The 57,671-nt window shown below is 66.2% G+C and carries 48 protein-coding genes; 17 read left to right on the top strand and 31 right to left on the bottom strand.

Going from position 1 to position 57,671, the window contains the following annotated elements:
* Positions 1–273: 273 nt before the first annotated feature.
* The 4 genes from H162_RS0100500 (at position 274) to H162_RS0100485 (ending at position 4,960) form a co-directional block, all read left to right on the top strand.
* Positions 274–1,284 carry a BMP family lipoprotein gene (locus H162_RS0100500; RefSeq protein WP_020651479.1) on the top strand — a complete coding sequence of 337 codons (1,011 nt, stop codon included), beginning with the start codon at positions 274–276 and terminating at the stop codon, positions 1,282–1,284.
* A 90-nt stretch (positions 1,285–1,374) separates the two neighbouring features.
* Positions 1,375–2,904 (top strand): ABC transporter ATP-binding protein, encoded by a 1,530-nt coding sequence (locus H162_RS0100495; RefSeq protein WP_020651478.1) that lies wholly within the window; start codon positions 1,375–1,377, stop codon positions 2,902–2,904.
* A 4-nt stretch (positions 2,905–2,908) separates the two neighbouring features.
* Positions 2,909–3,991 carry an ABC transporter permease gene (locus H162_RS0100490; RefSeq protein WP_020651477.1) on the top strand — a complete coding sequence of 361 codons (1,083 nt, stop codon included), beginning with the start codon at positions 2,909–2,911 and terminating at the stop codon, positions 3,989–3,991.
* A gap of 3 nt (positions 3,992–3,994) precedes the next feature.
* On the top strand, positions 3,995–4,960 hold the full coding sequence (locus tag H162_RS0100485; protein WP_020651476.1) for an ABC transporter permease: 966 nt from the start codon (positions 3,995–3,997) through the stop codon (positions 4,958–4,960).
* Positions 4,961–5,020: 60 nt separating this feature from the next.
* Here the strand turns inward: H162_RS0100485 and H162_RS0100480 are convergent, their stop codons facing one another.
* The 10 genes from H162_RS0100480 to puuE form a co-directional block, all read right to left on the bottom strand.
* A complete protein-coding gene (locus H162_RS0100480; RefSeq protein ID WP_020651475.1) occupies positions 5,021–5,881 on the bottom strand; it encodes a MipA/OmpV family protein in 861 nt (286 codons plus the stop codon).
* Between the two features lie 104 nt (positions 5,882–5,985).
* Positions 5,986–7,038 carry a S1/P1 nuclease gene (locus H162_RS0100475; RefSeq protein ID WP_020651474.1) on the bottom strand — a complete coding sequence of 351 codons (1,053 nt, stop codon included), beginning with the start codon at positions 7,036–7,038 and terminating at the stop codon, positions 5,986–5,988.
* Positions 7,039–7,070: 32 nt separating this feature from the next.
* Positions 7,071–8,762: a bifunctional metallophosphatase/5'-nucleotidase gene (locus H162_RS0100470; protein WP_020651473.1), complete on the bottom strand. Its 1,692-nt coding sequence runs from the start codon at positions 8,760–8,762 to the stop codon at positions 7,071–7,073.
* 202 nt (positions 8,763–8,964) lie between these two features.
* The gene (locus tag H162_RS0100465; RefSeq protein ID WP_020651472.1) at positions 8,965–12,342 is read right to left on the bottom strand and encodes a TonB-dependent receptor; all 3,378 of its coding nucleotides are present in this window, start codon (positions 12,340–12,342) and stop codon (positions 8,965–8,967) included.
* 561 nt (positions 12,343–12,903) lie between these two features.
* Positions 12,904–14,403, bottom strand: a complete 1,500-nt coding sequence (locus tag H162_RS0100460; RefSeq protein ID WP_020651471.1) for an amidohydrolase family protein — start codon at positions 14,401–14,403, stop codon at positions 12,904–12,906.
* A gap of 206 nt (positions 14,404–14,609) precedes the next feature.
* Positions 14,610–15,920, bottom strand: a complete 1,311-nt coding sequence (guaD, locus tag H162_RS0100455; RefSeq protein ID WP_020651470.1) for a guanine deaminase — start codon at positions 15,918–15,920, stop codon at positions 14,610–14,612.
* Positions 15,920–16,912 carry a xanthine dehydrogenase accessory protein XdhC gene (gene xdhC, locus H162_RS0100450; protein WP_020651469.1) on the bottom strand — a complete coding sequence of 331 codons (993 nt, stop codon included), beginning with the start codon at positions 16,910–16,912 and terminating at the stop codon, positions 15,920–15,922. The genes guaD and xdhC overlap by 1 nt, the downstream gene beginning before the upstream one ends.
* Positions 16,912–19,251 carry a xanthine dehydrogenase molybdopterin binding subunit gene (gene xdhB / locus H162_RS0100445; protein ID WP_020651468.1) on the bottom strand — a complete coding sequence of 780 codons (2,340 nt, stop codon included), beginning with the start codon at positions 19,249–19,251 and terminating at the stop codon, positions 16,912–16,914. The genes xdhC and xdhB overlap by 1 nt, the downstream gene beginning before the upstream one ends.
* Positions 19,252–19,261: 10 nt before the next feature.
* A complete protein-coding gene (gene xdhA / locus H162_RS0100440) occupies positions 19,262–20,722 on the bottom strand; it encodes a xanthine dehydrogenase small subunit (protein WP_020651467.1) in 1,461 nt (486 codons plus the stop codon).
* 116 nt (positions 20,723–20,838) lie between these two features.
* Positions 20,839–21,792: an allantoinase PuuE gene (puuE, locus tag H162_RS0100435; RefSeq protein WP_020651466.1), complete on the bottom strand. Its 954-nt coding sequence runs from the start codon at positions 21,790–21,792 to the stop codon at positions 20,839–20,841.
* A gap of 106 nt (positions 21,793–21,898) precedes the next feature.
* Here puuE and uraH point away from each other — a divergent pair, with 106 nt between their 5' ends.
* The 6 genes from uraH to H162_RS0100405 all read left to right on the top strand — a co-directional run bounded on the left by uraH (position 21,899) and on the right by H162_RS0100405 (position 29,279).
* The gene (uraH, locus tag H162_RS0100430) at positions 21,899–22,255 is read left to right on the top strand and encodes a hydroxyisourate hydrolase (RefSeq protein WP_020651465.1); all 357 of its coding nucleotides are present in this window, start codon (positions 21,899–21,901) and stop codon (positions 22,253–22,255) included.
* Between the two features lie 62 nt (positions 22,256–22,317).
* Entirely contained in the window at positions 22,318–24,138 is a 1,821-nt protein-coding gene (locus tag H162_RS0100425) for a DUF4153 domain-containing protein (protein WP_020651464.1), read from the top strand.
* A 37-nt stretch (positions 24,139–24,175) separates the two neighbouring features.
* Entirely contained in the window at positions 24,176–24,733 is a 558-nt protein-coding gene (locus tag H162_RS0100420) for a ClpP family protease (protein ID WP_026354068.1), read from the top strand.
* 119 nt (positions 24,734–24,852) lie between these two features.
* Positions 24,853–26,151 carry an HlyC/CorC family transporter gene (locus tag H162_RS0100415; protein WP_020651462.1) on the top strand — a complete coding sequence of 433 codons (1,299 nt, stop codon included), beginning with the start codon at positions 24,853–24,855 and terminating at the stop codon, positions 26,149–26,151.
* 157 nt (positions 26,152–26,308) lie between these two features.
* Entirely contained in the window at positions 26,309–28,036 is a 1,728-nt protein-coding gene (gene pilB / locus H162_RS0100410; RefSeq protein ID WP_020651461.1) for a type IV-A pilus assembly ATPase PilB, read from the top strand.
* Positions 28,037–28,043: 7 nt separating this feature from the next.
* Positions 28,044–29,279, top strand: a complete 1,236-nt coding sequence (locus H162_RS0100405) for a type II secretion system F family protein (RefSeq protein ID WP_020651460.1) — start codon at positions 28,044–28,046, stop codon at positions 29,277–29,279.
* 224 nt (positions 29,280–29,503) lie between these two features.
* Here the strand turns inward: H162_RS0100405 and H162_RS35610 are convergent, their stop codons facing one another.
* Entirely contained in the window at positions 29,504–31,159 is a 1,656-nt protein-coding gene (locus H162_RS35610) for a methyl-accepting chemotaxis protein (RefSeq protein ID WP_040786009.1), read from the bottom strand.
* Between the two features lie 106 nt (positions 31,160–31,265).
* Between H162_RS35610 and H162_RS29805 the strand changes: the two genes are divergently transcribed.
* Entirely contained in the window at positions 31,266–32,210 is a 945-nt protein-coding gene (locus H162_RS29805; protein WP_084676878.1) for a MerR family transcriptional regulator, read from the top strand.
* A gap of 306 nt (positions 32,211–32,516) precedes the next feature.
* Here H162_RS29805 and H162_RS0100390 read toward each other — a convergent pair whose 3' ends face one another.
* From H162_RS0100390 to H162_RS0100325, 13 genes are all read right to left on the bottom strand, one after another.
* Entirely contained in the window at positions 32,517–32,759 is a 243-nt protein-coding gene (locus H162_RS0100390) for a DUF6429 family protein (RefSeq protein WP_020651457.1), read from the bottom strand.
* Positions 32,760–33,165: 406 nt separating this feature from the next.
* Positions 33,166–33,387, bottom strand: a complete 222-nt coding sequence (locus tag H162_RS0100385) for a tautomerase family protein (protein WP_020651456.1) — start codon at positions 33,385–33,387, stop codon at positions 33,166–33,168.
* Between the two features lie 552 nt (positions 33,388–33,939).
* On the bottom strand, positions 33,940–34,575 hold the full coding sequence (locus H162_RS0100375) for a hypothetical protein (RefSeq protein WP_020651454.1): 636 nt from the start codon (positions 34,573–34,575) through the stop codon (positions 33,940–33,942).
* 12 nt (positions 34,576–34,587) lie between these two features.
* Positions 34,588–35,241, bottom strand: coding sequence for a HupE/UreJ family protein (locus H162_RS29800; RefSeq protein ID WP_020651453.1), 654 nt, complete (start codon positions 35,239–35,241; stop codon positions 34,588–34,590).
* A gap of 147 nt (positions 35,242–35,388) precedes the next feature.
* Positions 35,389–35,769 (bottom strand): hypothetical protein, encoded by a 381-nt coding sequence (locus H162_RS0100365; protein WP_020651452.1) that lies wholly within the window; start codon positions 35,767–35,769, stop codon positions 35,389–35,391.
* Between the two features lie 32 nt (positions 35,770–35,801).
* The gene (locus H162_RS0100360; RefSeq protein ID WP_020651451.1) at positions 35,802–36,956 is read right to left on the bottom strand and encodes an NAD(P)/FAD-dependent oxidoreductase; all 1,155 of its coding nucleotides are present in this window, start codon (positions 36,954–36,956) and stop codon (positions 35,802–35,804) included.
* Entirely contained in the window at positions 36,953–38,329 is a 1,377-nt protein-coding gene (locus tag H162_RS0100355; protein WP_026354066.1) for an FAD/NAD(P)-dependent oxidoreductase, read from the bottom strand. The genes H162_RS0100360 and H162_RS0100355 overlap by 4 nt, the downstream gene beginning before the upstream one ends.
* Positions 38,308–38,619, bottom strand: coding sequence for a (2Fe-2S)-binding protein (locus H162_RS0100350; protein WP_020651449.1), 312 nt, complete (start codon positions 38,617–38,619; stop codon positions 38,308–38,310). Before H162_RS0100350 ends, H162_RS0100355 begins: the two co-directional genes overlap by 22 nt.
* The gene (locus tag H162_RS29795; protein WP_020651448.1) at positions 38,616–40,451 is read right to left on the bottom strand and encodes an ABC transporter ATP-binding protein; all 1,836 of its coding nucleotides are present in this window, start codon (positions 40,449–40,451) and stop codon (positions 38,616–38,618) included. The genes H162_RS0100350 and H162_RS29795 overlap by 4 nt, the downstream gene beginning before the upstream one ends.
* Position 40,452: 1 nt before the next feature.
* Positions 40,453–41,325, bottom strand: coding sequence for an ABC transporter permease (locus H162_RS0100340; RefSeq protein WP_026354065.1), 873 nt, complete (start codon positions 41,323–41,325; stop codon positions 40,453–40,455).
* Positions 41,322–42,278 carry an ABC transporter permease gene (locus H162_RS0100335; protein ID WP_026354064.1) on the bottom strand — a complete coding sequence of 319 codons (957 nt, stop codon included), beginning with the start codon at positions 42,276–42,278 and terminating at the stop codon, positions 41,322–41,324. Before H162_RS0100335 ends, H162_RS0100340 begins: the two co-directional genes overlap by 4 nt.
* A gap of 15 nt (positions 42,279–42,293) precedes the next feature.
* Positions 42,294–43,568, bottom strand: a complete 1,275-nt coding sequence (locus H162_RS0100330; protein ID WP_020651445.1) for an NAD(P)/FAD-dependent oxidoreductase — start codon at positions 43,566–43,568, stop codon at positions 42,294–42,296.
* Between the two features lie 26 nt (positions 43,569–43,594).
* Complete coding sequence (locus H162_RS0100325) at positions 43,595–44,263, bottom strand: haloacid dehalogenase type II (RefSeq protein WP_020651444.1); 669 nt, start codon at positions 44,261–44,263, stop codon at positions 43,595–43,597.
* A gap of 434 nt (positions 44,264–44,697) precedes the next feature.
* Here H162_RS0100325 and H162_RS0100320 point away from each other — a divergent pair, with 434 nt between their 5' ends.
* The 4 genes from H162_RS0100320 to H162_RS29790 all read left to right on the top strand — a co-directional run bounded on the left by H162_RS0100320 (position 44,698) and on the right by H162_RS29790 (position 49,771).
* A complete protein-coding gene (locus tag H162_RS0100320; RefSeq protein ID WP_020651443.1) occupies positions 44,698–46,173 on the top strand; it encodes an aldehyde dehydrogenase family protein in 1,476 nt (491 codons plus the stop codon).
* Between the two features lie 205 nt (positions 46,174–46,378).
* Positions 46,379–48,595 (top strand): TonB-dependent siderophore receptor, encoded by a 2,217-nt coding sequence (locus H162_RS0100315; RefSeq protein WP_026354063.1) that lies wholly within the window; start codon positions 46,379–46,381, stop codon positions 48,593–48,595.
* 36 nt (positions 48,596–48,631) lie between these two features.
* Complete coding sequence (locus H162_RS0100310; RefSeq protein ID WP_020651441.1) at positions 48,632–49,375, top strand: DUF4198 domain-containing protein; 744 nt, start codon at positions 48,632–48,634, stop codon at positions 49,373–49,375.
* A gap of 27 nt (positions 49,376–49,402) precedes the next feature.
* Positions 49,403–49,771 (top strand): hypothetical protein, encoded by a 369-nt coding sequence (locus H162_RS29790; protein ID WP_020651440.1) that lies wholly within the window; start codon positions 49,403–49,405, stop codon positions 49,769–49,771.
* A gap of 99 nt (positions 49,772–49,870) precedes the next feature.
* Here the strand turns inward: H162_RS29790 and H162_RS0100300 are convergent, their stop codons facing one another.
* From H162_RS0100300 to H162_RS0100270, 7 genes are all read right to left on the bottom strand, one after another.
* Positions 49,871–50,479: a histidine kinase gene (locus tag H162_RS0100300; protein WP_020651439.1), complete on the bottom strand. Its 609-nt coding sequence runs from the start codon at positions 50,477–50,479 to the stop codon at positions 49,871–49,873.
* Positions 50,480–50,683: 204 nt separating this feature from the next.
* Positions 50,684–51,586: a CopD family protein gene (locus tag H162_RS0100295; protein WP_020651438.1), complete on the bottom strand. Its 903-nt coding sequence runs from the start codon at positions 51,584–51,586 to the stop codon at positions 50,684–50,686.
* Positions 51,587–51,943, bottom strand: coding sequence for a copper homeostasis periplasmic binding protein CopC (copC, locus tag H162_RS0100290; protein WP_020651437.1), 357 nt, complete (start codon positions 51,941–51,943; stop codon positions 51,587–51,589).
* A 25-nt stretch (positions 51,944–51,968) separates the two neighbouring features.
* Positions 51,969–52,268, bottom strand: a complete 300-nt coding sequence (locus H162_RS0100285; protein ID WP_020651436.1) for a copper-binding protein — start codon at positions 52,266–52,268, stop codon at positions 51,969–51,971.
* Positions 52,269–52,289: 21 nt separating this feature from the next.
* On the bottom strand, positions 52,290–53,687 hold the full coding sequence (locus H162_RS0100280) for a multicopper oxidase family protein (RefSeq protein ID WP_020651435.1): 1,398 nt from the start codon (positions 53,685–53,687) through the stop codon (positions 52,290–52,292).
* A 13-nt stretch (positions 53,688–53,700) separates the two neighbouring features.
* Positions 53,701–55,050, bottom strand: a complete 1,350-nt coding sequence (locus H162_RS0100275; RefSeq protein ID WP_026354062.1) for a TolC family protein — start codon at positions 55,048–55,050, stop codon at positions 53,701–53,703.
* Positions 55,051–55,118: 68 nt separating this feature from the next.
* Positions 55,119–55,535 (bottom strand): hypothetical protein, encoded by a 417-nt coding sequence (locus H162_RS0100270; RefSeq protein WP_020651433.1) that lies wholly within the window; start codon positions 55,533–55,535, stop codon positions 55,119–55,121.
* A gap of 270 nt (positions 55,536–55,805) precedes the next feature.
* Between H162_RS0100270 and H162_RS0100265 the strand changes: the two genes are divergently transcribed.
* Positions 55,806–56,624, top strand: a complete 819-nt coding sequence (locus H162_RS0100265) for a GNAT family N-acetyltransferase (RefSeq protein ID WP_020651432.1) — start codon at positions 55,806–55,808, stop codon at positions 56,622–56,624.
* Entirely contained in the window at positions 56,621–57,553 is a 933-nt protein-coding gene (locus H162_RS0100260) for a 2-hydroxyacid dehydrogenase (RefSeq protein ID WP_020651431.1), read from the top strand. Before H162_RS0100265 ends, H162_RS0100260 begins: the two co-directional genes overlap by 4 nt.
* The last annotated feature ends 118 nt before the right edge of the window (positions 57,554–57,671 follow it).

Raw genomic sequence — 57,671 nt, 5'->3', positions numbered from 1 at the left:
AAGCTGCGTAGGTCCAGGTATGGCGAATCACGCGCGGCATCGCGGCCGATCCACCCGAAGAACCGCCTGTTGTGGGCATGCTACAAGGCAAGGCTTCTAGCGGGAAAAATCATGGCCCCGATACAAATTGAAACCCCACGAGTGCCCTTGGACTGACACAATCGCGCAGCGCGATGTCCGGTCCGCATGCACCCGTGGATGATTGCAGCTTGCGCTGCCCGTCCAGCGGTAAGGTTGCGCCGGGTACAATATCGCTATTCCAGGAGCTAATTCATGAAATTCAAGCAACTCAGCATGACGATTGCGGCACTATCCGTCGCCGGAACCGCCATGGCAGCCGCCCCTACGCCGGGCGCACCCAAGCTCGGCATGGTCTACGACGCCGGCGGCAAGTTCGACAAATCGTTCAACCAGTCGGCATTCGAAGGCCTGCAGCGCTTCTCGAAAGAAACCGGCATCAAGGTCTTCGAAGCCCAGGCCAGCAGCGATACCCAGGCCGAGCAGGTGATGCGCGGCCTCGCGCGCAAGAAGCTCGACCTGATCGCCGCCATCGGCTTCTCGCAGACCCAGGCGGTCCAGAAGGTTGCGAAGGAATTCCCGAACGTGCGCTTCGTGCTGATCGACAGCATCGCGCCGGGTAACAACATCAACTCGGTGATGTTCAAGGAGCAGGAAGGCTCCTACCTGGTCGGCGTCGCCGCCGCCATGGCATCGAAGTCGAAGAAGCTGGGCTTCGTCGGCGGCATGGACATCCCCCTGATCCGCGCGTTCGCCTGCGGCTACGCGCAGGGCGCCAAGGCCCAGTATCCGAAGATCGAGATCGTCCAGAACATGGTCGGCACCACCGCCGCCGCCTGGAACGACCCGGCCAAGGGCGGCGAGCTGGCGCGCGCCCAGTTCGACCGCGGCGCCGACGTGGTGTTCGCGGTGGCCGGCGGCAGCGGCATGGGTTCGCTGCAGATGGCCAAGGAAAAAGGCAAGCTGGCGATCGGCGTCGACTCGAACCAGAACTACCTGCACCCGGGCACGATGCTGACCTCGATGGTCAAGCGCGTGGACGTGGCCGTGTACGACTCGTTCATGGCGCAGAAGAACGGCACCTGGAAGGCCGGCGTCACCTACAAGGGCCTGAAGGAAGGCGGCGTGGACTGGGTCCTGGACAAGGACAACCGCAAGCTCGTCTCGCCCGAGATGGAAAAGCGCGTCAACGCTGTCCGCACCGACATCATCAACGGCAAGATCAAGGTCATCGACTACCGCGCCGGCAGCAGCTGCCCGGTCTGATTTTCCATTCCCCATTCAAAAGCGCGCCGCGCCGGAGCTCCCGGCCCGGCGCGTTTTTAAATAAATGCACACTACTTAAAACTGATCGCAATGCAGCCAGCCGTAGAATTTCGCAACATAAGCAAGGTCTTCGGGCCGGTGCAGGCGAACGCTGACGTCAGCTTCTCGATCGCCAAGGGCTCGATCCACGGCGTGATCGGCGAGAATGGCGCGGGCAAGTCCACCCTGATGAGCATCCTGTACGGCTACTACAATGCCGACAGCGGCCAGCTCCTGATCGATGGCGTGGAGCAGAACATCCGCACCAGCCACGAAGCGATCGCGCTCGGCATCGGCATGGTGCACCAGCACTTCATGCTGGTCGAGAACATGACGGTGCTGGACAATGTCATGCTCGGCGCCGAAGGCGGATTCAAGCTGGCGGCCAGGCGCGCCGAGACCGAGGCCGCACTGCGCGAGATCTGCGCCAGGTACCGCCTCGACGTCGATCCGCTGGCCACCATCCACGACCTGTCGGTGGGCGCGCAGCAGCGCGTCGAGATCCTCAAGCAGATCTACCGCAGCGCCAACATCCTGATCCTGGACGAGCCGACCGCCGTCCTGACCGCCCAGGAAACCGCGTCGCTGTTCGAGATCCTGCGGCTGTTCAAGGAACAGGGCAAGACCATCATCCTGATCACCCACAAGCTGCAGGAGATCATGGACATTACCGACCAGGTGACGGTGATGCGCGCCGGCCGCGTGGCGGGCGCCGTGACCACCTTGCAGACCTCGAAGGAACAGCTGGCCAACATGATGGTCGGCCGCCCGATCGAGGGCAACCTGCCGCGCGCGCCCTACAACCCGGGCCAGCCGGTGCTGCAGGTCTCGAACCTGCAACTGGAAGACGCGAACAAGGTCAAGCTGCTGGCCGACATCGACCTCACCGTGCGCGCCGGCGAAATCGTCGCCATCGCGGGCGTGTCGGGCAACGGCCAGAGCGAACTGATGGAAATCCTGTCGGGCATGCGCCTGCCGACTTCCGGCAAGGTGGAACTCGAAGGCAGGGAGCTGCCCTTCGGACGCCGCGCCAACGCCGACGGCCTGCCGGCCGCCTTCCGCGACCTCGGCATCGGCCACGTGCCGGAAGACCGCCTGCGCGACGGCGTGATCAAGGATTTCTCGGTCATGCAGAACACCGTGTTCGGCTACCAGAACCGCGTCAGGAACCGCTGGGGCCTGTTCGACTTCGACGCCATCGCCAAGCGCTGCGCCCACCTGCTGGAAGCCTTCGACGTGCGCCCGAAGGACCCGAACGTGCGTATCGGCCTGCTTTCCGGCGGCAACCAGCAGAAGGTCGTGATCGCGCGCGAAGTGTCGGCCAGCCCCAAGCTGCTGCTGGTCGGCCAGCCGACCCGCGGCGTCGACATCGGCACCATCGAGAGCATCCACACCCAGCTGCTGCGCCTGCGCGACGAAGGCGTGGCGATCCTGCTGGTGTCGGTGGAACTCGAGGAAGTGCGCGCGCTGGCCGACCGCATCGTGGTGATGTCCGGCGGCCGCGTCACGGGCGAACTGAAGATTGACGAATTCGATACCACCCGCATCGGCCTCCTGATGGGCGGGATGCATAGGTCGTGAAGACATGAAAACCACTGAACTCCCACGCTGGGCCTCGGGCTTCGTCCTGCCGGTCCTGAACCTCGTGTCCGCCCTGCTGGTGGCGGCACTGGTGATCCACCTGCTGGGCGAGAGCCCGGTCGAGTCGCTGCAGATCCTGGTCAACAGCGCCGTCATCAATCCGGAAGGCCTGAGCTACACCCTGTTCTACGCCTCCACCTTCGTGTTCACCGGCCTGGCGGTCTCGGTGGCGATGAAGGCCGGCCTGTTCAACATCGGCGCCGAAGGCCAGATGTACCTGGGCGGCCTGGGCCTGACCCTGGCCATGCTGGCGTGCGACGCCACCCTGTCGCCCTGGCTGCTGATCCCGCTCGGCATGATCTTCAGCGCGCTGTTCGGCGCCGGCTGGGCCTTCCTGCCCGGCTTCCTGCAGGCCAAGCGCGGCAGCCACGTGGTGGTCACGACCATCATGTTCAACTTCATCGCCGCCAACCTGATGAACTTCATCATCGTGCGCTACATGATCCCGGAAGGCGACCAGAACCCGGCCAGCCGCGTGTTCTCGTCCGCGGCCGAGATGCCGCGCCTGGCCGAATGGCTGCCGGCCCTGGGCGACACCCCGCTGAACATCTCCTTCCTGCTGGCGATCGTGGCGCTGGCGATCTACGGCGTGATGATCTCGCGCTCGTCGTGGGGCTACCAGCTGCAGGCGACCGGCCTGAACGCGCACGCGGCCCACTATGCCGGCGTGCGCATCAGCCGCACCATCATCGTCACGATGCTGATCTCGGGCGCCCTGGCCGGCCTGGCCGCGGTCAACTCGATCATGGGCTCGACCCATTACCTGAGCCTGAACTTCCCGGCCGGCGCCGGCTTCATCGGCATCGCGATCGCGCTGATGGGCCGCCAGCATCCGGTCGGGATCTTCCTGTCGGCGGTGCTGTTCGGCGCGCTGATCCAGGGCGGCTTCGACCTGTCGCTGGAAAAGCCGAACATTCCGCAAGAAACCTTCATTTTCATCCAGGGTCTGATCATCCTGTTCTGCGGCGCGATGGAGCACCTGTACGCGCCGGCGGTCCTGAAACTGATCAACGCACGCAAGGGATAAGCCATGGAAGACTTCCAGTTCGCCAGTATCGTCGTCTCGACGATCCGCAATGCGCCAGTCCTGATTTTCGCGGCGCTGGCCGGCCTGTTCGCCGAACGCAGCGGCGTGGTCGACCTCGGCCTCGAGGGCAAGATCCTGGCCTCGGCCTTCGTCTCGGCCGCCGTCGCCTACGCCTACCAGGACCCGTGGCTGGGCGTGGGCGCCGGCATCCTCGCCTCGGTCGCGCTCGCGATGGTGCAGGCCGTCGTCTCGATCACCCAGAAGGGCAACCAGCTGGTGGCGGGCATCGCGATCAACATCGCGATGAGCGGCCTGACCTTCGTGGTGGCCCAGTACTTCTTCCAGCAGGGCGGCCGCACGCCGGACCTGGGCGAAGCGCGCCTGACCGACATCGTGCTGCCGGGGACTGCCGCGCTGGCCGACATTCCGGTGCTCGGCTGGCTGTATGGCCACGTGATCGGCGGCCATTCGGTGCTGGTCTACCTCGCCTTCCTGCTGCTGCCGGTGGTGCACTGGGTGCTCTACCACAGCCGCTTCGGCCTGCGCCTGCGCGCCTGCGGGGAAAACCCGCACGCGGCCGATGCGGCCGGCGTGTCGGTGGAACGCACCCGCTACACCGCGATGCTGATCGCCGGCGTGCTGTGCTCGTTCTCGGGGGCCTACCTGGCGATCGTCCAGAGCGGCTTCTTCCTGCGCGACATGTCTGCCGGCGCCGGCTACCTGGCGCTGACGGCGCTGGTGTTCGGTAACTGGCGTCCGCTGCACACGGTGCTCGGCTGCCTGATGTTCGGCTTCTTCGGTGCGCTGCAGATCCAGATCGAAGGCGTCGACCTGCCGGTGGTGGGACGGATTCCGGGCTCGCTGATCCAGATGATCCCGTATGTCGTGACCGTGATCGTGCTGGCGGGCCTGATGGCCAAGTCGGTGGCGCCGAAGGCGCTGGGACGGCCGTTCGTCAAGTCGCGCTGATACCGGCCGTGCAAACCCGGGTTCTCGCCACGGCGGGACCCGGTTTTTTTTCCTCCGTCCTCAGAAGGTAGTCGGATCGACCGTTTCCCCGCCGGCGGCCCTGCGGCTCGAGCGCTTCCAGGTCCACGCCAGCCCGACTCCTCCCGACACGCCCGTGTCCTTCAAGTGCAGCGGACTATCCCGGTTCGCCGCGCCCTTGTAGCTCTCGAAGCGCAGGAACCCGAACACCCGCAAATCCGGGTTGATCCTGCGCGTCCCGAACACCCCGAGCCGCACCAGCATCAGCCCCGAATCCGCACTGAAGGCCGGCCGCGCGGCGGTCGCGAACTGCGGCGCCACGTCATAGAAATAGCGGTGGATCTTCCGGTCCCCCACCACCGCGCTGAGCTGGCCCTGGAAGGTCCAGGCGCCGCCCTCGCCCGCGCGTTCGTAGACCAGGCGCGGCTCGAAGGTCCAACCCTGGCGCCGCAGCCCTCCCCGGGCCTCGATCACCGCGCGCAGCGGCAATTCCGCGCGCAGGCGGCTGCTGCGGTCGAGGTCGGCGAGCTTGACCTTCAGGCGTGGGCCGAATTCGAACAGGGTGCCGAGATCGGGCATGCCGGCGCGGGCATCGACGTCGTCCGAGTCGGAAGGCAGCGAACCGGCCAGGCCGACGTCGAATTCGACCCGTTCGGTGCGCAACAGGCGCGCGCCGATGCCGCCCTGGTCGGCACGCAGGATTTCACCGCGGTAGAGAATGAACGGCAGGACCAGGCCGCGCGAGGAATGGTCGTCGGCGCCGGGGTAGGCAGGGGTGGAAATGCCCGCGGCGCCGATGCCGATTTCCCACAGGGGAAGACTGCGTTCGTCGCCGGATTGGGCGCCGGCGACCAGGGGCAGGCTCAGGGAGGCGGCCAGGGTGGCCTTGAGCAAGGTGTTCATGGTGCCTCGGACTGGTTCATGGGAATGAACCGGATTCTATCCAAGACGGTGTGGCGGGAGCGCCGGGCAGGCGGACGGCGAAGCCGCCCACCTGTTTTCTTTCATTACGGCCAGATCGCCGCCAGCATCGCCGCCAGGTTATACCCGCCCTTGATCAGCTGCGTCTTCGCAATTGCCGAGCTCGGCACCGGATAATTGGCCGGCACTTCCAGCGCGAAGGTGTAATAGGTCTCGCCCTTCTTGCTCACCTGCGGCGTCAGCTTGCCCGGCACCACGTCGGCATACGCCAGCTTGGACACCACCAGCGCGTCATCCGCCCACTGGTAGGGCCAGGTCATCACGTCGCCCTGGGCCCTTGCCACGTGCGGCTTGCTGTCGAGCGCGGCCTGCGCGAACTGTTCCGGGGTCCTGGCCTGGATGCGGCGGAACGCGTAGTCGACCGTGGTGCTGTCCCAGTACGAGTGGAAGGGCTTGGTCAGCGACTTCGGCACGCCTTCCTTCACCGGTACCGGATCGCCCGGCGGGATCAGGCCGGCCGCCAGCTCGAGGAGCTTCTGGTCGTCCAGCAGCAGGTTGTTGCCGCCGCGCGAATCGAAGATGGTGGCCTCGTCGACTTCCGCATGCGTCTTCGGCACCACGAACTTGCCGTCCTTGCTCACGAAGGCCGCGCCCACGTGCAGCGGCTGGTGGATGTCGCCGGCGAAGTGGGTCAGCAGGATCAGCGCCTGGCGCTTGGTGAACTTGTGCGGGTTCAGCGCCGGATCGGTCTTGCCCTGCAGGACGGCGATGCACTGCTTCAGGGTCTGCACGATGTCGACATCAAACGTACCCACGCCGTGGTCGTGGTAGCGGTCGAGCTGGAACGGCACGTCGGTGTAGTGGTACTCGCCGTGGCGCGGATTGCCGGCCACGTAGTCGATCATTTCCTGGGTCTGCGGGCCGCAATAGGTGCCCTTCACGCAGTCGGCCCAGTTGGCGATCGACGCCAGCGTTTCGCCCGGCTGCAGCAAGGCCGCGATCTGCTTCTGCGCGTTGCTGCCCTTGAGCAGCTTGTCGGCGATCGCGCCCACGGCGCGGTGGCCGTCGCGGCCCCAGGCCATCGCGTCGAAGGAGGCGAACGCGCCCGCCAGCGCGAGTACACAGGCTAGTTTTTTCATGAATCTTCCTTGATGGGTCGGTGCTGCGATTGTCATTGGGCCTTGAGGATGCGCGGGGCCGCTGCCGCCTGCGCGACGCCCTGCCCTTCGTTCTTCTTCAGGTAGTCGGTGAAGGCGTCGAGGTCGAGCAGGCCGGTTTCGAGGCGCTGCGTGCCCTTGGCGAATTCGGGGAACAGGTCGCCGCCTTCGGCGAGGAAGTTATTCGCGACCACGCGGTAGGTGGCGCCATCCTGGAGCGGCGCGCCGTCCAGCTTCACGCTGCCCGGCACCACGCGCTGGCCGACCGGACGCTTCTCGTCCCACTGGTAGCTGAAGCCCCGCGACACCTGCAGCATCGAGACGGGGGCCGCCGCCGGACGCGCCCATTGCTGCTCGAGCAGGGTGCGGATCTGGGCGCCGGTCAGGTCCATCACGACCAGGGTATTGCCGAAGGGGAGCACGGCCTGGGTCTGGCCGAAGGCGGCGACCTTGTCCTCGCCCGCTTCCAGGTCCTTGCGGATGCCGCCTTCGTTCATGAAGCCGATCCGGGCGCCGACATTGCGCGTGGCGTCCAGGACCGCGTCGGCGATCAGGCCGCCCAGCACCGATTCGCCCGCCGCGTTCTGCTTGCGCAGCACCGGCGCCTGCGCCAGGCGCGCCACCGGGCGGCTCAGCGCGGCGCGGCTGCGTTCCTTGACCGAGGCGATGAAGGCGCTCATCGTCGGATCGGCCGGATAATCGCCCGGCTTCATCACGACGTTGGCGACCTGGATGTCGCTGGGCACGCCGGCGCCCTTCTCCACCTTCATGGCGATGCGCGTCAGCAGGTGCCCGTACGAGGCCGCCTGGGTCACGATGCGGCCCTCCACATTGCACAGGTAGCTCTGGTGCGAGTGGCCCGAGATCACCAGCCTGATCGCCGGGTCGAGCTTCTTCACGATGCCGACCACCGGTCCCTGCAGGTTGGCGCAGCCGGCTTGCATCGGATTGTCCCTGGTGGTGCCGCCTTCGTGCACCAGAGCGACGATGACGTCGGCGCCTTGCGCGCGCATGGCGGGAATCGCGCGGTTGATCGCTTCGGCCTCGTCGCCGAACGCCAGGCCGGCGATGCCGGAGGCCATCACCACCGTGTCCGTCGCCTGCAGCACGACGCCGACCAGGCCGACCTTGATCCCCTTCACCGTCTCGATCCTGAAGCCCGGGATGAAGGGCTGGCCGGTGGCGCTGTCGACCACGTTGGCGGCCAGGTAGGTGAATCTGGCGCCGCCGAAGCTCGGCCCCATCTGGCAAGCCTTGGCCGGACGCGGCGAATCGCAGCCGCCGTGCTGCTGGCGCAGCAGTTCCTTGCGGCCGGCGTCGAATTCATGGTTGCCGACCGCGCTCGCGCGCAGGTCCAGCAGGTTCATCGCCTCGATGGTCGGCTCGTCCGCCCACAGCGATGACATGGCCGGGCTGGCGCCCACCAGGTCGCCGGCCGAGACGAACAGCAGGTCCTTGTCTTCCTTGCGCCAGGCCTGCAGCGCAGCCGCCACGGCTTCGGCGCCGCCGGCGCGGATGGACTGGGGCGCGGCGCCGTCCTTGCCCTGCAGCGTGTAGCGGCTCGGCTCGAGGTTGCCGTGGAAATCGTTCATGGCGACCAGGTTGATGGTCACCGGTTCGCGGCTGGCGGTGGTGGCGCAGCCGGCCAGCAGCAGCGCCAGCGTGAGGGTCGAAAGGCTTGCGCGGACGCGGCGCGGGTCGGTCATGATGGTCCTTTGTGAGTGCATACCGGGAGGGGGCCTGCCGGGAGGGATAGTCCCGGAGCGACGCGCATTATTGCACGCGGTTTTTGTCGCGCACATCCTGACCATGGCTGGCCTGGCGCCGCATGCCCCCTCACCCTTAGAAGAAAAAACGGCCGGTGTTTCCACCGGCCGCTCTGGCTTGCGTCATGACGGGATCAGACGATCAGAACTCGTACTTGACGGTTGCCTGGATTGCCCACTGCGACTCGCCCTTGGCCTGGCGGACGTCCAGGCTCTCCACTTGCGGACGCACTGCGTACACATAGCGGCCCTGGGCATCCATGCCGGCGTAGTCCACGAAGCTGCGCGCCTGGCCACCGGCCGACTGGAACGGCACTTCGTAGATCCGGCCCCACTTCTTGTTCAGCAGGTTGCCGAAGTTCAGGATGTCCAGCGAGAACACAGCCTTGTTGCGGACGAAGAAGCCCGGGATTTCCTGGCTGATACGCAGGTCGAAGCTGTTGGTCCACTTGGCAAAGCTGCCGTTACGCTTCACGACGCCGCCGGCGGCGCCCTTCAGCTGCTCGTCGGCATTGACGATATCCCAGAACTTCTGTTCGTTCACCTTGCTGGTCGCGGTGTCGCCGTAGAACACGACTTCGCCGGAACCGAAGGCGCTCGGGATGTACATCAGGTCGTTGCCGGCCAGGCTGTCGCCGTTCATGTCGTTGTTGAAGGTCCAGCTGAACGGCTTGCCCGAACGGCCTTCATAGAAGATGCCGAGGCGGGTGTTGTAGCTGCCGAAGAACTTCTGCTGGAAGTTCAGCAGCGCGTTCACGCGGTTCTTCACGACATAGCTCGAGGTCGCGGCGACTTCTTCGTTCGGGTTGAATACGGAGCGGCCGGTGAAGTTCGAGTTCGAGGTCGACGAGGTCAGCGGCGAGACTTCGGTCGCATCGGTGTGGCTGAAGGCCAGCGACCAGCCGAAGCCCTTGGTCAGCGGACGCGACAGCGACACGGTGGTGATCTTGGCGCGTCCCTCGTCGGTGCCCTTGGCCAGCAGCACGTTACCGTAGCTCAGGTTGCTCAGCGCCTTCGAGGTCACGCAGCCCGAACGCAGGTTGACGGTACCGTTGGCCACCGAGAAGCAGGAGGCGTCGCGGCCACCGGCGTTCCAGAACAGCTGACGGCCATCCGAGCCGGTCGCGGTCGCTGCGCCCAGGTTCAGGTTTTCGTAGTAGATGCTGTCCTTGTTCTTGGTGTACAGGTACTCGGCGCCGAACACGATGCCGTACCACGGCAGTTCGGTTTCGAATGCCAGGTTGGCCTTCCAGATCGACGGCTGCTTGAAGCTCGGATCCAGGATGTCGACGTTGGCCGCCGGGGTCACGCCAGGCACGTTCGGCTGGGTGGCCGGGTTGATGCTGAACAGGCCGTCACCGGTCGGGCACTTCACCGCGCCGGTGGTCGAGCAGCTCACGAAGCGGGTTGCGACGCCCGGGTTCGAGAACGGGTTCGACATCCACACGGTCGCCGCCGCACCCTGGAACAGGCCGACGCCGCCACGCAGCTGGGTCGGACGCGGCTGCTTGTCGAAGCGGTAGTTGAAGCCGAAGCGCGGCTGGACCAGGTCCTGGCCGTCGATGGTGCGGGTGTTGTCGAAGCCGAAGCCGCCGGTCTGGCGCGCGCCGGTTGCCGGGTTGCCGGCCACCACAGGCTGGGCCACGGCGGCGTTGGCCAGCGGACGGCCGCCGACGTCGTTGCGGTCATAGCGAACGCCGTAGGTCAGGGTCAGCTGGTCGTTGACGGTCCAGGTATCCTGGAGGAACAGGCCGGTGTTCTTGACTTCGAACTGGGCGGCTGCCTGGGACAGCGAGGTACCGGCTGCCGGGACTTGCACGTTGTAGAAGGTCGGACGGCCACGGCGGAAGTTCTCCAGCACGGAAGCCTCGATCTGGGCAGTGCTTGCGCGGCCGCAGTCGGCCAGGGCGCCGAAGCTGTAGAAATTTGCATCGGTCGAGGCGATGCAGCCGAAGGTGTACTGGCCGTACACGCCCTGCAGGAAGGCGTTGTAGACCTTGTTCTTCGTGTGGTCGGTACCGAACTTGATCTCGTGGTCGCCGACGATCCAGTTGGCGCCCGCGTAGATGTCCTTGGTATCGGTGCCCAGCACGTTGTTGTGACGGCTGTACTCGGTACCGAAGTTGATGAAACGGTTACCGGTCGGCGTGCCAGCCGGTGCACCGGCAGGCAGCGGGCCCGAGAACTGCAGCGAGACGGCCGGCATGGCGGTCGCGTTCTGCGGGACCGAATCGTAGGAGCGGGTCGAGAACTTCAGCTCGGTCGAGAAGGTCGGGGTCCAGTCCGAGAACAGCTGGGCGACCACGGTCTCGATCGATTTTTCCTGGCGGTAGAAGCTCGACGAGAAGCCGATGCCGGTCGCCGAGAAGCTCGGGAAGAACGGCTCGCTCTGGTCGGTCTTGGCGTAGCGCAGGTTGGCGCGGTGGTCGTCGTTGATGTTCCAGTCGAACTTGACCATGCGCTCTTTCGAGGTCATGGACGAGCCGTCCGCCACGGTCGGGCCGCCGATGTCGGCGCCGTAGACGCTCTGGGCGATGTTCTGCGCAGCGGCGATCGACGACTGGGTGATGCCGACGGTGGTGCCGGCATCGCTGCCGATCGGGCCGAAGGCCGGACGCGAGCGCGAGCTTTCGAAGTTCTCCGCCAGGGCGAAGATGAACAGCTTGTCCTTGACCAGCGGGCCGCTGGCCCACAGGCCCTTGGTGGTTTCCTTCGACTTCGGCGGTTCGCTGTAGGTGTCGTTGGTCGGGTTGTAACGGTCGCCCGACATGGTGTCGTTGCGGAACACGTAGTAGGCGCCACCCTTGTAGCTGTTGGTGCCCGACTTGGTCACGGCGTTGATGTTGCCGCCGGTGTAGCCTTTCTGGGTCACGTCGTAGTTGGCGACGTTGACCTGCACCGACTGGATCGCTTCGATCGAGATCGGCTGGCGCGCGGTCGGGCTGCCGTTGGCTTCCAGGCCGAAGGTGTCGTTGATCGCGACGCCGTCGATGGTCAGCGAGTTGTAGCGCGAGTTCTGGCCGGCCACGGACAGTTCGCCGCGTTCCTTGTCGGTCTGCGACACGCGCGGGTCGGCACGGGCGTAGTCCTGCAGGTTGCGGTTGATCGATGCCTGGGTCTGCAGTTCGGTGTTGCTGATCGCGGTGCCCGCGCCCATGTTGTTACGGGTGAACAGTTCCGAGCGGACGGCGGCGCCGGTCACGGTCACGGTCTGCATCGACGAACCCAGGGTGGCGTCGACCGCCGCGGTCTGGGCCAGCTCGACGTACACGTTTTCGCGACGTTCCGTGACACCGTCCTTGGTGATAATGATCGTGTAGGGACCGCCGACGCGCAGGCCGCGTGCGACGTAACGGCCTTCAGTGTCCGTGGTGACATTGCTGACAGAACCCGACTCGGCGTGAACGATCTGCACCTGGGCGCCGGCAGCCGGCTTGCCGTCTGCGCTGGCGATGCGGCCGCCGATGGCGGAGGTGGTGTTCTGTGCGAACGACGGTGATGCCGCCAGTGCAACCGACAAAGCCAGCGCCAACTTTGTAAGCCGGATCTGTTGTTGAGTGATCATTGATTACCCCAAAAAGAACTTAATAGTTATTTATGGATACCCTATGGGCATCCCTCTTTACAGTACTGCAATCTAGTGGTGCGGCATTGGTGCGCCGGCGGGCCAGCCAAGCAGACGGCGGCGATTGTAACGTTCCCATATGTCAACGAAGTTACATGGCGGAGTGACAACATCAAGCCTCGGACATCGTGGCCAATATGCATGAGTGTTAACAACGCGGCAAATTCGTTTTCCTTTAATTATTTATAGCTTCCGCAAATAAATACATCAAAGGCGCCATTGTTACGTCACGGATTCAAGAGTTTCCCCAAGAAAATTCACAGGCGGGATTATACGGGCGGCGTTCTCAAGCGAAATTTTTTTGCTTAAAAATTCAGCAAAGCCGTGATGTGACAAGACATTTTGTCGCATGAAGACGACAAATGTTTGTTCCGTGACAATCTATGGTCAAAAAGTCACAGGGCTGGCGTAACCGGGAGGTGGTCCGGACGGGGCGTCCGGACCGGGAGGCAGGAATTACTTCGAGGGCTTGGCGGTCTTCGCCAGGGCCGCGACCCTGGCTTCGAAGGCTGCAAAACGCTGGTCGAGCTGGCGGGTCAAGCGTTGCTTTTCTGCCACGGAGAGGAAGGCATAGCGGATGCTGTTGTACGACGTCCGCTTCATTTCCGCATAGGCCGGCTTGTAGCGGCTGGCGAACAGCACGTACTCGTTCGACAGCGTGTGGCGGGTCACGCCGGCGTCGTCGGTCGAGATCACATAGGGCACGCCGTATTTACGGTACAGGTTGATCGGGTGGTTCGCGCCCTCGACACCATTGATGAAGGCATTCGAGGTCAGGTTGATCTCGACCGGAATATCGTCCTCGCGCATCTTCTTCATGATCTCGGGTGCATTGCTCTCATGCACCAGGTCGAGGCCATGGCCGATGCGGTGGGCGCCCGCCACCACCAGGGCCTGGTCGATGTGGAACTTCAGGCCTTCCGGCGGCACGTCGCCCATGGCCAGCTCGCCCGCATGCATCGCCACCTTCACCTTCGGATAGACCGACTTCAGGAAGCGGAACATCTTCATGTGCAGGGTGTAGTCGCGCATCGAGACATTGGCGCTTTCCTGGCCGACGATGTTGACGCCCACGATCTTGTCGTTCATGGTGGCGGCCTTGAAGCCCGACACCATCGACGAGAACACCTGCGACGGGTTCAGCAGGCGCAGCACATAGGTCTGGTAGCGCATGGTGAAGCGCTCGTCGTCGATGCCTTCGGCCGCTTCCTGGATCCTGGCCACGAAGTCGCTGGTGGACCTGGCGAAGGCCGGGTCCTGCTCCAGGGCGCCGAGCGCGGCGCGCAGCTCGGCCTCGAGGGCGGCGTTGTTGTCGACGTTCAGCCAGGCCTTCTGGTCGAAGTCGGCATTGGCGACGAAGGGCGAGAGCTTGAACATGGTCTCGATGTAGCCGACGTTCTCGGCGATCGCGCGCTTTTTCAGTTCCTGCAGGCCTTCGCGGAAGTTGGCGTTCGAGACCGGGCCGAAGAAGCCGAAGGTCTGGAAGAACAGGCGGTCGGGCGGCGGCTGGAGCGCGCCATGGTTGGCGAAGTCCTTGTTCGACCAGCGCTGCAGCAGCTCGCGGAAAGTATGGTCGTCGGCATAGACTTCGGCGCTCGACAGGCAGTTGCGCTCGGCGGCCGGCTTGGCCCGCTCGGCGGCGATCACCGCCTTGTCGGTCTCGATGCGGTAGGTCTGCTTGTTCACGCACAGGCCCTGCTTGTCGAGGAAGTCCACGTACTGTTCGGCGTAGACCGAACCCGAGTAATGGTGGTGCAGGTCGCCGCCCTTCGGCATCTGGGTGAAGAACAGGGTCAGCTCGGCCACCTTCGGCTGCTCGCCGGCGATCAGGGATGCGTAGTGGCGCGCGGTGGCGGCTTCATTGGCGCTGGCGGCCGGGCTTCTGGCCCAGGCCGGCTGGCAGGCGCCGGCGATGGCCAGCGCCAACATGACGCTGCCGGTCAATGTCTTGTGCATAAATACTCTCAGGATGGGTTGGCGGCGGCGCAGGGGCCGCCGGATGGCTCGCGCAACTCTAACTGCTTCATTAACCGTTTGCAATATTGTAGGGTGGGCGGATTCCGCCCACGCGTAGATAGTTAGCGGCCAGATCTTCGAGCGCGATACCGGAACCGATACCAGTCGACGCGTGGGCGGGAATCCGCCCACCCTGCAAAGCTCCCTCAGGCGTCGCGTGTATGCACCTGGCGCCCGGCCGAATAGGTCGCGGCGATCGTGCGGTCGTCGCCCAGCAGCGCCAGCGCGAACAGCAGTTCCTCCAGCGAGTTGCAATGCCCGGTGCGGCGCGCCAGCAGCGGGGTCGCCTTCGGATCGAGCACCACGAAGTCGGCCTCCGCGCCCGGCGCGAAGCTGCCGATCGTGCCCTCCAGGCCCATGCTGCGCGCCGCGCCCAGGGTGGCGAGGTAGAACATGCGCAGCGCCGGCAGGTAGCTGCCCTTCAGGCGCGCCACCTTGTAGGCTTCGTTCATGGTCTGCAGCATCGAGAACGAGGTGCCGGCGCCGACGTCGGTGCCGAGCGAGAGCAGCGCGCGGGCGCCGTCGGCGCGCTCGAAGTCGAACAGGCCGCTGCCCAGGAACAGGTTCGAGGTCGGGCACACCGCCGCCGCCGAACCGGTGGCCGCCATCCGCGCGAAGTCCTCGTCGTCGAGCCAGATGCAATGGCCGAACAGCGCGCGCGGGCGCATCAGGCCGACCCGTTCGTAGACGTCCAGGTAGCTGCGCGCCTGCGGGAACAGTTCGCCGACCCAGCGGCATTCGTCCTTGTTCTCGGACACGTGGGTCTGGATGAAGGTGTCGGGATAGGCGGCCGCCAGCTCGCCGGTCAGGCGCAGCTGGGTGTCGGTCGAGGTGGGCGCGAAGCGCGGGGTGATCGCGTACAGCGAGCGGCCGCGCTTGTGCCACTTGTTGATCAGGGCTTCGGTCTCGCCCAGGTCGCCTTCGAGGTCGCGCAGGAAGTCGGGGCAGTGGCGGTCCATCAGCACCTTGCCGGCCACCATGCGCAAGCTGCGCGCTTCGCTGGCCTCGAAGAAGGCGTCCACGGAACCCGGATGCACGGTGCAGTACACCACCGCGGTCGTGGTGCCGCAGCGCAGCAGCTCGTCGAGGAAGAATTCGGCCACCGAACGCGCATGCGCCGGGTCCGCGAAGCGGCGCTCGGTCGGGAAGGTATAGGTGTCGAGCCACGGCAGCAGGCCCGGCGCCGGCGAGGCGATCATGTCGGTCTGCGGGTAATGCAGGTGGGTGTCGATGAAGCCGGGCGAAATGAGCTTGCCGCGGTAGTCGTGCGCGACGACGCCGGGCGGCAGGCTGCCGAGCAGGCTGGCATGGTCGCCGGCGGCCTTGACCCGGCCATCCTCGACGACCAGCAGGCCGTCTTCATGCCAGACGGCGGCCCGGTCGTCGAACGCCGGATCGGCGCGGAAGTAGAGCAGGCTTGCTCGGTAAGCCTGCACGTTGTTTGGTACGGTGGACATCAGTTGGATTCCGAAGAGGCTACAGGGTGGTCGGCGGCTTCCCAGACGCCCAGGAGCTGGGCCGCGACCGACGCGGCGATCACGGCGGGCGCCTTGCCCGCGATGCCGGGCAGCCCGACGGGGCAGACCATCGCCTCGAGGCGGGCGGCGTCGACGCCGCGTTCGCGCAGGCGGTGCTCGAACTGGCGGCGCTTGGTATCGGAGCCGATCAGGCCGAACCAATCGGCGCCAGGACGCGACAGTATCGCGTGGCACAGGCGCAGGTCAAGTGCATGGCTATGGGTCATGACCAGGAAACTGGTGCCGGGCGCGGCGCTTTCCACCAGCGCCTCGGGGGTATCGGTGGCCTCGACCGTCACATTGCCCGGCAGCGCGGCCGGGAACAGGTCGTCGCGTTCGTCGACCCAGGTCACGCGGCACGGCAGCTCGCCGAGGGCGCGCACGATGGCGGCGCCGACATGGCCGGCGCCGAACAGCATCAGGTGGGCGCGCGGCGCCAGCACGGCGTCGACCAGCCAGCGGCGTCCGCCCTCCTGCTTCAGCACATGGGTGCCGCTGTCGCGGGCGAACGACAACGCCGCGGTTCCGGCGAAGCGGCGCCCGGCGCCGTCGCACAGCGCCCAGTCGGGCTCGCCGTCGAGCGCCGCCAGGCGCCAGGTATCCTCGTTGCGGCGCTGCGCCAGCAGCGCCATCTGGTCGGCGTCGACAGCTTCGAAGGCCAGATGGGCGATGCCGCCGCAGCACTGGCCCAGGCTGGGACCGAGCGCGAAGCGTTCCAGCCGGCGCATGCCGCCCTTCCCGCCCTCCTCCAGCATGGCGCGCGCGATCTCCAGCGCGCGGTGCTCGAGGTGGCCGCCGCCGATGGTGCCGTGGAAGACGTCGCGTGCCACCAGCATCTTCGCGCCGGGTTCGCGCGGCACCGAGCCTTCGGTCGCGGCGACCGTCACCAGCACCGCCGGCGCGGCGCGTCCGGCTGTCAGCCAGTCGTCCATCAGGCGCTCCGCAGGCTGGCCGCTTCGACGGCGGCGACGGCATTCAGGATTTCCTCGCTGGTCGCCGGCGCGTTCAAGGGCGGGTTGAACCGGTGGCCGCCGACCGCCGAGATGGCGTCGCGGATCGCGAAGAAGACCGAGAACGGCAGCAGCAGCGGCGGTTCGCCGACCGCCTTCGAGCGGTGGATGCTGTCGGTCGCGTTGGCGTTGTCGAACAGGCGCACGCGGAAGTCTTCCGGGCAGTCCGACACGGCCGGGATCTTGTAGGTGGACGGCGCATGCGTCATCAGCTTGCCGGCCGGGTTCCACCACAGTTCCTCGGTGGTGAGCCAGCCCATGCCCTGGATGAAGGCGCCTTCGACCTGGCCGATGTCGATCGCCGGGTTGAGCGAGCGGCCGGCGTCGTACAGCGCATCCGCGCGCAGCAGCCTCCACTCGCCGGTGAGGGTGTCGACCACCACTTCCGAGACCGCCGCGCCATAGGCGTAGTAGGAAAACGGATGCCCGCTCATGGTCTTCGGATCCCAGTGCAGGCCGGGAGTGGCGTAGAAGCCGTCGGACCACAGCTGGACCCGCGCCAGGTAGGCCTTGGCCACCAGTTCCGCGAACGGCAGCGCCAGCTCGCCCACGAACACGGTATCGGCCGCGAAGCGCACTTCGCTGGCCGCGCCGCCGTACTGCTGCGCGGCGAAGGCGGCCAGGCGCTCGCGGATCCTGCGCGCCGCGTCCTGCGCGGCCTTGCCGTTCAGGTCGGCGCCGGTGGAGGCGGCGGTGGCCGAGGTGTTGGCGACCTTGCTGGTATTGGTGGCGGTGGCGCGCACGCGCGCCAGGTCCACGCCCAGTTCGTGCGCGACCACCTGCATCACCTTGGTGTTGATGCCCTGCCCCATCTCGGTGCCGCCATGGTTGACCAGGATCGAGCCGTCCACGTAGACGTGCACCAGCGCGCCCGCCTGGTTCAGGTGGGTGACGTTGAAGGCGATGCCGAACTTGACCGGCGTGAGCGCCAGGCCCTTCTTGAGCACCGGGCTGGCGCGGTTGTAGTCGGCGATGGCGGCGCGCCGCGCGCGGTAGTCGCTGCTCTGCTCCAGCTCAGCGACCAGCTCGTGGATCACGTTGTCGGTGACCTCCTGGCCGTAGGGCGTGACATTGCGATCAAGGCGGCCGTAGAAGTTCAGGCGCCGGATGTCGAGCGGGTCGCGTCCCAGGTCGCGCGCGATCTCGTCGATCACGTACTCGATCGCGATCGCGCCCTGCGGCCCGCCGAAGCCGCGGAAGGCGGTGTTCGACTGGGTGTTGGTCTTGCCGCAGGCGGCGCGGATCTCGACGTCGGACAGGTAGTAGGTATTGTCGAAGTGGCAGACCGCGCGGGTGGCGACCGGGCCCGACAAATCGGCCGAGAAGCCGGCGCGCGTGACCATGTCGACTTTCGCCGCCAGGATGCGGCCCGCATCGTCGTAGCCGACTTCGTACAGGTAGTGGAAGCAGTGGCGCTTGCCGGTGACGAGCATGTCGTCGTCGCGGTCGGCGCGCAGCTTGACCGGGCGGCGCAGGCGCGCGGCCGCGATCGCGGCGCTCGCCGCCCACAGGGCCGACTGCGACTCCTTGCCGCCGAAGCCGCCGCCCATGCGGCGGCACTCGACCACCACGTGGTGCGAGTGCAGGCCGAGCGCATGCGCGACCACGTGCTGCATCTCGCTCGGGTGCTGGGTCGAGCAGTACACGTGCATGCCGCGGTCCTCGCCGGGAATGGCGTAGGCGACCTGGCCCTCGAGGTAGAACTGTTCCTGCCCGCCCACATGCAGCTCGCCCTTCACGGTGCGGGGTGCGCCGGCGAAGGCTTGAAGCGCGTCGCCGCGCGCCAGGCGCATCGGCGGCAGCACATACGATGCGGCGGCGCGCGCTTCCTGGGGCGTGAGGATGGCCGGCAGGTCTTCGTAGTCGACCCTGGCCAGGCGCGCCGCGCGGCGCGCATTGTCATGGCTGTCGGCGACCACGATGAAGATCGGCTGGCCCACGTACTGCACCAGGCCGTCGGCCAGGATCGGATCGTCGTGGATGATCGGGCCGCAATCGTTGGTGCCGGGGATGTCGGCGGCGCCCAGCACCGCGACCACGCCGCGGCTGGCGCGTACCGGTTCGAGGTCGATCGCCGCGATGCGCGCATGCGGGCGCGCCGACAGGCCGAGCGCCGCGTGCAGGGTGCCCGCCAGCTCGGCGATGTCGTCGGTATAGGTGGCCTGGCCGAGCACGTGCAGCTCGGCCGATTCGTGCGGCCGCGCGCGGCCGACTTCGGTCCAGGCCGAGTTCGTCAGGATCGGGGCGCCTGCGTCGTTCATGGTGTTCTCCTCAGGCCGCGAAGGCATTGACGGCGCCGGCCGGCAGCGGATCGGCCGTGCGCGTCTCGAACCAGAAGCGGCGCAGCAGGTTCCGGGCCGCCTGCATACGATACGTGCTGGAGGCGCGCATGTCGCTCAGGGGCGTGTAATCCTGCGCCAGCGCGGCCATCGCCGCGCGCAGCGTGTCCTCGTTCCAGGGCTGGCCTGCGAGCTGGCTTTCGGCGCCGGCGGCGCGCTTCGGCGTCTCCGCCATGCCGCCGAAGGCGATGCGCGCACTGGCAATGACATCGCCGTCGAGGGTGATGGCGAAGGCGGCGCACACCGCGGAGATGTCCTGGTCGAAGCGCTTGGCCAGCTTATAGGTGCGAAAACGCAGTCCGGCGCGCGGCAGCGGCACCCGCAATGCGCGCACGAATTCGCCCGGGCGCAGGTCCTTCCGCTGGTAGCCGAGATAGAACTCCTCGAGCGCCAGCACGCGCTCGCCGTCCGCGCCGCCCAGCACCAACTGGGCGCCGAGGGCGATCAGCCAGGGCATGGAATCGCCGATCGGCGAGCCGTTGGCGACATTGCCGCCCAAGGTACCCGCATGGCGGATCGGCAGCGAGGCGAAGCGCTGCCACAGTTCGGACAACTCGTCCGGGTAATGGCGGCACACCGCCGCGTAGGCGTCTTCCAGGCTGGCGCCGGCGCCGATCTCCAGCATGCCGTCCGCCTCATGGACGGTCTTGAGCGCCTCGACCTGGCCGAGGTAGATGATGTCCTCCAGGACGCGCATCTGCTTGGTGACCCACAGGCCGACGTCGGTCGACCCGGCCAGCAGCACGGCCGTCGGGTATTCCGCGCGCAGCCGCGCCAGCTCGTCCAGGGTGCGCGGCGCGTGGAAGCGCTGCCCCTGCGCCGCATAGCTGAAGCCATGGCTGCGCTGCAGGGCGCGCAGGCGCCCGGCCAGCGCGGCGCGGTCGAAGCCCACCGGCGGCAGCTCGACCATGCGGCGCGCGGCGTCGATGATCGGCCGGTAGCCGGTGCAGCGGCACAGGTTGCCCGAGAGCGCGTCGTTGATCTCGCAGCGCGAGGGCGGGCGTCCCTCCTGCTTCAGGTACATGCCCCACAGCGACATGGCGAAACCCGGGGTGCAGAAGCCGCATTGCGAACCATGGCACTCGACCAGCGCCTGCTGCACCGGGTGCAGGCTGCCGTCCGGCTGCTGCAGGTCCTCGACCGAGAACAGCGCCTTGCCGTCCAGCGTGGGGGTGAACTGGATGCAGGAATTCACGGCCTGCAGCCTGAGTTCGCCCTCTTCCAGCGAACCGATCACCACGGTGCAGGCGCCGCAGTCGCCTTCGGCGCAGCCTTCCTTGGTGCCCGTGCAATGCAGGTCCTCCCGCAGGTGCTGCAGGATGGTCTGCGTCGGGGCCGCGTCGCGCACTTCATGGACGGCGCCGCGGTAAAAGAATCGGATCGGTTCTGACATGCTTGTCTCGCTGTTACCAGGGGCGGAAGGCTACCATTGACGGCCTTTCCTCATATACTCAATTCCTGATATTGATTATCAGAGAATTCGCATAACTACGGGCAATCCCTTTCCTTTCATTCTAGATAAGGGTGCACCGTTTTCCAGTGATTGGCGATATCGATGCGGCGCGCGATCCAGACATGGTTGTGCCGCAACACGTAATCGAGGAAGCGCGCCAGCGCCGCCGCCCGCGCCGGCCGCCCGATCAGCCGGCAATGCAGGCCGATCGACAGCATCTTCGGCTGGTTCAGGCCGTTCGGGTCGCCCTCGGCGTACAGCACGTCGAAGGCATCCTTCAGGTAGTCGAAGAACTGGGTGCCGGAATTAAAGCCCTGCATGGCGGCGAAGCGCATGTCGTTGGTGTCGAGCGTGTACGGCACCACCAGGTGCGGCACGCTGAACGCCTCGCCGCGGTCGTTCTGGGTCTCGACCTGCTGCCAGAACGGCAAGTCGTCGCCATAGTGGTCGGCGTCGTAGGCGAAGCCGCCGTGCTCGACCACCAGGCGCCGGGTGTTCGGCGAGTCGCGCCCGGTGTACCAGCCCAGCGGCGCGGCGCCGGTCAGGTCGCGGATGATCTCGACCGCCTCCTTCATGTGGGCCCGCTCGGTGGCCTCGTCCACGTTCTGGTAGGAGATCCAGCGCAGGCCGTGGCAGGCGATCTCGTGCCCGAGCTCGCGGAAGGCCGCCACCGCCTCCGGATGGCGCTTGAGCGCCATCGCCACCCCGAACACGGTCAGCGGCAGGCCGCGCTCCTCGAACAGGCGCAGCACCCGCCACAGGCCGGCGCGCGAACCATACTCGTAGAGCGACTCCATGCTCATGTGGCGCATCGGGAAGGCGCTGGCGCCGATCATCTCGGACAGGAAGGTTTCCGAGGCCGGGTCGCCGTGCAGCACGCTGTTCTCGCCCCCTTCCTCGTAGTTCAGCACGAACTGCAGCGCCATCCGGGCTTCGCCCGGCCACTGCGGATGGGGAGGCGTACGGCCGTAGCCGACCAGGTCGCGCGGGTAATTGGCGTAAGTGTCCATGGGAACGAAGGGTGGTGAGGTATATGAACGATCATATATTGCAGGAAGCACAACGGTATATGATTACTCGCATACGCCAGTTCAGCGTTCACATATAGGAGACAGGATGGGCAAACTCAGCACCCACGTGCTCGACACCGCGCACGGCCGCCCCGGCGCGGGCGTCAAGGTGGAACTGTACGCGGTCTACGACGACAGCGGCCCCACCCTGTTGCGCAGCGCGGTCACCAACAGCGACGGACGCTGCGACAAGCCCTTGCTGGAAGGCGCCATGCTGCAACCGGGACGCTATGAACTGGTCTTCGGGGCCGGCGACTATTTTGCCGCCCTGGGCGTGGAATTGCCGGAACCGCGATTTCTCGACCGCATCACGATCGCCTTCGGGATCGCCGACCCCGGCCAGAACTACCACGTGCCGCTGGTGATGACGCCCTGGTCGTACTCGACCTATCGCGGGAGCTAGCGGTCCTGCGGTGTTTTTCCAGTTTGCAGTAAGATTTCCGATTCACAACTGGATCACCGCCCATGCATTCCCCCTCGCCACCTGCCGCTCCCGACGACCATGACCACCCAGCCTGGCTCGGCGCCACGCGGATCGGGATCGGCCTGGGCCAGGGGCTGGTGCTGTACCTGCTGTACCGGGCGGCGAAAAACGCCGCCTGGCCGGCGACCGAGCCGCTCCTGTTCGCGCCGCTGGTGCTGGCCGCGCTGCTGGCGCCGGTGCTCCTGATCAGCGGCCTGGGCCATATGCCGCGGCGCCGGCTCCTGCCCTGGGCCGGCATCGCGGCGGCGGTGACGGCCGCGTTCGGCGTCTACGATGTCTGGCGCGCCGCCGGCATGCCCGACCCGCAGCCGTGGCGGCCCGTGACGCCATCGATGGAACTGTCCGTCTTCCTGGCGGCCGGCCTGTTCATCGCCCATGCGCTGGTGCTGTCCGGAAGCCACGACCGGCGCCGCATCGCGTCATACGCCACGTATTTCGAACTGGCCTGGAAACTCGGCGTGCAGCTCGCGTTCAGCACCCTGTTCGTGGGCGCGGCCTGGGTGGCGCTGCAGCTCGGCGCCGCGCTGTTCCAGCTGGTCCGGCTCGACTTCATGCAAAGGCTGGCCGGGCATGCCTGGTTCGCGATTCCCGTCACCGCCTTCGCCTTCGCGTGCGCCATGCACCTGACCGACGTCAAGCCGGGCATCGTGCGCGGAATCCGCAACCTCGCGCACGTCCTGCTGGCCTGGATCCTGCCGGTGCTGGCCCTGCTGGTCGCCGGCTTCATCGGCATCCTGCCGTTCACCGGGCTGGAACCGCTGTGGGCGACGCGCAGCGCCGCCGCCGTGCTGCTGGGCGCCATGGCCGCCTTCGTCATCCTGATCAATGCGGCCTGGCAGGACGGCGCGACGCCGGCGGCGCGCGTGGTCGCGCTGTCGGCGCGGGTCGCCAGCATCCTGCTGGCGCCGCTGGCCGCGCTGGCCATCTACGCGCTGGCGCTGCGCGTGCACGAGCATGGCTGGACGAACGACCGCATCATCGCCACGGCCTGCCTGCTGGTGGCCAGCTGCTATGCGGGCGGCTATGCGGCGGCGGCCCTGCGCAAGGGCGGGCTGCGCGGCATCGCGGGCGTCAACATCGCCACCGCCTTCGTGGTGCTGGGCGTCCTCCTGGCGCTGTTCTCGCCGGTGGCCGATCCGGCCCGCCTGTCGGTCAAGGACCAGCTGGCCCGGCTCGAGGCCGGCAGGCTGCCCCTGGAGAAATTCGACTTCGCCTACCTGCACCAGCACGGCGGGCGCTTCGGGCGCGAGGCGCTGGCCCGCCTGGAAGCGAATGCGACCGGGCCGGACCAGGCCCTGGTGCGCGCCCGCCTTGCGCAGCTGCAGCAGTCCGAGTCGCCCCGGCCGCCGCAGCGTCCCCTCGACCTTGCCGACAACCTGCGCGTCTACCCCCAGGGTGCGCGCCTGCCCGACAGTTTCCTGGCGTCGGACTGGACCCGGGCCCCGGCGCCGCAGGAACGGCCGGCCTGCCTGCGCCAGCCGGGCATCGCCTGCGACGCCTTCGTGCTCGACCTCGGCGGCGATGCCAGGCCGGAAGTCATCCTGGTCGGCGCCGAGCCGTTCGAGACGGCCGTATTCCGTGAAGCCGGGCCGGACCGGTGGCAAGCGGTGGGAAGCCTTCCGCCGCAGCTGGTCACCTGCCCCGCCTTGCGCCAGGCCCTGCGTGACGGCAAGGTCCGGGTCGTCCCGCCCGCCATGGGCGACCTCGAGATCGCCGGCCAGCGGGTGCCGGTGCAGGAGTTGCCCGACCTGGCCTGCCGGCCGGCGCCCCCGGCGGTCGAGGGAGGCGCTGCCCGGCAGTGAATTTTGCTATGCTGGGTGCACCGCATCGGGAGCACCTATGTCATTGCACATCGTTCACTTCATCGGGCCGATCAACCACAATTCCGCGTGCACGATCCGTAACTGCTGCCTGCAGGCCCTGCAGAACGGCGCCACCGAACTCGAACTGCACATGTCGACCGAGGGCGGCAACATGACGGCCGGCTTCGCGCTGTATTTCTTCCTGAAATCGTTGCCGCTGCCCCTCATCACCCACAACATCGGCAGCGTCGAATCGGTCGGCGTGGTGATCTTCCTGGCCGGGCAGAAACGCTACGCCTGCCCCGGCACCCGCTTCCTCATCCACCCGCTGCACTGGGGCTTCGGCAACCTGGTGGCGGCCGACCACGCGCGCGTGTCGGAATGGCGCGACTGCCTCGACTTCGATGCCGAACGCTACGCCACCGTCTTCGTCGAAGCCACGCGCGAGGCGGGCCGCGAGACCGACATCCGCTGCAACCTGACCGGCAATGCCCGCATCTTCACCGCCGAGGAAGCCTTGGAGGCGGGCATCATCCACGAAGCCATCCAGGCCCGCCTGCCGTCCGTCGGCTCCACCTGCCACTGGTGGAATTAATCAAGACGTCCGCTTGCACCACCTAAACAGTTAACTTAGAATCAACTACGCGGCCCACAAGCCGCACCGCGCTGGCGCCCCCGTTGCCCAGTTCCCAGCAAGCTTCTTCACGGTGAGCCTTGGATTCCGTCCCGCTGTGGGTGCCCGTCCTCGCACTGGTCCTCCTGATTCTCCTGTCCGCATTCTTCGCCATGGCGGAAACCGCCCTGATGGCCTCGAACAAGTACCGCCTGCGCCACCTGGCCGAGCGCGGCAACCGCGGCGCGATCACGACACTGAAACTGCTGGAACGCACCGACCGCTTCCTGTCCCTGGTCCTGATCGCCAACATCCTGCTCAACGCCATGGCCGCCGCCCTGGTCACCGTGGTCGCCATCGAACTGTTCGGCAACGAGGAGGGCGTGATCACGGCCGCCGCCGCCATCGTCGCCTTCCTGCTGATCGTGTTCGCCGAAGTCGCGCCCAAGGTCATCGGCGCCACCTACCCGGAACCGATCTCGATCGCCACCAGCCTGCCGCTCCAGACCCTGATGCGCATGGCGCGGCCCCTGATCTGGTTCGTGAACCTGTTCGTGTTCGGCCTGCTGCGCCTGTTCCGCATCCGCACCGGCGCCGACGCCCGCCAGACCCGCCTGTCGCCCGAGGAACTGCGCTCGATCGTGCTCGAAGGCGGCAATTTCATCCCGCAGAAGCACCGCAGCATCCTGCTCAACCTGTTCGACCTGGACACCGTCACGGTCGACGACATCATGATCCCGCGCACCCAGATCGAGGCGCTCGACCTGTCCGATCCGCTCGAGACCATCCTCGAGGAACTGACCACCTGCTACCACAACAAGCTGCCCGTCTGCGAAGGCGAGATCAACCGCATCGTCGGCATCCTGCACGTGCGCAAGGCGGTCGGCCTGCTGCGCGAGGCCGAGGACCTGACCAAGGACCACCTGCGCGAACTGCTGGTCGCGCCCTACTTCATCCCCCAGGACACCGGGGCCCTCGACCAGCTGCAGCAATTCCAGGAACAGCGCGAACGCCTCGGCATCATCGTCGACGAATACGGCGAGGTGCAGGGCCTGGTCACCCTCGACGATATCATCGAGGAAATGATCGGCAACTTCACCACCTCGGTGCCCGGCACCGCGCGCGGCGATTCGGTGGGCTGGAACGCCAAGGGCGAATGCCTGCTCGAAGGCAGTACTCCCTTGCGCGACATCAACAAGAAGCTCGGCCTCGACCTGCCCCTGGACGGCCCCAGGACCGTCAACGGCCTGCTGCTGGAACACCTGCAGGAAATTCCCGAGGCCCCGATCGCGCTCAGGATCGGCAATTGCGTGATCGAAGTGGTCCAGGTCCAGAACCAGGCCATCCGGATCGTCAAGCTGTTACGCCCGGTTGCATCAAGACGCTTACTATCTTTCTAGGCGATCCTGCATGCCTTTTCGTCTACGTGGTGCGCACGCATCTTCCCGGACAGCAAATACTTTACAAATTTGATGCCTATAGGCATCATCCGTAGAGTCCGCCAGTCTGCCGCCCAGGCCCGGCGCCCACGTCGCTTCTCCTCACAACACAGCGTTTATGGCAGCAGTCCTCCCTAACACGACCACAGGCACCCCGCTGTCGGGACTGGCGCGCGCGCTGGTCCAGGCCAGCCGCCTGAGCGCCGTGCAGGCGGATGCGCTGCAACGCAAGGCAAGCACCGACAAGACGCCCTTCATCGACGTCCTGCTGGCCAGCGGCGCGATCGACGCATCCGCGCTGGCCGTGTTCTGCGCCGAGACCTTCGGCTACCCGCTGCTCGACCTGTCGGCCTTCTCGGTCGAGGCCCTGCCGGCGGCCGCCATCGACGCCAAGCTGATGCAGGGCCAGCGCGTGATCGCGCTGGCCAAGCGCGGCAACAAGCTGTCGGTCGCCCTGTCCGACCCGACCAACAGCCAGGCCCTGGACCAGATCAAGTTCCAGAGCGAAGCCTCGGTCGAACCGGTGATCGTGCCGCACGACACCCTGCTGGCGCTGCTGGCGGGCATGGCCAAGAGCGCCGGCGACAGCCTGAGCGACCTGGCCGGCGACGATACCGAGATCGAGTTCGCCGAGGAGGATGCGCAGCCGCTCGCGGCGGTCGACACCGCCAACGAGGTCGAGGATGCGCCGATCGTGCGCTTCCTGAACAAGATCCTGATGGATGCGGTGCAGCTGGGCGCCTCGGACATCCACTTCGAGCCCTACGAAAAGTACTACCGGATCCGCCTGCGCGTGGACGGCGTGCTGCGCGACCACGCCTCGCCGCCGCTGTCGATCCGCGAGAAGCTGGTCTCGCGCATCAAGGTGCTGGCGCGCCTCGACATCGCGGAAAAGCGCGTGCCGCAGGACGGCCGCATGCGCCTGATCCTGTCGGCCACCCGCACCATCGACTTCCGGGTCAGCACCCTGCCCACCCTGTTCGGCGAAAAGACCGTGATGCGTATCCTGGATGCGACCCAGGCGCAGATGGGCATCGACGCGCTCGGCTACGATCCCGACCAGAAGGCCCTGCTGCTGGACGCCATCACCCGTCCCTACGGCATGGTGCTGGTGACCGGTCCGACCGGTTCCGGCAAGACGGTGTCGCTGTACAGCTGCCTGAACCTGCTGAACAAGCCGGGCATCAACATCTCGACCGCGGAAGACCCGGCCGAGATCAACCTGCCCGGCGTGAACCAGGTCAACGTCAACGACAAGGCCGGCCTGACCTTCCCGGTGGCGCTGAAGTCCTTCCTGCGCCAGGATCCGGACATCATCATGGTCGGCGAGATCCGCGACCTGGAGACCGCCGACATCGCGATCAAGGCCGCCCAGACCGGCCACATGGTGTTCTCCACCCTGCACACCAACGATGCGCCCTCGACCCTGACGCGCCTGATGAACATGGGCGTGGCGCCGTTCAACATCGCCTCCTCGGTGATCCTGATCACGGCCCAGCGCCTGGCGCGCCGCCTGTGCACCTGCAAGCAGCCGCTCGAGATCAGCCACGAGGCGATGCTGGGAGCCGGCTTCCGCGAGACCGACATCGACGGCAGCTGGAAACCCTACGGCCCGGTGGGCTGCGACCGCTGCCTCGGCTCCGGCTACAAGGGCCGGGTCGGCCTCTACCAGATCATGCCGATCACGCCCGCGATCGAGGCATTGATCCTGGCAAACGGCAATTCGATGCAGATCGCCGCCCAGGCCGAGAAGGAAGGCGTGAACTCGCTGCGCCGCTCCGGCCTGATGAAAGTGAAACAAGGTTTGACCAGCCTCGAAGAAGTGCTCGGCTGCACCAACGAATAGGAACGATATGGCAACTTCCCTCCCCACCAAGAGCCGCGGCGGCGCCCAGGTCAAGGAAGCCGTCTATGCCTGGGAAGGCAAGGACAAGGCGGGCCGCATCGTGCGCGGCGAGCTGCGCGCCGGGGGCGAGGCGATCGTCAACGTGACCCTGCGCCGCCAGGGCATCCTGGTCACCAAGGTCAAGAAGAAGGTCTACCGCAGCGGCAGGAAGATCACCGACAAGGACCTGACCATGTTCACGCGCCAGCTGGCGACGATGATGAAGGCCGGCGTGCCGCTGCTGCAATCCTTCGACATCGTCGGCAAGGGCCATGCGAACCCGTCGATGGCCAAGCTGATCAACGACCTGCGCAACGATGTCGAGACCGGCACCAGCCTGAACCGCGCATTCCGCAAGTTCCCGCTCTACTTCGACCCGCTGTTCTGCAACCTGGTGGGCGCGGGCGAACAGGCCGGCATCCTGGAAGACCTGCTCACCCGCCTGGCGATCTACAAGGAAAAGACGCTGGCGCTCAAGAGCAAGATCAAGTCGGCCCTGACCTACCCGATCGCGATCCTGGCGATCGCCTTCATCGTCACCGCCGTCATCATGATCTGGGTGGTGCCGGCCTTCAAGCAGGTGTTCGAGAGCTTCGGCGCCGACCTGCCGACCCCGACCCTGGTGGTGATGGCGATCTCGGAATTCTTCGTCACCTGGTGGTACCTGATCTTCGGTTCGATCATCGGCAGCATCTACTTCTTCCTCCAGGCCTGGAAGCGCTCGCTGAAGATGCAGCAGGCCATGGACCGCATCCTGCTGCGCCTGCCGATCTTCGGCGAGGTGATCCGCAAGGCGACGATCGCGCGCTGGACCCGCACCCTGGCGACCATGTTCGCGGCCGGCGTGCCCCTGGTCGAGGCGCTCGATTCGGTCGGCGGCGCCTCCGGCAATGCCGTCTACCTGGACGCCACCCGCAAGATCCAGGGCGAGGTGAGCACCGGCGTGAGCCTGACGGCGGCCATGCAGAACACCACCGTGTTCCCGAATCTCGTGATCCAGATGGTGCAGATCGGCGAGGAATCGGGTTCGCTCGACGCCATGCTGGGCAAGGTGGCGGACTTCTTCGAGGAGGAAGTGGATGAGGCGGTGGCCGCGCTGTCGTCGCTGATGGAACCCCTGATCATGGTGATCCTCGGGGTGCTGATCGGCGGGCTGGTGGTGGCGATGTACCTGCCGATCTTCAAGCTGGGTTCGGTGGTCTGAGCGAGGGCTCTTGTGGGTTCACAGAATCGTTCGCAGTCTCCCAGAATATTGGGCAGTGACTTCGCCGTGTTCTCAGACGAACTCGCTGCCGGGCGCCTTCACAAACCTTCCTTGCCCGGCCAACGACGGAACTTTAGCCTTGAACTCCGGTGTGTGCACCCTGCGTTGTTTACCTTCACTCATTCGCTACCATCCCTTCAAGGACGACAGCTTAAACTACCGTCTCAACTTCGGGGTCCACTATAGAGCGTGCCTGCGAGCGCCGGAACGACACGGTCCCGGCCTTGAGGGTTTGCATGCCTGCCGGCCAGTTTGAAAATGGCGACGACGTTGCCAAGATTTTTCGCCTGCTCTTGCAGCGAACTGGCTCCGGCAGCCGCCTCGTCGACGAGTGCCGCGTTCTGCTGGGTCACCTGATCCATCTGGCCAATGGCGCGGTTGACCTGCTCGATACCAACGCTCTGTTCCTGGCTTGCCGCCGTGATGTCGGCCATGATGTCGGTCACCCGATTCACACTCCCGACAATCTCATCCATCGTCGAGCCCGCTTCGGCGACGAGCTGGCTTCCTGCATCAACCTTGTCGACCGAATCTCCGATCAATATCTTGATCTCTTTCGCAGCCGCTGCGGAGCGCTGCGCCAGGTTGCGTACTTCGGTCGCCACTACCGCGAAGCCGCGCCCTTGCTCGCCTGCGCGCGCAGCTTCCACTGCGGCATTGAGAGCGAGGATATTGGTCTGGAAGGCGATCCCGTCGATCACGCTAATGATGTCGACGATTTTCTTGGACGAGGTATTGATCGACTCCATCGTCTTCACCACCTGAGAAACGACTTCGCCACCCTTGAGCGCCACAGCTGCGGCTGATACCGCAAGGCGATTGGCCTGGAGCGCGTTATCTGCATTCTGTTTCACCGTCGACGTCAGCTGCTCCATTGCGGAAGCGGTTTCTTGAAGCGAAGACGCCTGCAGCTCGGTACGGGACGATAGATTGAGATTACCAGAGGCAATCTCATGGGTTGCGGCTGAAATGGCGTGTGTGCTGCTGCGAACCTCCGCAACGATCTTCAGCAGACTGTCCCGCATGTCCTTCATTGCAAACAGTACGCTGGAACGGTTGCTCTCGTCGGTATCGATCACGACAGCAAGATCGCCTGTGGCAATGCGGTTCGCAATCGCGCTTGCCTGTGCCGGCTCGCCGCCCAATGCTCGCAATATTGCCCTGACAATCACGGCTGCGACGAGGGTCCCCGTGGCCACTGCCGCAGCGCACATAATCAACATCAGCTCCTGAAACCCGCTTGCCACTTCCCTGGCGTGCGCGGACTCGGACTGGTTCATCTCTTCCTGCAGATCGATGAATTTGTTGATGCGGGCCAGCCATTCCACGAATGCGGGGCGGGCTTCCGTGAGCATCAGCTCCTTTGCCCGATCAGGCTCGCCCGCTTGGCGCAGCGCGATTACTTTTGCAATCATCGGTAGCGTGCGAGCCTCGATCTCCTTGATACTGGCCAGGATTTGCCGCTCGTCAGGACGCGTGTCAGTGCGCTCGCCGAACATCCCGTCAAGCAGCACCGCTGACTTTTGATAGTCGGACGTCAGGCGCGCGATGTCGGACAGGACTTTCTTGATCTCGTCGTCACTCTCGACAAGCGTCAGGTCACGCAGGCTTATCGCGCGGTCATGTACGCTGCCGCGGAAGTTGATCGCATAGCGTTGCTTTACACTATTGACGTCCCCGATGGTACTCAAGCCCGCGGAAACCGTGTTGACGCGACTGACACCAATTCCTGTAAGAACAATCATCAAGAAGAGTATTACTGCGAATCCGATACATACCCGGGCCCTGATGGTAAGACCCGATAATCCTGTGCTGAGCATAGTAGATCCTGAAAGTGACGCCAAGGCTGACAAAACAGTTTTGTTTCTGAAGAGAAATTAATATAACATAGGTTTTGTCTTAGACAAATAGAATTTTGAGGCAAAAATGGTATCAATATCAGTGGTATCCGGTGAAACAGGGATTGCAAAGGAAGTATTAAGAAAATGGGAAGACCGTTACGGCTTTCCCATGCCGGACCGCGATGACGCAGGAAATCGCATGTATTCCGTAGAGCAGGTGAGCAGGATCAAGCTCATCAAGCTGCTATTGGATGCGGGCTTGCGACCTGGCATGGTGGTGCCGCTTGACGAGGCGCAGCTCCATGAACTGATCAAAAAGAAACGGACACCTGTCGTCACCGGTGCGGGAGAAGAAGGCCGGCAGTTGATCGATCTGCTGCTGAAGAGAGACCCGAACCAGTTGCGTGAGAATCTACGGAGCGCGCTAACTCGCCTTGGACTGGAAGGCTTTGTCCTGAACCTCTTGCCCCGTCTAAACAATGAAGTCGGCAATGCCTGGGCCGCCGGTACGATCGAGATACACGACGAGCACTTGTACACGGAGACAGTGCAAGCCTTGATCAGGGAAGCGCTTCCTCATGCATTGAACCCGCTTGGCTGGCCTCGTATACTTCTCACAACGGTTCCTGGCGAATTGCACACGCTTGGCACGCTGATGGTAGAGGCTGCGCTTACCGTGAGCGGGGCACGCTGCATTTCCCTTGGTGCGCAGTCCCCTCTCCCGGAGATCGCATCCGCAGCCAAAGCCTACGGCACGCACATCGTTGGACTTTCGTTCAGCGCCTCTTTCCCGAAGAAGAACATCAGTCCGATGCTCAGGCAGCTAAGGCTGCAACTGGAACACGGGATTCAATTATGGGTGGGCGGAGCCGGCGTAGTCGGGCTTGATAAGGTGCCAAGAGGGGTACGCATTTTCAGCACTCTGGAGGAAGCCTCTAACGCGATGCAGGAAGGGCGACAGCGTCATGCCTTCGCGCCGGGCTGTCCTGCCAGCGATGCATCCAGTGCGCCAGCGCCGCCTCATAGGTGAGGAAGGGGCAGGACCTGACCCGAATGGCGTGCTTATTCGCGCATCAAGAAGATGATAAGACCGGCGGCGTTCCGTTCCGGCCGGAACGTCGTTCTTCCATCGCTCACGCAAGGAGGATTTCCCGGCGATGGAGGGGCCCGATCAGGCAAGCAAGGTGATCATCGGCAGCGTGGCGATGAAGCCGCCAAAGCGGTCACCGCGCTTCGTGGTTTCCGACACCAGTACAAGTCCTTGGCAGCTGGCTGATGCAACTCGCGCCGCTGTCCGACGGCGGCGCGCAGCCTGCAGCTGACGCTGCACGAGGACTTACTTCTGCGCTTCGCTGGACACCGTGAAGTATTCGTTGAAGAGTCGCGCTGATTTCTCCATGCCCTCGTCGGTGAGGACGACGGACATCGTTTTGTTGACGGGGTCACAGATCAGGCCCTGTTCATACAGCCGGTTCAGGACATCCCAGTCGAAGCTTTTCCAGGCCCGGTAGCGGTCATGCAGGGTTAGCTGGAAAAGCGCCAGCACCACTTCATCAATTTTCCTGGTATCGACAGTCATGGCATGTCTCCTGCAGAAGTCTCGATTCGGCGTTACGACACATGATGCCATAAGCTGTTCCGGGAATCTGCACGAAGAATGTGCCCTCCAGCGGCCACAGGAAAGCAGTGCGGGGCAGCGCCGAACAGCTGCGGAAGCAGAACGGACACGGCTTAAATTAAACGGCAAAGTGTCTCGACTGATGGGTCCACTTTAACCGCGCATCACGGACCATGTCGGAAAGAGGGAAAAGTCTCAGCATACTTAAAACCGTTCTGAGATTTCGCAAGGGTTGTGCGTCCATGTCCGAATGACAGACCTGACCCTGAATGCCATCCCTCGGGCACGACAAGCGGTGCGGCGGCAGGAGGCAGGTGCGCAACGCGTCATCGGCCCCTGTCGCAAAACCGGTGAATGTCCGCCCCGATTAACTGCCTTTCAGCACAGCGGCCACGTCGTCGAGGGTGACCACCTGGCCTCCCATTCCCCACCCGCCGTCCGGCACCTCGTTGATATGAACCCAGGTGAAGGCGCGAACGGCCGGGAAACCCTCGGCTTCGACGACAGCGTCGGTGACCCTTTTGATCATGTCGGCCTTCTTCGCATCGTCGAGCGAACCGGCAGGAATGGAAATTTGAACGAGTGGCATGGTAAGACTCCTTGTCGAAGCTTCGTCACACTGGTCTGGTGACGAGGTGATTCATGTTTGAAAAACGGGCGCCGGATACTTCGGCGCGGGTTTTTCTGGTTGCGAGCAATTTTGTAATTTTGCTCATGAAGACTCGATGTGGTCGAAGTCGAGCGCTAAAACGGAACCGATTACATCGGTACCGATTAAATATATTCTGGGGTAGAGGCATATGGAAGTCAAGTGTCTCGCACACGTATTTCGGGGGACGTCCGCAACGCCGGCACGGGCGCTCGGCAGTGTTGAAAAACCTGGAATGGATTCAGCTACCGGCATGAAGAGGCGGCGCACAGGATGGCGCCGCCTGTGCGACAGAACGCGTCGCCCGACTATTCGTGCTTGTGTCCGTGCTCCTGCTCGCCCTCGCCGTGTTCGTGGCGGTCGCACCCGGTGACGGCCGCGCTGAAGATCAGCAGGCAAAGACTGAGTAATGCGGAAAAGCGCTTCATGGAAGTCCTCTATGGGTAAGCAAGGGAAGTGCGGCGTTCCGGCCAGGACGGAACGCCGCCGGTCTTACATCATCTTCTTGATGCTCGCATAAGCGCCGCTGGTCTTGAGCGTGATCGTGACCGGCTTGTCGCCACGGTTACGCCAGAACCAGCCATGATTGCCATCGAAGACCGCCGCGAACTCGCCGCTGCTGCCGGTGACCTGCTTCTCCTTCTTGTAGCTGTGGAAGGTGTTGGCCGGACCGTTGGCCGGATCGCCGTGGGTATCGTGATTGACCGGGCCGCCGTCGGTCTTCCACTCGTAGTGCACGGTCGCGCCCTTCAGCATCGCCATTTTCACTTCGGTGCCCTCGCCGGGCTGGAGCGTCACCTGCATTTCGTCCTTGCGTACGGTCCCCGCCGCAGGCGCCGGCGTGGCGGGCGGCGCCGTGAAGGCGACCGCCGCGGCGGCGCCCCCTTGCGGCTTGCGCTCAGCGGCAGCCTCGTCGGCGAGCGCTTCCGCCGCCAGCGCGGCCTTGATCTTGCCCATCTCGGTCAGCTGGAGGACATTGCCGATGCCGGTCGGATCGATGCCGTATTCGGAGGGCAGCACGACGGTGGCCAGGAGGACGCCGGCCGTGACGAGGGCGATGGCGGTGGAGCGCAGGAGCTGGGCGTGGCTGGGAAGCTCTGCGCGGCGCGGCATATCGGTGTTGTACATGTGCGTGTCCAATCAAAGAGTGAAGTAGCCGGCCAGCTGGTAGCCGATCAGCATGAAGCCGCAGGTCATCATGGCGACGTTGGCGGTATAGGCGTGGCGCAGGAAGCTGTCGGAGCGGCGCCAGAAGCCCATGGCGATCAGGATGGTCCCGAGCGCCAGCAACTGCCCCACCTCGACCCCGATATTGAAGGCGATCATGTTGGTCACCAGGCCATCGGGCGATATCTCGTAGTCCTGCACCTTGGTCGCCAGGCCGAAGCCGTGGAACAGGCCGAAGACCAGCGTCGCGACCCTGGTGTTCGGCTGGACGCCGAACCAGCGCTGGAAGGCGCCGACATTGTCGAGGGCCTTGTAGACCACCGACAGGCCGATGATCGCGTCGATCAGGTAACCGTTGATGGTGGTGCCGAAGTAGACGCCCGCCATCATGGTGGTCGAATGGCCGATCGCGAACAGGCTGACGTACAGGCCGATGTCCTTGAGCTTGTACAGGAAGAAGATCACCCCGAACAGGAACAGGATGTGGTCATAGCCTGTGAACATGTGCTTGGCGCCCAGGTACATGAAGGCCAGGAAATGGACACCGCTGATCTCCTGGATATAGCCTTTGTCGCCCTCGGCGATGCCGTGCGCCTGGGCAGTGGAGATCGCCAGCAGGGTCAGCATCAGAATGCCGGCGATGGACAGCAGGAGGCGGTGCGATCCTGCGCGCGCAGGTCGCCGGCCGCCCCCGGTGAAAGGGAGTGGAAACATGAATTTCTCCGAAATGTATTGCGGTAAATGAGCGCAGCCGGCGGCCGCGGCCCGGGCGAATCACGCAAGGACAGCCGGCTTCGGAGGACGCTCGAGCGGATGGACCACGACCGAGCGGAACGGAAGCGCCGCCTCGGTGTGCCAGATCGGGAGGAAGGAAAATTGTACGACCGCCAGGACCAGGCGCAAGGGAAAGTCATGGGTGTGGTCGCTGGGGTCGTGCTGGTGCGAATGGACGTGGGCGCGGGCCTCTTTTGCCTTCGTGGCGAGCTGGTGATGTCCATGGTCCGCCTGCGCTGTGCCGACGGATTGGCTGTGATCGGCATGGCGGTGCGCCATCCGGGTATGCGAGGTGGACAGCACACTCATGCACTGCAGGCCGAGCACGAACACCACCAGGATGGCGGCGATCAGGCGCTGGCAGGTGCAGTGTCGATCCATGGTTTTCCTCGACAGTCAGGCGATGTCCATCCTCACACCGCCACCGCCTGCGCCGCCGGCGCCTGGCTGAAGCGCTTGATCAGGAAGGGCTCCAGCGGCGTGCTGGTGCTGCCGGTGGCGATCAGCTCGGCCATGACATCCCCCACCCCGGGCCCGATCTGGAAGCCGTGGCCGCTGAACCCGAAGGCGTAATACAGCCCGCTGACCTTCGCGCTCGGCCCCATCACCGGCAGGTTGTCCGGCATATAGCCTTCGATCCCGCTCCAGGTACGGATGATGTTCAGGCGCCCCACCGGCGGCGCCAGCCGCGCCAGCTGCTGGAACTGGGTCAGGATGTGTTCCGGCAGCACATAGGCGCGCCGGGTGTCGGTATGGGCCGGTCCCCGTCCGCAGCCGCCGAAGATGATGTTGCCGCGCTTGATCTGGCGGAAGTACAGCGTCTCTTCCAGCAAGGGCGTGGCCACGCCGACCGCCGGCAGGATCCGGTACGGCATCGGTTCGGTGACGCCGAGCTGGGGTCCGCGCGCCGCCAGCGGCACCGCTTCGCCGAACTGCGCGCTCATCGCATCGCCCCAGGCGCCGCTGGCCACCATCATGCTGGGGGCGCGGAATACGCGGCCATCGGCGCAGGTGGCGCGGAACTCGCCGCCCTCCTTGGCCACCTCGAGCACCTCCGTGTTCTCGAAGATCTGGGCGCCGAGCCGGCGCGCGGCGCGGGCAAAGGCCGGCGCGGCCAGGCGCGGGTTCGCATGCCCGTCGTCCGCGGACAGCGAGGCGGCCCTGACTTCCCTGCCCAGGAAAGGCCAGCGCGCCCGCATCTCTTCGCCATACACCATCTGCAGGTGCAGGCCGTACTCGCGCGCATCGCGCGCATATTTTTCCAGCACCCCCACCTGTTCTTCGGTGTACGCCACCCGGATATGCCCCGACTGCAGGAACTCGATATCGTCGTCGATCAGTTCCGGCAGCTTCTTCCAGATCTCGAAGGAACGGTTGGCCAGCGGCAGCTGCGGCAGGTAGCGGGCCTGGCGGCGCACATTGCCGAAATTGGTCCCGCTGGCCTGCTGTCCGACCAGGCCGCGCTCGAGCACGATGGCCGAGACGCCGCGGCGGCGCAGGAAATAGGCGGCGGAGGAGCCCATCAGCCCTCCTCCGATGATCAAGACGTCGGCGGACCGGGTGTTCATTCCTGCTCCTCGTGGGTGACGATGGCCAGCGGCTTGACGGGAGCCTGGCCGCGCAGGCGGCCCACCAGCTCGACCGGCACGCCGGTGGCGTGGGCGATGATCTCGGCGCCGGCCTGGCCGCAGTAGCGGCCCTGGCAGCGCCCCATGCCGACCCGGCTGAAGGCCTTGGCGCGATTCGCCTCGCAGGCGCCCATCTCGCGCGCCACGTGGCGCAGCTCTCCGGCAGTGATGCTCTCGCAGCGGCAGACGATGGCATCGTCCGGCAGTTGCGCGGCCTGCCGCACCGGCCAGGGGAAGCCCTGCACCAGCCCGCGCCGGAAGCGGTCCATCTTCTGCTGCCGGGCGATCAATTCGTCGACCTGGGCGCGCCGCACCGGGATGCCCAGGTCGGACAGGGCCGACAGGGCGGCCAGCCGCCCGGCGTTCTCGGCGCCGTCGGCGCCGAGGATGCGGGCGCCGTCCCCCGCCAGGTAGACACCGGCCACCGAGCTGCGGCCTTCCAGGCTCACTTCGGGAAACCACTGGCGCGTCTCGGCATCGAAGCGGAAGGCGCAGCGCGCCAGGTCGGCCAGCTGGGTCTCGGGGCGCAGGTGGTAGCCCATCGCGATCGCATCGCAGGCGATCTCGCGCGTGGCGCCGCCCTTGTCGCGGAACACCAGGGAGCGCACGCCGTCCTCGGGCAGCCCCTTGATCTCGAGCGGCTCGATGCCGGACAACACCGGCACGCCGGCCGCGCGCAGGCTGGAAATGAAGGACAGGCCGTTGCGCAGCAGCCGTGGCCGTGCGAGCAGCTGCGGCAGCGCCTTGAGCTGGTCGCGCAGGCGCGAGGTGTCGAGCACGCCCGCCACCTTGGCTCCCGCCTTCAGGTACTGCATCGCCACCAGGTACAGCAGCGGGCCGGTGCCCATGAACACGACTTCGCGTCCGATCGAGCAGGCCTGCGACTTGAGCGCGATCTGGGCGGCGCCCAGGCTGTAGGTGCCGGCCAGCTGCCAGCCCTTGACCGGCATCAGGCGGTCGGTCGCACCCGAGCAGATGACCAGCGCATCGAAGCCGATGCGCGACGCGATCCCGTCACGCACGACATGCAGTTCTCCGGCGGTGATGTTCCAGGCCAGCGTCTCGCTGCGGTAATCGATCCGGTCGCGGATGGCGTCGAAGCCGCGGTGCAGCGCCGCCGCGCGTTCGGCCTCGGAACCGTACAGGGTGGCATAGCTGCGGGTGAAGCCTTCGGGCTGGCGCCGGTAGATCTGGCCGCCGTCGCGCCGTCCTTCGTCGATCACGACCGGGCGCAGGCCGGCCGCCACCAGCTGCTCGGCGCAGCGCACGCCGGCAGGGCCGGCTCCCACCACTACGACGCGAGGCTGAACCATGCGGCCTCCGTGTCTTCGGTCACGATGCGCATGCCCTCTTCGACCGGCGTCGAACAGGCGCGCAGGCGCTGGCCCTCGGCGGTCCAGACCCAGCAGTCCTGGCAGGCGCCCATCAGGCAGAAGCCGGCGCGCTTGCCGTCGCCGAACTCCGAGCTGCGCACGCTGCGCGCCGCGCCGAGCACGGCCACCAGCAGCGTATCGCCGGCCAGCGCCTGGGCGGGACGGCCGTCTATCGTGAAATTGATCGTGGGGCGGCCGGTTTCGGCCAGCCGGATGAATCGGCCTGTCATGCGACTTCCTCAAAACGGTCGAAGGACGCCTGCATCTGCGCAAGCGCGGCGTTGGAATGGTGGCACAGGATCTCGCTGCCGTTGTCGAGGCGCTGGCGCGGCGGCGGGCTGGTATTGCACAGGCCATCGACGCGGGCGCTGCAGCGGTCGCGGAAGGAGCACAGCCCCGGTACGGCGGCGCCCGGCGCCAGCGCCGGCAGCACCGCGGCGCTGCGTCCCTCGACTTCGTCGAGCCAGCCCTGGCGCAGGCGCGGCACCGACGAAATCAGGAGATGCGAATACGGATGGTAGGGAGGCGCGGCCAGCGCCGCGCGCGGCCTCGCCTCCACCTTGTTGCCGGCGTACAGGACCACGATCTCGTCGCAGATGGCGCGCACCGTGCCGATGTCGTGGCTGATGAACAGGTAGGAGAGCTTGAGTTCGCGCCGCAGTTCGGCCATCAGGTCGAGGATCGCGCTTGCCACCACCGTGTCGAGGGCCGAGGTGATCTCGTCGCACAGCACCAGGTCGGGCTTGGCCGCCAGCGCGCGCGCCAGGTTGATGCGCTGCTTCTGCCCGCCCGACAGCGCGCCGGGGCGGCGGCTGGCCACCGTTTGCGGCAGGCGCACCAGGTCGAGCAGCTCGGCCACCCGCTTCTTCTGCGCCGCCGCATCCAGCCCATGGTAGAAGGCCAGCGGGCGGGCCAGGATGCGTTCGACGGTATGCGCCGGATTGAGCGCGGTGTCGGCATTCTGGAACACGAACTGGACCCGGCGGAACTGTTCGCGCGACCGTCCGTGCATGCCGAGCGGCTCGCCGTCCAGCAGGACCTTGCCGCGCGCCGCCGGCACCATGCCCGCGATCACGCGCGCCAGGGTGGTCTTGCCCGAGCCGGACTCGCCGATGATGCCGACCGTGGCGCCGCGCGCGATGCGCAAATGGATGTCGTTCAGGATGCGCTTGGCCGGCAGTCCGTCGGCGCCGGTCGGTCCGTAGCCGGCCACCAGCGAGCTCACTTCGAGCAGCGGACGGGCGCTACTGTCCGCTACCGGCGGCAAGGTGCGCGCGGCCGGCTCGGCGGCCGCCAGCAGGCTTTGCGTGTAGCCATGCTGCGGATCGTTCAACAGGCGGCCGGTCGGCGCCGTTTCCTGGATCTCGCCGCCGCGCAGCACGACGATGCGGTCCGCCATCTGGGTCACGACCGCCAGGTCGTGCGAGACATACACGGCCGTCGCACCGGAATGGCGCACCACGTCGCGGAAGGCGCGCAGCACCTCGATCTGGGTGGTGACGTCGAGCGCGGTGGTCGGCTCGTCCAGGATCACCAGGGCCGGATCGGTGATGAAGGCCATGGCCGCCATGACCCGCTGCAGCTGGCCGCCCGAGACCTGGTGCGGATAGCGCTGTCCGATCGTTTCCGGATTCGGCAGGGCGAGCGCGCGGAACAGCTCCACCGCCTTGGCCTCGGCCTGGGCGCGGGTCAGCACGCCGTGGATCAGGGCGCTCTCGATCACCTGCGCCATCAGGGTGCTGGACGGATTGAAGGCCGACGCCGCGCTTTGCGCGATGTAGGCGACGGTGCGCCCGCGCAGTGCGCCCAGCTGGGCTTCGCTCATGCCGACCAGCTCCTGCTGCCCCACGCGCACGCTGCCGCCGGCGATCCGGCAGCCGGCGCGCGCATAGCCCATCAGCGACAGCGCGATGGTGGTCTTGCCCGAGCCCGATTCGCCGATCAGCGCCAGCACCTCGCCCTTCGGAATCGAAAAATCGATGTCCTTGACGATCGCCGTTTCGCTGCCGTCGCTTTGCCGCGCCAGCACGCGCAGTTTCTTTACCTGGACCAGGTCAGTCATCTCAGCCTTCCTTTCCGGCGCGGCCGCCGCGCAGGTTGTCGATCAAGAGGTTCACGCCGATGGTCAGCAGTGCGATCGCCAGCGCCGGCATCAGCACGGCGGGAGCGCCTTCGGAGAGGCCGGCGATGTTCTCGCGCACCAGCGAGCCCCAGTCCGCATCCGGCGGCTGCACGCCCAGGCTGAGGAAGGACAGGCCGCTCAGGAGCAGGACGATGAAGACGAAGCGCAGGCCGAAGTCGGCCAGCACCGGCCCGATCATGTTGGGCAGGATTTCGACGCGCATGATGTAGGCCATGCCCTCGCCGCGCGAGCGCGCCGCCTGCACGAAGTCCATCGCCTGCACGTTCACCGCCAGGGCGCGCGCGATCCGGTACGAGCCAGGCATGAAGCTGATCGCCGCCGTCAGGATCAGCAGCGGCACCGAGGAGCCGAAGGACGCCACCATCATCAGTGCGAACATCTTGCTGGGAATCGAGATCAGGGCGTCGAGCGCGCGGCTCAGGGTAGCGTCGACCAGGCCGCCCGCCGTGGCCGCGAACAGGCCGAGCGTGGTGCCGGTCAGGCTCGCCAGCAGGGTGGCCGCCAGCGCCAGCGCCACCGTGAAGCGGGCGCCGACCAGGATCCGGCTGAGCATGTCGCGTCCCAGGTAATCGGTCCCCAGCAGGAACTGGCTGCTGATCGCCCCGAACACCTCCTCGTCGACGATGGCGGCGGGGTCGTACGGCGCCAGGGACGGCCCGAACAGCGCCATCAGCAGGCACAAGGCGGTGAGCACCAGGCCGAGCATGCCCAGCAGGGATGGCGCCAGCAGCGCCGGGCGCCGCTCTGCGGGCGCGCCGGCGCTGGCCGGCACAGTCGTGGACGGAGTCTTCATTGATTCCTCAGGCGCGGGTTGGAGACGATTGCACAGATATCGGCCAGCATGACCAGCAGCAGGTAGGCGCCGCAGAAGATCATCGCGCAGGCCTGGATCAGGGGAATGTCGCGGGTCGTGACCGCATCGATCATCAGGTTGGCGATGCCCGGATAGTTGAAGATGCTCTCGACGATCAGCACGCCGCCCAGCAGGTAGGACAGGCTCAGGGCCACGGCGTTGGCGATCGGCCCGATGGCGTTCGGCAGCGCATGGCGCAGCACGATCCGCACCGGCCCCGCCCCCTTCAGGCGCGCCATCTCGACATAGGGCGAGTCGAGCTGGTCGCTCACCGCCGCGCGGGTCATGCGCGCCATCTGGGCCACGATCACGCAGCACAGGGTGAACACCGGCATGGCGTAGGCGCGCAGGAACGCGCCCAGCGAGTCGATATCGGCCGTGTGCGACAGCGCCGAGAGCCAGCGCAGCTTGACCGCGAACACCAGCACCGCCAGGGTGGCGATCAGGAATTCGGGCACCGACACCACCGACACCGCGGCCAGGTTCACCGTGCGGTCCAGCAGCGAACCGCGGTACATCGCCGACAGGATGCCGAGGGTGAGCGCCAGCGGCACCGAGACCGCCGCCGTGGCCGCCGCCAGCACCAGGGAGCTGGGCAGGCGCTTGCCGATCAGTTCCGCTACCGGCATGCCGTTCACGACCGAGGCGCCGGCGTCGCCGCCGGCCAGGTTCCCCAGCCATTGCAGGTAGCGCACCGGGGCCGGCTGGTCGAGGCCGAACTGCGCGCGCAGCGCGGCCACGGCTTCGGGCGTGGCCGCCTGCCCCAGCGATTCCTCGGCGGCGTCGCCCGGCAGCAGGTTGGTGATCATGAAGACCACGACCGACACGATCAGCAAGGTCAGCATGCCGAGGCCCAGGCGCTGAAGCAGCAGTCTTCCTATGGTTCCATTCATGTGCTCTCCTCTGCTTCAGTGCAGCCGGTCCTGCAATTTGTAATATGCCCCGACAAGAGGCAAGAACCATGCCTTGCCGAAGTAGCCAGGGATCGACGGCCAGTCCAGGTCGCGCCATGGATTCAGGTCGGTCCTGCCCGCCATGATCTCCGCCATCAGCTGGCCCATGTGCACCGACATCTGCACCCCGTGCCCGCTGTAGCCGAGCGAATAGAACATGCCTTCGTGGCGTCCCGCCCGCGGCAGGCGGTCGGCGGTCATGTCCACCAGGCCCCCCCAGCAGTAATCGATCCGGGTCTGTTCCAGCTGCGGGAAGAATTCGGTCATGGTGTCGGCCAGGATGCGCCCGCTCTTCTGGTCCGACTTCGGATTCGACAGCGCAAAGCGCGCGCGGCCGCCGAACAGCAGGCGGTCGTCCGGGGTGATGCGGAAGTAGTTGCCGATGTTCTTGGTGGTGACATAGTTGCGCCTTGTCGGTGCGATCTCGTCGAGCGTCGCCTTGTCGAGCGGTTCGGTGGCGATGATGAAGCTGCCCACCGAGACCAGGCGCCGGCGGAAGTGGCGGAACGGCCCCAGGCTGGAGTTCCCGGTCGCCAGGAAGACCTGGCCGGCCGTGACCGTGCCGCGTGCACAGCTCAGGCGGTAGCCGCCGGCCTGGCGCTCGATCGCGGTGACGGCCGCCGATTCATAGACCCTGGCGCCGGCCCTCGCCGCCGCTGCGGCCAGGCCCACGCCGAATTTCCCCATGTGCATCTGGGCGCCATCCTTCTGCAGCAGCCCGCCATGGAAGCTGCGCGAGCCGATTTCTTCGCCCAGGCGCTCCGGGGCGACCAACTGCACGCCTGGGTCGACGCTGGTGCGCAGCTGCTCGTGGATGCGCTGCAGCTTGGCGTAATGTTCCGGCTTGGCCGCGACCTTCAGCTTGCCGCAGCGGCGGAAATCGCAGTCGATTCCTTCGTCCCGCACCAGTCGTTCGACGGTGTCGACGGCGCTGTCGTAGGCCTTGTAGAAGGCGCGCGCATTCTGTTCGCCCAGGCGCGCCGCCAGGTCGGCGTAGTCGTGCGCCAGGCCGGTATTGCATTGGCCGCCATTGCGTCCGGAGGCCTCGCCGGCCACCCGGCCGGCCTCCAGCAGCACGACCGACGCTCCGCTCCTGGCCAGCGCCAGGGCGGCGGACAGGCCGGTGAAGCCGCCGCCCACCACCACGACATCGGCATGCGGCGGGACCTTCCCCTCGGCGCCCTCGGTGAACGGGGGCGCGGTATCGAGCCAGTAGGATTCGAGCTTCATCAGGTGTCCTGTCCGTCGCGGGTGGATCAGAGGCCCAGCAGGCCCGGCAGGCCCGAGAGGTCCTTGATTTCGTGGTAGCCGTAGTGCGGCGTCGACGGTTCGTGGCCGCGTGCGACGAACACCTTGTTGGTGATGCTGCAGTCGTGCGCGGGCATCAGGTCGTAGCGCAGGCTGGACGACACGTGCAGGACGTCTTCCGGGTTGCAGTTCAGGTTATCCAGCATGTACTCGAAGGCGGCCAGGCGCGGCTTGTAGACCTTGGCCGTTTCGGCGGTGAAGACCTTGTGGAAAGGCGCACCCAGCATCTCGACATTGTGCATGATCTGGGCGTTCGCCGCGTTCGAGTAGATCACCAGCGGGAATTCCTTGGCCACTTTGGCCAGCGCATCCGGGACGTCCGCATGCGGCCCCCAGGTCGGCACGGCGTCGTAGAACTGCTGCGCTTCCGCGTCGATGTAGTCGATGCCCCACTTCTTGCAGGTGCGCGCGACCGCGTTCTTGACCACGTCCTGGTAAGGCTTCCAGGCGTCCAGCACTTCGTCCAGGCGGTAGGATGCGAAGTGCAAGATGAATTCTTCCATGCGCTCGGCCGGCACGCGGTCGGCGAAGATGGATCGCGCCATGTCCGCCATGCGGAAGCGGGTCAGGGTGCCATAGCAGTCGAAGGTGATGTATTTGGGCCGCAAGATGCTCATTGTTTTCCTCTGGTGGTCGGGGTGATTCGGACCGGTTCCGCGCCGCGCCGTGGCAGGTGTCGCAGAGCCGCTTCGTGATATTCATTACACCATGCCCCCACGTGTGCAATATCGCGTTTTACTGTCCGGTCGAGACAGAATGCGCGGTTTTGGGCGCCGTAATCAGCACACCTTGCTGCGGGCTGCAGGGGGTCCCGGCCAGGGCCTCGCGGCGCACCGGAATGGCGCGCGCGTGCACCAGTTTACATAGGAGAAAACCGGCTTTTCCCGGCGCCTGCGCGCAAAGAGCAGGATGTGCCGGATCCGGCCCAACAACACCAGCTTGCGCCACCTGGCGCCGCGACGACCGCATTTAATGCTGCGGGTTCGGCGTAGGATCGACCATCGACCCCGGCCGCATCCGCGGCCCTGACCCTCAGACAAAGGAAGATGCAATGGAGCGGATTCATCCCGACGCGGTGAGCGTGCGCAGCGCCCACTATATTGGTGGCGCCTATATCGACGACGAACTGGCCCTGGAAGTGCGCCGCCCCTCGGACGGCAAACCCTATGCCGGCCTGCCGGTGGCCAGCCCGGAGATGGTCGACCGCGCCGTGCAGGACGCCTGGAGCGCCTTCAGGACCAGCGACTGGGCGCGCCGCGCGCCGCGCGAGCGCGCGCGCGTGCTGCGCCGCTGGGCCGACCTGATCGAGCTTGACGCGGCCGTGCTGGCGCCGATGGAAACGGTGGGATCGACCCGCCCTATCCGCGACGCGCTGGGCTGGGACGTGCCGTTCACCGCGGAAGGCATCCGCTTCTTCGCCGAATTCGCCGACAAGCACGGCGGCGACGTGGCGGCCACCCGCAGCGACACGCTGGGCATGACCATCGCCGAGCCGTACGGGGTCATCGGGGCGATCGCGCCGTGGAACTTCCCGCTGGTGATGGCTTCCTGGAAGATCGCCCCGGCGCTCGCCGCCGGCAACGCGGTGGTGCTCAAACCCTCGGAGCTGACCCCGTTCTCGGCGCTGCGCCTGGCCGAACTGGCGGTGCAGGCCGGCATGCCGCCCGGGATCTTCAATGTGATCCAGGGCGACGGCGCCGTCACCGGCGACGCCCTGGTGCGCCATCCAAAGATCTCGAAGGTGACCTTCACCGGCTCGACCCGCACCGGCAGCGCGATCATGGCGGCCTGCGCACAGACCGGCATCAAGCCGGTCACCCTGGAGCTGGGCGGAAAAAGCCCGCAGGTCGTGTTCGCCGACGCGCCCGACCTGGACCGGACCGCGCGCACGATCGCCGGCGCCATCAGCGGCAATGCCGGACAGGTCTGCGTCGCCGGCTCGCGCCTGATCGTGCAGCGCTCCGCCGCCGACCGGCTGGTGAGCGGCATCGTGGCGGCCTTCGGGGCGCTCAAGGCCGGCCACACCTGGGAAGACGACACCACGCTGCCGCCGATCATCCGTCCGTCCGACGCGCTGCGCATCGACGGCGTGGTGCAGCGCACCGTGGCGGCCGGCGCCTCGCTGCTCTGCGGCGGGCGCCTGCTGGCGGTCGCCGGCGCCGGCGGCTACTACCAGCCGACCATCCTGGCCGACGTACACGCCGGCATGGAAGCGGTGCGCGACGAAATCTTCGGCCCCGTGCTGACGCTCCAGGTATTCGACGACGACGATGAAGCGCTGGCGCTGGCCGACCATCCCGCCTATGGCCTGGCCGCCGGCGTCCATACCGCCGATATCGGCCGCGCCCTGCGCTTCGTGCGCAAGCTGGAGGCCGGCACGGTCTGGGTCAACCGCTACGGACGCAGCGCGGATTACGTGATCCCGACCGGCGGCTTCAAGCGTTCCGGCGTGGGCAAGGACCTGGGACGCCAGGCCTACGAGGCCAACCTGCGCTTCAAGAGCGTGCTGATCGACTTCGCGGAGTAAGCGAAAAAATGCTGCGGCATGGTGCACGCGGCGCCATGCCGCACGGTCAGCGTGCAGTGCTGACCGCCGCCGCAATCTGTGCTGATTCATGCATAAAGAAACGCGATTTATGTTTTATGACCGGCGCATTACGCGATAAGCAATGCAGGAGCACATGTTGTAATCGATTCATACAAACAACGTATGAACCCAACCGGAGCCTGTCATGTATCCATCACGTTACTGCACCCTGGCGCTGTTTCTCGCGGCTACCTATCCACTGATCCCGGCCACGGCAGCGGATACCCCCGACAAGGATCTCGTGGCGGAGGCGGCTGCCGCGGCGTCGCCCGAAGCGCCTGCGGGCGCCCCTGCCGCGGCCCCCGCCCCCGACCTGGGAGCGGGAGCGGGAGCGGCGGGAGACGGCGAGATGCGCAAGGTCAGGGTCAACGGCCAGCGCCAGAACTACCGGGCCCTGTCGGCCACCGGCGCGACCAAGACCGACACCCCGATCAAGGACCTGCCGCAGAGCGTACGCGTGCTGACCGGCGACCTGCTGAAGGATGTGGGCGTGACCGACCTGGCCGGGGCGCTCGACCTGACCAGCGGCATTTCGCGCCAGAGCAACCTGGGCGGCCTGTGGGACAGCTATTCGATGCGCGGCTTTACCGGCGATCCGAACTTCGGCTCCGACTTCATGGTCAACGGCTTCAGCTCGAGCCGGGGCTACAACGGCCTGCGCGATGGCGCCAACACGGCCAGCGTGGAAGTGCTCAAGGGTCCGGCCTCGGCCCTGTACGGCCGCGGCGAGCCCGGCGGCACGGTGAACATCACCACCAAGAAGCCGCGCTTCAAGCCGGAATACATGGTCGAAGCCTCGGTCGGCAGCCACAACCTGCGCCGCGCCGCCGTCGACCTGACCGGCCCGATCAGCGAAACCCTCGCCTACCGGCTCAACGCCGCCCATGAAAAGGCCGACAGCTTCCGCGACACCCTGCACACCAAGCGCTCCTTCGTCTCGCCTTCCTTCATCTGGCTGGTCGGCGAAGCCACCACGGTGTCGTACGAGGTCGAAGCGAGCCGCCAGGACACCCCGTTCGACCGTGGCGTCGTGGCCGTCAACGGCGTGCTCGGGCTGATCCCGAACTCGCGCTTCCTGGGCGAGCCGGGCGACGGCCCGACCAGGGTGGAGACGCTGGGCCACCAGGTGTTCGTGCAGACCGAATTCAACGAGAACTGGAAGCTGCAGACCGGCGTCGCCTACCGCGAGAGCTCGATGAAAGGCGCGTCGAGCGAAGCGGTCAACCTGCTGGCCGACGGCGCCACCCTGCGCCGCCAGCGCCGCGATCGCGACTTCGACGCCACCGACCGCTCCGGCCGCATCGAAATCCTCGGCAAGTTCGATACCGGTCCGGTCAAGCACAATATCCTGGTGGGGGTCGACGCCTACAAGTTCGACGACACCCGGATCCAGCACCGCCGTACGCCGACCGCCGGCAACCCGTACACCATCAATATCTTCAACCCGGTGTACGGCAAGACCGCGGATCCGATGATCCCGTCGATCAATACGCTCGAGAACCAGAAGGCCAAGGGCGTCTACGCCCAGGACCAGATCGACCTGACCGAGAAGTGGAAGGCGATGCTGGGAGTACGCCGCGACACGTATGACCAGACCGTCACCAACCGTCTCATCAATGCGGTGAACGACCAGGACCTGTCGGCCACCAGCCCGCGCGTCGGCCTGGTGTTCCAGCCGAACAGCAAGTGGTCGCTGTACGCCACGGCGGCCAAGGGCTTTCGTCCGAACAGCGGCATCAGCATCGACAACCAGGCCTTCCCGGCCGAGGAAAGCCGCTCGTACGAGGCCGGCGCCAAGCTCGAAACGGCGGACGGCAAGATCTCCGGCACCCTGGCGGTGTACAAGATCGAGAAGGAAAACGTCCTGGCCACGAACCCGATCGACGTCAACTTCTATGTGTCGGCCGGCGAGGTCGCCAGCAAGGGCGTGGAAGTCGACATCGCCGGCGAGATCATGAAGAACGTGCGCTTCTCGATCGCCTATGCCTACACCGATGCCAAGGTCACCAAGGGCGATAACCTCATCCGGACCGGCTCGCAATTCCCGAACGTGCCGAAGAACAGCGCCAGCGTGGTGCTGACCCCGATGTTCAAGCTTGGCAGCGGCACCGCCAGCCTGGGCGGCGCCGTGATCTACGTCGGCGAGCGCATGGGCGACGTGGCCGCGTCCACCAACTTCAGGCTGCCTTCGTACACCACGGTGCGCCTGATTTCGTCCTACTCGCCGAGCAAGAAGCTGCGTTTTTCGCTGAACGTCGAGAACCTGCTCGACAGGCAATACTACGCCAGCTCGTACAGCCAGGTGTGGGTGGCGCCCGGCGCCGACCGCAGCGTCGTTTTCAACGCTCAGTACAAGTTCTGAGTACTGTTCCATGACCCAACGGAGAAAGAGGCAAACATGAAGAAGATCGGCAAGCTCGTCACCCTCGCGGCAATCACCGGCAGCCTGTTCGCGGGCTCGCTCGCACAGGCGCACGGCATCTGGTTCGCGCAGCGCGCCACCCAGCTGGCGCTGCTGTACGGCGTCGGCGCCGACGACCTCGACATCGTCAAGCGCGCCAGCCAGGTCACCAGCATGACCGCCTACGACGGCGCCGGCAAGCCGGTCGAGACCTCGGTCCAGCCGGATGGCCGGCTGATGCTGGTCGATACCAGCAACCAGCCGGCGGTCGTGGCGGCCATCATGGACAACGGCACCTGGAGCAAGACGCCCGACGGGAAATGGCACAAGAAAGGCAAGGACGAAGTCCCGACCGCCGTCGTCAGCGAGCATACCTACAAGTATGCGGTCCACCTGCGCGCCCCGTTGACCGCGCCGCTGGGCGCGATCCCGGGCCACGTCCTGCAGGTGGTGCCGGTCGAGACGGCGCTGCCGCCAATGATCGGCGATCCGATCAGGCTGCGGGTGCTCTACAAGGGCAAGCCGGTGGCCGGCGCCCGCGTCCTGCATGACTTCATCAACGATCCGGACGGCAAACCGGTGCTGAGCGGGGCCGACGGAACGGTCACGATCAAGGTGCGCAACCAGGGCCTGAACGTGATCGCCGCGATCCTCGATGCTCCGCCGGACGAGCCGGCCAAGTACAACAAGACCGAGCACCTCGCCTCGCTGTCCTTCGTGCTGGCGCACGCACCCGAATAAACCGCTGTTACCTTACAGGAGAATCACATGAAGTACATCTTGGGAACACTGCTGCTGTGCAGCGCCTCGCTGGTGATGGGCAGTGCGCACAGCCATGGCACGCCGATCGCCAACCATGGCGGCGTGGTGCAGGCCGTCGGCGAAACCTGGCTCGAGCTGGTGGTCAAGGGCGACAAGCTCGAACTCTATCTCGAGGACGACGGCGATCCGATGCCCAGCGCGGGCGTGTCGGGCACCGTGAGCGTTGCCGGCAAACCGGGTGAACTCACCCTGGCCCCGGCCGGCGCCAACAAGCTCGAGGCCAAGGGCGCGGTGCCGGCCGGCGCCAGGGTCACGGCCAAGCTGCTCATGGCGGACAAGAAGACCAAGGTCGCGACGACCTTCGCCCTGAAGTAATCCAGGCGTGTTCGCGACGCCCCGGCCTGCCTCGGGCACGCCGGGGCGTTCTTCACTGCGGCGCGGTCACCGCCAGGGCCTCTCTCCCCCGACCTTCATTCAACCTTCGGCCAGACTGCGTTCGGCGGCCAGGATCATGGCATCGGCCTGGCAAAGTTTTTCCCTGATGCGCTTCGCCAGGCGAATGACGTGCGGGTCGGATGATTTCAATTCGAGGAGCTGGGCGGATGTATGCGCCACATGAAGCGGATTGCGCAAGTCGTCGGACAAGGTCTTGACGAAGGCGCCACTGGCTTCCTTGTTCAGCGCGCTATAGGCAATCATCAGCTCGCGCGTGGCGGATTCGATGCAATGGCCGATGAGCTCGGCGCCGCACCTGGTCAGTCCAAGGCCGTTGGCCTCCGCCACCGAGAAAACCGCCTTGCGAAAAATCTGCATCTCATGGACCAGATCATGCGCGCCATATTGGCTCATGATGACATCTTCGGGACCGACAATGCTGCCTGCATCCGTACCGGACGTGGCGACGGAAGCCGACGCACAAGAGGAAAGCGCCCTGGTCATGTCTTCGTACAGGGTCTCGAGCGCCTCGATCAGCCTCGGCTTGCCAAGCTTGTCGAAGGTCGGCCCTTCAACGGAGACATGCTTCCTCCAATGCGCGAAGACTGCGTCCCGACAGGCTGCGAATGCGCCCGCAAGGTCATCCATGGAAGCATGTCGACTACAGGCATTTTCCGTACGCATTTCGACTCAACTAGTTATTAATTATAGGTTATGTACAGTCAAGGAAGCATTTGACCTAAACCATGAAATTAACAGATGAATTGTCCATATAGTGTAATGATTTGTATTGACGACAATGGGAATCACGCTGGTCGTCGGGCGGCCTGGATGCAGTGCTCGAGAAAATGATCAAGACCAGGTTCCCGGCGGCTGGTTCGAGGTCAGGACGGCTGCCGCGACCAGCGCACCCAGCAGTATCACCAGTTCGATCCGCAGCACCTTCACCACCAGGGCCCGCCTGAGCAGCGAGGCTGTCACAGCCGGGAAGCCGAACAGCTTGTTGTATCCGCCCAGCGCCACCGCGAGCGCGACCAGCGCCACCTTGAACACCAGCGCGTTGCCGTACAGGTTGCCAAGCAGGTGTTCGAGCCCGCCAAGCCGATGCCAGGCATTGTAGATGCCGGTGGCGCCGATCCCGACCAGCGCCACCGTGGCCCAGTCGGATACGCGGCGCAGGTAAGTCGCCAGTTGCCCGGTTCCCGGCCAGCCTGTCCTCGCGCGAGGCAGCACCAGCCAGCCTGTCATCGCCACCAGTCCGAGCCAGAGGGCGATCAATACCAAGTGCAGCCATTCGACCAGTGCGCCAAGACTCAGCAAGCCATCTTCGGCGGCATGGCTGACCGACACGCGCGCGAGCGAAAACGCCAGCAGCAGTGCGGCCAGCAGCGCGCCGCCGGCGCGTCCGCGCCGGCCGCCCAGCACGACCAGCCCTGCCGCCGCCAGCGCCGCCAGGCCGAGCAGCCCGGCGCGGCCATAGGCGGTGCCCAGGGTCGGGGCCAGCATCGGCCCGGCCTGGTGCAGGGCGACCCCGCCCATGACGGCGGCGGCGGCCCACAGTCCCGTCGCGCTGCCGAGCACGCCGACAGCCGCGGCCCAGCGTTCGATGCGGGCCAGTCCGCACAGCGCCACCCCTTCCAGGTCCGGCGCTGCGTCGCGCAGCAGGAAGCGCGTGCATAGCGCACCGAGCAGGCCTGCGAAACCGAGGTTCGCAAGGACGCTCGCCCCGGCCTGGAACAGCGTGACGCCGTCCATCTACTTCACCGTGAAGCGGAACTGCCCGGTGCGGCGATGGCCGTCGGGGCCGACCCCGGTCCATTGCACCGCATACGCGCCGGGCGCCAGTTCGGGCATCTCGAGTTTCAGGTTGGCGCCATCGGCCTGCCCTTTGCCGGCAGCCACCTCCTTGCCGCTGGCATCGCTGACCTTGACCGAGCTGAAGGCCGGCTCGATCTTTTCGTTGAACACGAGCGAGATTTCCTTCGGCGCGCTGACGCTGCTGTTGGCCGCGGGGCTGGATTCCTTCAGCATGGCGTGGGCGGCGGCATAAGGGGCGGCGAAGATGGCGCCGGCGGTGGCGCAGGCCATGGCAAGGGTATGCAGGGGTTTCATGTGTCGACTCCTCGGTGATGAAGGGTTATTGAATCTTGTCGGCTTCCAGCGCCGTCACGGTCAGGGCGCCATCGACCTTTTCGGCCAGGAAGCGCACCTTGTCGCCGACGGCGGCACGTTCCAGCATGTCCTTGTCCTTCACCTTGAACACCATGGTCATCGGCATCATGCCCAGGTTCTTCAGTTCGCCGTGGCGGATGGTCAGGGTGGAGGCGTCCTTGTTCACTTTCCTGATCTCGCCTTCGGACAGCGCGGCTTCCGTGGCCAGGACGCTTGCGGAGCTGGCCAGCATGGCTGCCAGCGCGAGGGTACGTAGGGTTTTCATTGGCTTTCCTTTCGTCGTCGATCATCCATGTCCCGCATGCCCGGCGGGCTTGCGTACGTTCAGGTGCACATCGGCGCCCTGCTTTTTCGCCGGCATCAGCCTGCCGCCGGCGCTGCTGCTGCGTTGCGGCTCGGCCAGTTCGCCGGTCCACTCATAGGCCACGGTGCCGGGCGGATGCTGGTACCAGCCCGGATCGGCATAGTTCCCGCGCGGCTGGTCCTTGCGCACCTTGAGCACGGTGAACATGCCGCCCATCTCCACCCCGCCGAACGGTCCCTGCCCCGTCATCATGGGCAGCGTGTTGTCCGGCAGCGGCATTTCCATGCCATCCATCGAACCGCCCTTGTCCCCCATCACCATGTAGTCGGGCACCAGGCGGTTGATCTTGTCGGCCACGCCCTGGTGATCCACCCCGATCATGGTCGGCACCTCGTGGCCCATCGCGTTCATCGAGTGGTGCGACTTGTGGCAGTGGCAGGCCCAGTCGCCGAGGTCGGTGGCGTCGAATTCGATGGCGCGCATCTGGCCGACCGCGACATCGGTCGTCACTTCCGGCCAGCGCGACGCCGGCGGCGTCCAGCCGCCATCGGTGCCGGTCACGGTGAATTCGTGGCCATGCACGTGGATCGGGTGGTTCGTCATCGTCAGGTTGCCGACCCGGATGCGCACCCTGTCGTTCTGGCGCACCACCAGCGGGTCGATGCCCGGGAACACCCTGCTGTTGAAGGTCCACAGGTTGAAGTCGGTCATGGTGTTGACCTTCGGCGTCGCCGTGCCCGGCTCGATGTCGTAGGCGTTCAGCAGGAACACGAAATCGCGGTCGACCTTCATGAACTCGGGGTTCTTCGGATGGGTGACCCAGAAGCCCATCATCCCCATCGCCATCTGCACCATCTCGTCCGCATGCGGGTGGTACATGAAGGTGCCGGGCCGCCTGGCCTCGAACTCGTAGACGAAGGTCTTGCCCGGCGGGATGCCGGGCTGGTTCAGGCCCGTCACGCCATCCATGCCGTTCGGCAGGCGCTGGCCGTGCCAGTGGACGCTGGTCTGTTCCGGCAGCTTGTTGGTGACGAAGATGCGCACCCTGTCGCCCTCGACCACCTCGATCGTCGGTCCCGGCGACTGGCCGTTGTAGCCCCACAGGTTCGCTTTCATGCCGGGCGCCAGCTCGCGCACGACCGGCTCGGCCACCAGGTGGAACTCCTTGACGCCGTTGTTCATGCGCCATGGCAGCGACCAGCCGTTCAGGGTGACGACCGGATTGAACGGGCGCCCATTCGGCGGCGGCGGCGGCGGCTGGGTGCGGGCGTCGGCCTGCACCACCGCTTCCGGCAGCGAGGCGGCGCCGACACGGCTGACCGCCGCGGCGCTGACGGCGACGGCGCCCGCGCCCTTGAAGAAATCTCTACGTGTGAACATGCGTGGTCCTTGTCTATTCGTTGGCGCCATTGCCATGGATGGCCGCCTGCAGGGCGGTGTCCGCGACCCAGAAGTCGCGCTGCGCGTCGATCGACGCCTGGACGCTGGCGATCTGCTCGCGCGCGTCGAGCAGGAGTTCGAACACGCTGGCCAGCATGCCGTTGTAGCGCAACAGCACTTCATCCGAGATCTGCCTGCGCAGCGGGACGATCTGGTCGCGGTAGCGGCGCGCACGCCCGTAGGCGCTGTGGTAGGCGGCGTGGCTCTGGCGTACTTCGGAGCGCGCGCGCAGCGCCGTGTCCGCGGCGCGATGCACCGACTGCATGTAGGTCGCCTCGGCCCGGGCGGTGTTCGCGCCGCCCCAGTCGAACAGCGGCAGCTCCAGGCTGATCTCGTAGCCGTTCTCGCGCGGCTCGCCGCTCACGCTCTTGTTGATGTAGCTGGCCTCGAGCACGTTGATGACGCGGGTGGCGCGCGTCAGGCCGAGCGACTTCGCCGTCGCCCTGGTGTCGGCCTTGGCCGCCAGCACATCCAGGCGCGAGTCCAGCGCCTCCTGCTGCGCATTGCCCAGCGGGCGCACCTGCTCGGGCAGTGCCGGCAGGCGTTGCGGCAGGACGAAGCCGCCCTCTTCCGCCGTCACGCCCAGCAGCCGCGCCAGCGCTTCGCGCGTGTCGATGGCCTGCTGGCGCGCCTGGTCCAGCTGGTCCAGTACCTCGCCGTGGAAGGCTTCCTCGCGCGCCTGGTCGAGACGGCTCCAGTTGCCGGCCCTGGCCATGCGCCGGGCCAGCTCGGTCGATGCTTCGGCGGCCAGGTTGGCCTGCTCCATGTAGCGCGCCCGCTCGTTCGCCGCCACGGCTTCGAAATAGGCGCGCTGGGTATCGTGGGCCAGGCGCACCGTGGCGCCGGCCGCCGCCAGCTGGGCCTGGGCAAAGCGCCGCTGTTCGATGCCCTTGCGCACCGGCAGGGTCAGCAAGCCGATCAGGTCGAAGCTGACGACACGCTCGATTTCGCTGCTGTCGCCGCCGCGCAGCTTGCTGTAGCTGATCCCCGGATTGCGCATCGTGCCGGCCTGCACCAGGTCGGCCTCGACGATCCCGAGTTCGGCCAGGGAGGCCTTGAGGCTGCGGTTATTCATCAGCGCCACCTGGACCGCCGCCTGCGGCGTCAGCGGCTGCCTGAGTACGTCGGCGGCGGCGCCGCTCGTCGCCGCGCTATCGCGGCTGAGCGTGGCCTGCTGCCCGATACGCTCGGAGCTCATCTTCGAGACGGCATCCAGCCCGCCGTCGGGTGAGAACGTGCTGCAACCGGCAAGCAGCAGGACTGCGCAGGCGGCAGTCGGCCTTTGCCAAGAAAATCTTGTCATAGTCATTTCCAGATCATGTCGGGAGAAGACAGCTGCCGGCCCATGCGTCCGGGGCTGCCGCGGAACGGTCAAGCGGCGTGGCGCCGGGGCGGACGTTCCGGAGCGTCCGGTACATGATCGGCCAGAGCACGTGCGGCGGCCTGGGTCCCGGTCCCGCCATGCAGCAGGGGGACGGGAAGAAAGTCGTCGGGCAGCACGGCCGCCACGCTGCAGTGGGCGACACAGCTTGCACAGGCATGCGCCGCGTGCGCCTCGTGCTTCGCGCCCCAGGACGGCGGCGTGTGGGCGTGCTGCTGCCCGGCCCCGGACGGCGCCGCGTGCGCGCCGCCTTCATGGGCGTGATGGCTTGCGCCCTGCCCGGCCGGCAGTTGGACGTCCTTGCCGGACAGCGGACCACAGCATGCGAGCAGGCCCGCCGCAACGCCCTGCAGGGACGTGATGCAGATCAGGAAGCCAAGCAGCAGATGGACGAGCGAACGTTTCATGACCCTACTGTAAGGCTTGCCATGGGGGGAAGGTCAAGCGGATTCGGAGACAAAAAACAAACTCACGATATCCCGGAAAAATGCACGCCCGTTTCGGCACTTTGTGCCGAAACGGCGGACCGGCATGCGACATCGTTGCGTTCTTCCCTGCGTGCTGGCGCAAGGCGCAATGGCTGGGGTAGCATCAACTCCGAACGGCGCAAACCGTGTGCCGAAAAGGAGAAAGTGGTGACAACCCCAGTTACTCAAACCGACATCCAGTACCGCCGGATGTCCGAGCACGATATCGAGGCGGCGCACAGGCTGTCGATGTCCGTACGCTGGCCGCACCGCGCCGACGACTGGCGCTTCGTGCAGCGTCTCGGCACCGGCTTCGTTGCCGAACATGAGGACAAGATCATCGGCACCGCCCTGTGCTGGAGCCACGGCGTCCAGTTCTCGTCGATCGGGATGGTCATCGTTTCCCGCGACTGGCAGGGCAAGGGCGTCGGCCGCAAGCTGATGGCGAAGGCGTTGTCCGAACTCGGCAAGCGCAACGTGCTGCTGCATGCGACCGAGGCCGGCGCCGGGATGTACCAGCACCTCGGCTTCGAGGCCGTCGGCGCGATCCACCAGCACCAGGGCACGGTGTTCCAGCCGCCGCTGGTGGGGCTGCCTCCCGGCGAGCGCATCCGCCCGCTCGGCTCGCGCGACGCGCCCAGGCTGGCCGCACTGGGCGCGCGCGCCAGCGGCATGCCGCGGGCGACGGTGCTGTCCGCCCTGCTCGGCGTGGCCGAGACTGTCGTCATCGACCGCTACGACGAAGTGATCGGCTGCGCGATGCTGCGCCGCTTCGGCCATGGCTACGCGATCGGTCCGGTCATCGCGCCCGACATCGAACGCGCGAAGGCCCTGATCACCCACTGGGCCGGCACCTATGCCGATTCCTTCGTGCGCATCGACGTGCCGTCCAGCAGCGGACTGGGCGACTGGCTCAACGGGCTTGGCCTGATCCAGGTCGACTCGGTGGTGGCGATGGTGCGCGGCGAGGCGCCGCTGCCGGATGCCGACGTCAGGCAGTTCGCCATCATCAACCAGGCGCTTGGATGACGGCCGAGGTCTTCCTCTACAAGGCGGATCCCGTGCGCGGCGCCGAATGGGCCGCGCTGTTCCGGGAAAAGGCGCCGCAGCTCGCCTTCGCGCAGTGGCCCTACAGAGGCGATCCAGCCCGGGTGCGCTACCTGGCGGCCTGGGTGCCGCCGGCCGACCTGTCCTGCTTTCCCAACCTGGAAGTCCTGTTTTCGGTCGGCGCCGGGATCGACCAGTTCGATCTCTCCACGATCCCGCCGCGGGTGGCGCTGGCGCGCATGGTCGAACCGGGCATTGTCAAGGGCATGGTCGAATACGTGACCCTGGCGGTGCTCTCCCTCCACCGCGAATGGCTCACCTACCGCGACCAGCAGCGCGCCGCGCAGTGGCAGGCCTTGCGCGTGCATCCCGCGCGCAGCCGCCGCATCGGCGTGATGGGACTGGGCGTCCTGGCGCAGGCGGTGCTGGGACAACTGCGCGGCCTGGGCTTTCCCTGCGCCGGCTGGAGCCGTTCCAGCCACACGCTCGAGGGCGTCGAATGCTACGCCGGCGCCGATGCGCTGCCGGCCTTCCTGGCGCGCACCGATGTCCTGATCTGCCTGCTGCCACTGACGAACGACACGCGCGGCATCCTGGACCGGCGCCTGTTCTCCCTGCTTCCGCGCGGCGCCGCCCTGGTCAACTGCGGGCGTGGCCCCCATCTCGACCAGGAGGCCCTGCTGGAAGCGCTCGACGCGCAGCAGTTATCCAGCGCCATCCTCGATGTCTGCGAACCCGAACCGCTGCCGGCCGATCATCCGTTCTGGCGGCACCCGCAGATCATGCTGACCCCGCACATCGCCAGCATGACGCAGCCGGAAACGGCGGTCGACGTCATCCTCGACAACATCGAACGCCACCGCACGGGCCAAGTCCTGACGGGCCTGGTCGACCGCGCACGCGGCTACTGAAAGGGCCGCGCGGCCGCAGCAGAATATGCCGAACCGGGTCCGAATTCACAACGAACGCTAGTTCCGGCACGCTCACTACGAAAGCTCGCGCTGCCGCTCCGGACCTATGATGGTCTCA

The sequence above is a fragment of the Massilia niastensis DSM 21313 genome (assembly GCF_000382345.1).
In the GTDB taxonomy this organism is placed as follows: Bacteria; Pseudomonadota; Gammaproteobacteria; order Burkholderiales; family Burkholderiaceae_D; genus Telluria; species Telluria niastensis.
Note: the sequence above shows the minus strand (reverse complement) of the source record. Positions and strands in the feature narration are given on the sequence as shown.

Excerpts from the sequence above, each read along its gene's own strand:
- H162_RS0100300 (WP_020651439.1), bottom strand. The coding sequence starts at position 50,479 with ATGGATGACCTTGCGGGCGCATTCGCAGCCTGTCGGGACGCAGTCTTC.
- H162_RS0100350 (WP_020651449.1), bottom strand. The coding sequence starts at position 38,619 with ATGACAGGCCGATTCATCCGGCTGGCCGAAACCGGCCGCCCCACGATC.
- H162_RS0100360 (WP_020651451.1), bottom strand. The coding sequence starts at position 36,956 with ATGAACACCCGGTCCGCCGACGTCTTGATCATCGGAGGAGGGCTGATG.
- xdhB (WP_020651468.1), bottom strand. The coding sequence starts at position 19,251 with ATGAACGACGCAGGCGCCCCGATCCTGACGAACTCGGCCTGGACCGAA.
- H162_RS0100270 (WP_020651433.1), bottom strand. The coding sequence starts at position 55,535 with ATGAAACGTTCGCTCGTCCATCTGCTGCTTGGCTTCCTGATCTGCATC.
- H162_RS0100460 (WP_020651471.1), bottom strand. The coding sequence starts at position 14,403 with ATGCACAAGACATTGACCGGCAGCGTCATGTTGGCGCTGGCCATCGCC.
- H162_RS0100340 (WP_026354065.1), bottom strand. The coding sequence starts at position 41,325 with ATGAAGACTCCGTCCACGACTGTGCCGGCCAGCGCCGGCGCGCCCGCA.
- H162_RS0100320 (WP_020651443.1), top strand. The coding sequence starts at position 44,698 with ATGGAGCGGATTCATCCCGACGCGGTGAGCGTGCGCAGCGCCCACTAT.
- H162_RS0100310 (WP_020651441.1), top strand. The coding sequence starts at position 48,632 with ATGAAGAAGATCGGCAAGCTCGTCACCCTCGCGGCAATCACCGGCAGC.
- H162_RS0100490 (WP_020651477.1), top strand. The coding sequence starts at position 2,909 with ATGAAAACCACTGAACTCCCACGCTGGGCCTCGGGCTTCGTCCTGCCG.
- copC (WP_020651437.1), bottom strand. The coding sequence starts at position 51,943 with ATGAAACCCCTGCATACCCTTGCCATGGCCTGCGCCACCGCCGGCGCC.
- H162_RS0100315 (WP_026354063.1), top strand. The coding sequence starts at position 46,379 with ATGTATCCATCACGTTACTGCACCCTGGCGCTGTTTCTCGCGGCTACC.
- H162_RS29795 (WP_020651448.1), bottom strand. The coding sequence starts at position 40,451 with ATGACTGACCTGGTCCAGGTAAAGAAACTGCGCGTGCTGGCGCGGCAA.
- H162_RS0100470 (WP_020651473.1), bottom strand. The coding sequence starts at position 8,762 with ATGACCGACCCGCGCCGCGTCCGCGCAAGCCTTTCGACCCTCACGCTG.
- H162_RS0100495 (WP_020651478.1), top strand. The coding sequence starts at position 1,375 with ATGCAGCCAGCCGTAGAATTTCGCAACATAAGCAAGGTCTTCGGGCCG.
- uraH (WP_020651465.1), top strand. The coding sequence starts at position 21,899 with ATGGGCAAACTCAGCACCCACGTGCTCGACACCGCGCACGGCCGCCCC.
- H162_RS0100285 (WP_020651436.1), bottom strand. The coding sequence starts at position 52,268 with ATGAAAACCCTACGTACCCTCGCGCTGGCAGCCATGCTGGCCAGCTCC.
- H162_RS0100280 (WP_020651435.1), bottom strand. The coding sequence starts at position 53,687 with ATGTTCACACGTAGAGATTTCTTCAAGGGCGCGGGCGCCGTCGCCGTC.
- puuE (WP_020651466.1), bottom strand. The coding sequence starts at position 21,792 with ATGGACACTTACGCCAATTACCCGCGCGACCTGGTCGGCTACGGCCGT.
- H162_RS0100480 (WP_020651475.1), bottom strand. The coding sequence starts at position 5,881 with ATGAACACCTTGCTCAAGGCCACCCTGGCCGCCTCCCTGAGCCTGCCC.
- H162_RS0100265 (WP_020651432.1), top strand. The coding sequence starts at position 55,806 with ATGTCCGAGCACGATATCGAGGCGGCGCACAGGCTGTCGATGTCCGTA.
- H162_RS0100375 (WP_020651454.1), bottom strand. The coding sequence starts at position 34,575 with ATGTACAACACCGATATGCCGCGCCGCGCAGAGCTTCCCAGCCACGCC.
- H162_RS0100390 (WP_020651457.1), bottom strand. The coding sequence starts at position 32,759 with ATGACTGTCGATACCAGGAAAATTGATGAAGTGGTGCTGGCGCTTTTC.
- H162_RS0100325 (WP_020651444.1), bottom strand. The coding sequence starts at position 44,263 with ATGAGCATCTTGCGGCCCAAATACATCACCTTCGACTGCTATGGCACC.
- H162_RS0100295 (WP_020651438.1), bottom strand. The coding sequence starts at position 51,586 with ATGGACGGCGTCACGCTGTTCCAGGCCGGGGCGAGCGTCCTTGCGAAC.
- H162_RS0100405 (WP_020651460.1), top strand. The coding sequence starts at position 28,044 with ATGGCAACTTCCCTCCCCACCAAGAGCCGCGGCGGCGCCCAGGTCAAG.
- xdhC (WP_020651469.1), bottom strand. The coding sequence starts at position 16,912 with ATGGACGACTGGCTGACAGCCGGACGCGCCGCGCCGGCGGTGCTGGTG.
- H162_RS0100485 (WP_020651476.1), top strand. The coding sequence starts at position 3,995 with ATGGAAGACTTCCAGTTCGCCAGTATCGTCGTCTCGACGATCCGCAAT.
- H162_RS0100260 (WP_020651431.1), top strand. The coding sequence starts at position 56,621 with ATGACGGCCGAGGTCTTCCTCTACAAGGCGGATCCCGTGCGCGGCGCC.
- H162_RS0100475 (WP_020651474.1), bottom strand. The coding sequence starts at position 7,038 with ATGAAAAAACTAGCCTGTGTACTCGCGCTGGCGGGCGCGTTCGCCTCC.
- H162_RS29790 (WP_020651440.1), top strand. The coding sequence starts at position 49,403 with ATGAAGTACATCTTGGGAACACTGCTGCTGTGCAGCGCCTCGCTGGTG.
- H162_RS0100355 (WP_026354066.1), bottom strand. The coding sequence starts at position 38,329 with ATGGTTCAGCCTCGCGTCGTAGTGGTGGGAGCCGGCCCTGCCGGCGTG.
- H162_RS0100420 (WP_026354068.1), top strand. The coding sequence starts at position 24,176 with ATGTCATTGCACATCGTTCACTTCATCGGGCCGATCAACCACAATTCC.
- guaD (WP_020651470.1), bottom strand. The coding sequence starts at position 15,920 with ATGTCCACCGTACCAAACAACGTGCAGGCTTACCGAGCAAGCCTGCTC.
- H162_RS0100365 (WP_020651452.1), bottom strand. The coding sequence starts at position 35,769 with ATGGATCGACACTGCACCTGCCAGCGCCTGATCGCCGCCATCCTGGTG.
- H162_RS35610 (WP_040786009.1), bottom strand. The coding sequence starts at position 31,159 with ATGCTCAGCACAGGATTATCGGGTCTTACCATCAGGGCCCGGGTATGT.
- H162_RS0100330 (WP_020651445.1), bottom strand. The coding sequence starts at position 43,568 with ATGAAGCTCGAATCCTACTGGCTCGATACCGCGCCCCCGTTCACCGAG.
- pilB (WP_020651461.1), top strand. The coding sequence starts at position 26,309 with ATGGCAGCAGTCCTCCCTAACACGACCACAGGCACCCCGCTGTCGGGA.
- xdhA (WP_020651467.1), bottom strand. The coding sequence starts at position 20,722 with ATGTCAGAACCGATCCGATTCTTTTACCGCGGCGCCGTCCATGAAGTG.
- H162_RS0100385 (WP_020651456.1), bottom strand. The coding sequence starts at position 33,387 with ATGCCACTCGTTCAAATTTCCATTCCTGCCGGTTCGCTCGACGATGCG.
- H162_RS0100425 (WP_020651464.1), top strand. The coding sequence starts at position 22,318 with ATGCATTCCCCCTCGCCACCTGCCGCTCCCGACGACCATGACCACCCA.
- H162_RS29800 (WP_020651453.1), bottom strand. The coding sequence starts at position 35,241 with ATGCTGACCCTGCTGGCGATCTCCACTGCCCAGGCGCACGGCATCGCC.
- H162_RS0100275 (WP_026354062.1), bottom strand. The coding sequence starts at position 55,050 with ATGACAAGATTTTCTTGGCAAAGGCCGACTGCCGCCTGCGCAGTCCTG.
- H162_RS29805 (WP_084676878.1), top strand. The coding sequence starts at position 31,266 with ATGGTATCAATATCAGTGGTATCCGGTGAAACAGGGATTGCAAAGGAA.
- H162_RS0100335 (WP_026354064.1), bottom strand. The coding sequence starts at position 42,278 with ATGAATGGAACCATAGGAAGACTGCTGCTTCAGCGCCTGGGCCTCGGC.
- H162_RS0100500 (WP_020651479.1), top strand. The coding sequence starts at position 274 with ATGAAATTCAAGCAACTCAGCATGACGATTGCGGCACTATCCGTCGCC.